Source organism: Methylobacterium sp. J-076 (assembly GCF_022829405.1).
In the GTDB taxonomy this organism is placed as follows: domain Bacteria; phylum Pseudomonadota; class Alphaproteobacteria; order Rhizobiales; family Beijerinckiaceae; genus Methylobacterium.
Genome location: NZ_JAKSXW010000149.1, coordinates 1 through 55,395, shown reverse-complemented (window position 1 = coordinate 55,395; position 55,395 = coordinate 1). Strand labels below are relative to the sequence as shown.

General features: G+C 67.6%; 55 protein-coding genes and 3 tRNA genes (1 of these 58 only partly in view). 24 read left to right on the top strand and 34 right to left on the bottom strand.

Annotated elements, in window-relative coordinates; all coding sequences use genetic code 11:
• A protein-coding gene (locus MKK53_RS22400; protein WP_243930976.1) for an acetolactate synthase 3 large subunit crosses the window boundary here: on the bottom strand, positions 1-374 show its 5' end (the start). Its footprint begins 1,402 nt before the window's first position; 374 of the gene's 1,776 nt are visible here — the first part of the coding sequence; it begins with the start codon at positions 372-374; the stop codon falls past the left edge of the window.
• Between the two features lie 464 nt (positions 375-838).
• On the opposite strand from MKK53_RS22400, the gene MKK53_RS22395 reads away from it, so the two are divergent.
• Positions 839-2,461 carry a histidine kinase famiy protein gene (locus MKK53_RS22395; RefSeq protein ID WP_279599214.1) on the top strand — a complete coding sequence of 541 codons (1,623 nt, stop codon included), beginning with the start codon at positions 839-841 and terminating at the stop codon, positions 2,459-2,461.
• A gap of 40 nt (positions 2,462-2,501) precedes the next feature.
• Here the strand turns inward: MKK53_RS22395 and MKK53_RS22390 are convergent, their stop codons facing one another.
• Genes MKK53_RS22390 through aroQ form a run of 4 tightly spaced genes read right to left on the bottom strand, consistent with a single transcriptional unit; the run spans position 2,502 to position 6,215 of the window.
• Entirely contained in the window at positions 2,502-3,941 is a 1,440-nt protein-coding gene (locus MKK53_RS22390; RefSeq protein WP_243930974.1) for an amidase, read from the bottom strand.
• Between the two features lie 2 nt (positions 3,942-3,943).
• Positions 3,944-5,005: a dihydroorotase gene (gene pyrC, locus MKK53_RS22385; RefSeq protein WP_243930973.1), complete on the bottom strand. Its 1,062-nt coding sequence runs from the start codon at positions 5,003-5,005 to the stop codon at positions 3,944-3,946.
• Between the two features lie 8 nt (positions 5,006-5,013).
• Positions 5,014-5,712: an orotate phosphoribosyltransferase gene (locus tag MKK53_RS22380; protein ID WP_243930972.1), complete on the bottom strand. Its 699-nt coding sequence runs from the start codon at positions 5,710-5,712 to the stop codon at positions 5,014-5,016.
• A 56-nt stretch (positions 5,713-5,768) separates the two neighbouring features.
• Entirely contained in the window at positions 5,769-6,215 is a 447-nt protein-coding gene (gene aroQ / locus MKK53_RS22375; protein WP_243930971.1) for a type II 3-dehydroquinate dehydratase, read from the bottom strand.
• A 143-nt stretch (positions 6,216-6,358) separates the two neighbouring features.
• On the opposite strand from aroQ, the gene MKK53_RS22370 reads away from it, so the two are divergent.
• The 5 genes from MKK53_RS22370 to MKK53_RS22350 all read left to right on the top strand — a co-directional run bounded on the left by MKK53_RS22370 (position 6,359) and on the right by MKK53_RS22350 (position 11,480).
• Positions 6,359-7,204 (top strand): 3-keto-5-aminohexanoate cleavage protein, encoded by an 846-nt coding sequence (locus MKK53_RS22370; RefSeq protein WP_243930970.1) that lies wholly within the window; start codon positions 6,359-6,361, stop codon positions 7,202-7,204.
• Positions 7,205-7,250: 46 nt separating this feature from the next.
• Positions 7,251-7,324 (top strand) — tRNA-Gly (locus MKK53_RS22365).
• 47 nt (positions 7,325-7,371) lie between these two features.
• Positions 7,372-7,659, top strand: a complete 288-nt coding sequence (locus tag MKK53_RS22360) for an MTH1187 family thiamine-binding protein (protein WP_243930969.1) — start codon at positions 7,372-7,374, stop codon at positions 7,657-7,659.
• A gap of 78 nt (positions 7,660-7,737) precedes the next feature.
• Complete coding sequence (locus MKK53_RS22355) at positions 7,738-10,053, top strand: FdhF/YdeP family oxidoreductase (protein ID WP_243930968.1); 2,316 nt, start codon at positions 7,738-7,740, stop codon at positions 10,051-10,053.
• Between the two features lie 53 nt (positions 10,054-10,106).
• Positions 10,107-11,480 (top strand): pentapeptide repeat-containing protein, encoded by a 1,374-nt coding sequence (locus MKK53_RS22350; protein ID WP_243930967.1) that lies wholly within the window; start codon positions 10,107-10,109, stop codon positions 11,478-11,480.
• A 12-nt stretch (positions 11,481-11,492) separates the two neighbouring features.
• Here the strand turns inward: MKK53_RS22350 and MKK53_RS22345 are convergent, their stop codons facing one another.
• Together MKK53_RS22345 and selA are read right to left on the bottom strand one after the other, a co-directional pair.
• Positions 11,493-11,963 (bottom strand): MarR family winged helix-turn-helix transcriptional regulator, encoded by a 471-nt coding sequence (locus MKK53_RS22345; protein WP_243930966.1) that lies wholly within the window; start codon positions 11,961-11,963, stop codon positions 11,493-11,495.
• 162 nt (positions 11,964-12,125) lie between these two features.
• Positions 12,126-13,532 (bottom strand): L-seryl-tRNA(Sec) selenium transferase, encoded by a 1,407-nt coding sequence (selA, locus tag MKK53_RS22340; protein ID WP_243930965.1) that lies wholly within the window; start codon positions 13,530-13,532, stop codon positions 12,126-12,128.
• A 134-nt stretch (positions 13,533-13,666) separates the two neighbouring features.
• On the opposite strand from selA, the gene MKK53_RS22335 reads away from it, so the two are divergent.
• On the top strand, positions 13,667-13,987 hold the full coding sequence (locus tag MKK53_RS22335; protein WP_243930964.1) for a hypothetical protein: 321 nt from the start codon (positions 13,667-13,669) through the stop codon (positions 13,985-13,987).
• On the opposite strand, the gene MKK53_RS22330 is transcribed toward MKK53_RS22335, so the two are convergent.
• The 5 genes from MKK53_RS22330 to MKK53_RS22310 form a co-directional block, all read right to left on the bottom strand.
• Entirely contained in the window at positions 13,954-14,979 is a 1,026-nt protein-coding gene (locus MKK53_RS22330) for an ABC transporter ATP-binding protein (RefSeq protein ID WP_243930963.1), read from the bottom strand. The genes MKK53_RS22335 and MKK53_RS22330 overlap by 34 nt on opposite strands.
• A 118-nt stretch (positions 14,980-15,097) precedes the next feature.
• Positions 15,098-16,096, bottom strand: coding sequence for an ABC transporter ATP-binding protein (locus MKK53_RS22325; protein ID WP_243930962.1), 999 nt, complete (start codon positions 16,094-16,096; stop codon positions 15,098-15,100).
• Between the two features lie 10 nt (positions 16,097-16,106).
• Complete coding sequence (locus MKK53_RS22320; RefSeq protein ID WP_409564397.1) at positions 16,107-17,027, bottom strand: ABC transporter permease; 921 nt, start codon at positions 17,025-17,027, stop codon at positions 16,107-16,109.
• Positions 17,024-17,965 carry an ABC transporter permease gene (locus MKK53_RS22315; protein ID WP_243930961.1) on the bottom strand — a complete coding sequence of 314 codons (942 nt, stop codon included), beginning with the start codon at positions 17,963-17,965 and terminating at the stop codon, positions 17,024-17,026. The genes MKK53_RS22320 and MKK53_RS22315 overlap by 4 nt, the downstream gene beginning before the upstream one ends.
• Before the next feature lie 7 nt (positions 17,966-17,972).
• Positions 17,973-19,568 carry an ABC transporter substrate-binding protein gene (locus tag MKK53_RS22310; protein ID WP_243930960.1) on the bottom strand — a complete coding sequence of 532 codons (1,596 nt, stop codon included), beginning with the start codon at positions 19,566-19,568 and terminating at the stop codon, positions 17,973-17,975.
• A gap of 372 nt (positions 19,569-19,940) precedes the next feature.
• On the opposite strand from MKK53_RS22310, the gene MKK53_RS22305 reads away from it, so the two are divergent.
• Positions 19,941-21,536, top strand: coding sequence for an ABC transporter substrate-binding protein (locus MKK53_RS22305; RefSeq protein ID WP_243930959.1), 1,596 nt, complete (start codon positions 19,941-19,943; stop codon positions 21,534-21,536).
• Positions 21,537-21,552: 16 nt separating this feature from the next.
• Here the strand turns inward: MKK53_RS22305 and MKK53_RS22300 are convergent, their stop codons facing one another.
• Positions 21,553-23,352 carry a glycoside hydrolase family 16 protein gene (locus MKK53_RS22300; RefSeq protein ID WP_243930958.1) on the bottom strand — a complete coding sequence of 600 codons (1,800 nt, stop codon included), beginning with the start codon at positions 23,350-23,352 and terminating at the stop codon, positions 21,553-21,555.
• 458 nt (positions 23,353-23,810) lie between these two features.
• On the opposite strand from MKK53_RS22300, the gene MKK53_RS22295 reads away from it, so the two are divergent.
• Positions 23,811-25,007, top strand: coding sequence for a tyrosine-type recombinase/integrase (locus MKK53_RS22295; protein ID WP_243930957.1), 1,197 nt, complete (start codon positions 23,811-23,813; stop codon positions 25,005-25,007).
• On the opposite strand, the gene MKK53_RS25750 is transcribed toward MKK53_RS22295, so the two are convergent.
• The 6 genes from MKK53_RS25750 to MKK53_RS22270 form a co-directional block, all read right to left on the bottom strand.
• Complete coding sequence (locus tag MKK53_RS25750) at positions 24,930-25,130, bottom strand: helix-turn-helix transcriptional regulator (RefSeq protein WP_409564396.1); 201 nt, start codon at positions 25,128-25,130, stop codon at positions 24,930-24,932. The genes MKK53_RS22295 and MKK53_RS25750 overlap by 78 nt on opposite strands.
• The gene (locus MKK53_RS22290) at positions 25,117-25,611 is read right to left on the bottom strand and encodes a hypothetical protein (protein WP_243930956.1); all 495 of its coding nucleotides are present in this window, start codon (positions 25,609-25,611) and stop codon (positions 25,117-25,119) included. Before MKK53_RS22290 ends, MKK53_RS25750 begins: the two co-directional genes overlap by 14 nt.
• A 47-nt stretch (positions 25,612-25,658) precedes the next feature.
• Positions 25,659-26,096, bottom strand: coding sequence for a hypothetical protein (locus MKK53_RS22285; protein ID WP_243930955.1), 438 nt, complete (start codon positions 26,094-26,096; stop codon positions 25,659-25,661).
• Entirely contained in the window at positions 26,093-26,371 is a 279-nt protein-coding gene (locus MKK53_RS22280; protein WP_243930954.1) for a hypothetical protein, read from the bottom strand. Before MKK53_RS22280 ends, MKK53_RS22285 begins: the two co-directional genes overlap by 4 nt.
• A gap of 71 nt (positions 26,372-26,442) precedes the next feature.
• Positions 26,443-26,883: a hypothetical protein gene (locus MKK53_RS22275; RefSeq protein ID WP_243930953.1), complete on the bottom strand. Its 441-nt coding sequence runs from the start codon at positions 26,881-26,883 to the stop codon at positions 26,443-26,445.
• Positions 26,883-27,734, bottom strand: coding sequence for a phage Gp37/Gp68 family protein (locus MKK53_RS22270; RefSeq protein WP_243930952.1), 852 nt, complete (start codon positions 27,732-27,734; stop codon positions 26,883-26,885). Before MKK53_RS22270 ends, MKK53_RS22275 begins: the two co-directional genes overlap by 1 nt.
• Positions 27,735-27,791: 57 nt before the next feature.
• On the opposite strand from MKK53_RS22270, the gene MKK53_RS22265 reads away from it, so the two are divergent.
• The 6 genes from MKK53_RS22265 to MKK53_RS22240 all read left to right on the top strand — a co-directional run bounded on the left by MKK53_RS22265 (position 27,792) and on the right by MKK53_RS22240 (position 32,601).
• Positions 27,792-28,256, top strand: coding sequence for a hypothetical protein (locus MKK53_RS22265; protein ID WP_243930951.1), 465 nt, complete (start codon positions 27,792-27,794; stop codon positions 28,254-28,256).
• On the top strand, positions 28,256-30,358 hold the full coding sequence (locus MKK53_RS22260) for a hypothetical protein (protein WP_243930950.1): 2,103 nt from the start codon (positions 28,256-28,258) through the stop codon (positions 30,356-30,358). Before MKK53_RS22265 ends, MKK53_RS22260 begins: the two co-directional genes overlap by 1 nt.
• Before the next feature lie 133 nt (positions 30,359-30,491).
• Positions 30,492-31,361 (top strand): hypothetical protein, encoded by an 870-nt coding sequence (locus MKK53_RS22255; protein ID WP_243930949.1) that lies wholly within the window; start codon positions 30,492-30,494, stop codon positions 31,359-31,361.
• Between the two features lies 1 nt (position 31,362).
• A complete protein-coding gene (locus MKK53_RS22250) occupies positions 31,363-31,635 on the top strand; it encodes a hypothetical protein (protein WP_243930948.1) in 273 nt (90 codons plus the stop codon).
• Positions 31,635-32,057: a hypothetical protein gene (locus tag MKK53_RS22245; RefSeq protein WP_243930947.1), complete on the top strand. Its 423-nt coding sequence runs from the start codon at positions 31,635-31,637 to the stop codon at positions 32,055-32,057. The genes MKK53_RS22250 and MKK53_RS22245 overlap by 1 nt, the downstream gene beginning before the upstream one ends.
• 211 nt (positions 32,058-32,268) lie before the next feature.
• A complete protein-coding gene (locus MKK53_RS22240; RefSeq protein ID WP_243930946.1) occupies positions 32,269-32,601 on the top strand; it encodes a hypothetical protein in 333 nt (110 codons plus the stop codon).
• 179 nt (positions 32,602-32,780) lie between these two features.
• Here MKK53_RS22240 and MKK53_RS22235 read toward each other — a convergent pair whose 3' ends face one another.
• Positions 32,781-33,149 (bottom strand): hypothetical protein, encoded by a 369-nt coding sequence (locus tag MKK53_RS22235; RefSeq protein WP_243930945.1) that lies wholly within the window; start codon positions 33,147-33,149, stop codon positions 32,781-32,783.
• 367 nt (positions 33,150-33,516) lie between these two features.
• On the opposite strand from MKK53_RS22235, the gene MKK53_RS22230 reads away from it, so the two are divergent.
• Positions 33,517-33,966 carry a hypothetical protein gene (locus MKK53_RS22230; RefSeq protein WP_243930944.1) on the top strand — a complete coding sequence of 150 codons (450 nt, stop codon included), beginning with the start codon at positions 33,517-33,519 and terminating at the stop codon, positions 33,964-33,966.
• Between the two features lie 46 nt (positions 33,967-34,012).
• Here MKK53_RS22230 and MKK53_RS22225 read toward each other — a convergent pair whose 3' ends face one another.
• From MKK53_RS22225 to MKK53_RS22185, 10 genes are all read right to left on the bottom strand, one after another.
• Entirely contained in the window at positions 34,013-35,443 is a 1,431-nt protein-coding gene (locus tag MKK53_RS22225; RefSeq protein ID WP_243930943.1) for a glycosyltransferase family 61 protein, read from the bottom strand.
• A gap of 538 nt (positions 35,444-35,981) precedes the next feature.
• Positions 35,982-36,209: a hypothetical protein gene (locus tag MKK53_RS22220; protein ID WP_243930942.1), complete on the bottom strand. Its 228-nt coding sequence runs from the start codon at positions 36,207-36,209 to the stop codon at positions 35,982-35,984.
• Positions 36,206-36,397, bottom strand: coding sequence for a hypothetical protein (locus MKK53_RS22215; RefSeq protein WP_243930941.1), 192 nt, complete (start codon positions 36,395-36,397; stop codon positions 36,206-36,208). The genes MKK53_RS22220 and MKK53_RS22215 overlap by 4 nt, the downstream gene beginning before the upstream one ends.
• A 2-nt stretch (positions 36,398-36,399) precedes the next feature.
• A complete protein-coding gene (locus MKK53_RS25490; RefSeq protein WP_279599213.1) occupies positions 36,400-36,522 on the bottom strand; it encodes a hypothetical protein in 123 nt (40 codons plus the stop codon).
• A gap of 181 nt (positions 36,523-36,703) precedes the next feature.
• Positions 36,704-36,779, bottom strand: a tRNA-Val gene (locus MKK53_RS22210).
• Positions 36,780-36,902: 123 nt separating this feature from the next.
• Positions 36,903-39,332, bottom strand: a complete 2,430-nt coding sequence (gene lon, locus MKK53_RS22205) for an endopeptidase La (protein WP_243930940.1) — start codon at positions 39,330-39,332, stop codon at positions 36,903-36,905.
• A 240-nt stretch (positions 39,333-39,572) separates the two neighbouring features.
• Positions 39,573-40,844, bottom strand: a complete 1,272-nt coding sequence (clpX, locus tag MKK53_RS22200; protein WP_243930939.1) for an ATP-dependent Clp protease ATP-binding subunit ClpX — start codon at positions 40,842-40,844, stop codon at positions 39,573-39,575.
• A 178-nt stretch (positions 40,845-41,022) separates the two neighbouring features.
• Positions 41,023-41,649, bottom strand: coding sequence for an ATP-dependent Clp protease proteolytic subunit (locus MKK53_RS22195; RefSeq protein WP_243930938.1), 627 nt, complete (start codon positions 41,647-41,649; stop codon positions 41,023-41,025).
• 126 nt (positions 41,650-41,775) lie between these two features.
• Positions 41,776-43,173, bottom strand: a complete 1,398-nt coding sequence (gene tig / locus MKK53_RS22190; RefSeq protein ID WP_243930937.1) for a trigger factor — start codon at positions 43,171-43,173, stop codon at positions 41,776-41,778.
• Between the two features lie 121 nt (positions 43,174-43,294).
• Positions 43,295-43,379 (bottom strand) — tRNA-Leu (locus tag MKK53_RS22185).
• 167 nt (positions 43,380-43,546) lie between these two features.
• On the opposite strand from MKK53_RS22185, the gene MKK53_RS22180 reads away from it, so the two are divergent.
• Positions 43,547-45,088 carry a multicopper oxidase family protein gene (locus tag MKK53_RS22180; protein ID WP_409564395.1) on the top strand — a complete coding sequence of 514 codons (1,542 nt, stop codon included), beginning with the start codon at positions 43,547-43,549 and terminating at the stop codon, positions 45,086-45,088.
• 43 nt (positions 45,089-45,131) lie between these two features.
• Here MKK53_RS22180 and MKK53_RS22175 read toward each other — a convergent pair whose 3' ends face one another.
• Positions 45,132-46,652, bottom strand: coding sequence for an NAD(P)H-hydrate dehydratase (locus tag MKK53_RS22175; protein ID WP_243930936.1), 1,521 nt, complete (start codon positions 46,650-46,652; stop codon positions 45,132-45,134).
• A gap of 183 nt (positions 46,653-46,835) precedes the next feature.
• On the opposite strand from MKK53_RS22175, the gene MKK53_RS22170 reads away from it, so the two are divergent.
• Positions 46,836-47,174 carry a P-II family nitrogen regulator gene (locus MKK53_RS22170; RefSeq protein WP_238248076.1) on the top strand — a complete coding sequence of 113 codons (339 nt, stop codon included), beginning with the start codon at positions 46,836-46,838 and terminating at the stop codon, positions 47,172-47,174.
• 167 nt (positions 47,175-47,341) lie between these two features.
• The gene (locus MKK53_RS22165) at positions 47,342-47,515 is read left to right on the top strand and encodes a DUF2735 domain-containing protein (RefSeq protein ID WP_243930935.1); all 174 of its coding nucleotides are present in this window, start codon (positions 47,342-47,344) and stop codon (positions 47,513-47,515) included.
• Between the two features lie 260 nt (positions 47,516-47,775).
• On the opposite strand, the gene MKK53_RS22160 is transcribed toward MKK53_RS22165, so the two are convergent.
• Positions 47,776-48,810: a glutamine synthetase beta-grasp domain-containing protein gene (locus tag MKK53_RS22160; protein ID WP_243930934.1), complete on the bottom strand. Its 1,035-nt coding sequence runs from the start codon at positions 48,808-48,810 to the stop codon at positions 47,776-47,778.
• Between the two features lie 265 nt (positions 48,811-49,075).
• Here MKK53_RS22160 and MKK53_RS22155 point away from each other — a divergent pair, with 265 nt between their 5' ends.
• The 3 genes from MKK53_RS22155 to glnA all read left to right on the top strand — a co-directional run bounded on the left by MKK53_RS22155 (position 49,076) and on the right by glnA (position 51,564).
• The gene (locus MKK53_RS22155; protein ID WP_243930933.1) at positions 49,076-49,507 is read left to right on the top strand and encodes a hypothetical protein; all 432 of its coding nucleotides are present in this window, start codon (positions 49,076-49,078) and stop codon (positions 49,505-49,507) included.
• Between the two features lie 157 nt (positions 49,508-49,664).
• Positions 49,665-50,006, top strand: a complete 342-nt coding sequence (locus MKK53_RS22150) for a hypothetical protein (RefSeq protein ID WP_243930932.1) — start codon at positions 49,665-49,667, stop codon at positions 50,004-50,006.
• 148 nt (positions 50,007-50,154) lie between these two features.
• Positions 50,155-51,564, top strand: a complete 1,410-nt coding sequence (glnA, locus tag MKK53_RS22145) for a type I glutamate--ammonia ligase (protein WP_243930931.1) — start codon at positions 50,155-50,157, stop codon at positions 51,562-51,564.
• A 989-nt stretch (positions 51,565-52,553) separates the two neighbouring features.
• On the opposite strand, the gene MKK53_RS22140 is transcribed toward glnA, so the two are convergent.
• Positions 52,554-53,180: a ribonuclease D gene (locus MKK53_RS22140; RefSeq protein WP_243930930.1), complete on the bottom strand. Its 627-nt coding sequence runs from the start codon at positions 53,178-53,180 to the stop codon at positions 52,554-52,556.
• A 177-nt stretch (positions 53,181-53,357) separates the two neighbouring features.
• On the opposite strand from MKK53_RS22140, the gene MKK53_RS22135 reads away from it, so the two are divergent.
• A complete protein-coding gene (locus MKK53_RS22135) occupies positions 53,358-53,786 on the top strand; it encodes a cupin domain-containing protein (protein WP_409564418.1) in 429 nt (142 codons plus the stop codon).
• A 7-nt stretch (positions 53,787-53,793) separates the two neighbouring features.
• Here MKK53_RS22135 and MKK53_RS22130 read toward each other — a convergent pair whose 3' ends face one another.
• Positions 53,794-54,681 carry a DMT family transporter gene (locus tag MKK53_RS22130; RefSeq protein ID WP_243930928.1) on the bottom strand — a complete coding sequence of 296 codons (888 nt, stop codon included), beginning with the start codon at positions 54,679-54,681 and terminating at the stop codon, positions 53,794-53,796.
• A 473-nt stretch (positions 54,682-55,154) separates the two neighbouring features.
• Here MKK53_RS22130 and MKK53_RS22125 point away from each other — a divergent pair.
• A partial coding sequence (locus MKK53_RS22125) for a porin (RefSeq protein ID WP_243930927.1) occupies positions 55,155-55,395 on the top strand: 241 nt, incomplete at its 3' end.

The following is a 55,395-nucleotide window of genomic DNA, read 5'->3' as shown; positions in this document are numbered from 1 at the left end:
CGGGTGATGCCGACCGTGTCGCATTCCTGGAAGGCATCGGTGCCGATCAGGTGCGTCGGGACCTGCCCGGTGATGCAGACGAGCGGGATCGAATCCAGCATCGCATCGGTCAGGCCGGTGACGATGTTGGTGGCGCCGGGGCCCGACGTGACCAGGACGCAGCCGACCTTGCCCGAAGAGCGCGCATAGCCCTCGGCGGCGTGCACCGCCCCCTGCTCGTGCCGCACCAGGATGTGCTTCACGGCATTCTGGTGGAACAGCGCGTCGTAGATCGGAAGCACTGCGCCGCCGGGATAGCCGAAGAGCGTATCCACGCCCTGATCCTGGAACGCCCGGATGACCATCTCGGCCCCGGTCATGACCTCGCCGCCCATGTCCGTCTCCTCGTCCTCTCGGCCGGTTCTCCCGGCCGTCCTTCACTCCGACGCACGTGTCTCAGGCAACAAAAAAGGGCCCCGAGGGACCCTGCAAGCGTCACCAACCGGATCGCGGCCTGTACTAAGGCCGCCCCGTCGGTGACGCCACCGCTACAATGAGAACCGCGCGCATCGAAAATTCCAAAACCGTTTCGGCGCCGCGCCCCCGGTGAAACCGGAACCGCCATGCACCAACGATCTTGTGCTGTAACGAAAGCCGATCGGTCGGTCAACGACCGCACGGGCCTGAAATGCCTCCCGCGACACCGCCGCCAGGACGGCGATATCGGTGATGACTCCGGCGACCTCGTGACAAGCCGCACGCTTCCCTCCCATGATGGGCGGGGTGCACGTTAAGGTTATGCATTCCAGACCGCCGCCCCTTGCCCGGGTGGCGAGCCGCACAGGAGTTCCTGATCGCGATGTCGCCGCCCGAGAAGCCGAGAAACGATGGGCCCGCTGCGACCGTCATGCAGGGGGGACTGTCCGGGGTGATCGATCGCCACCACGACATCTTCTTCGCCGCGGTCGAAACGACGCGGATGCCGATGATCGTCACCGATCCTCACCAGCAGGACAATCCGATCGTCTTCGTGAACCGGGCGTTCGAGAAGATGACGGGCTACCACCGGAGCGGGATCGTCGGGCGGAACTGCCGCCTGCTCCAGGGCCCGGCGACCGATGCTGGCAAGATCGCCGAGATCCGCACGGCGATCGCGGAGCAGCGGGAATTCGCCACCGAGATCCTGAACTATCGCAAGGACGGCACCACCTTCTGGAACGCCCTGTTCGTCTCGCCGGTCTACAACAAATCCGGCGACCTGATCTACTTCTTCGGATCCCAGCTCGACGTCTCCCGCCGCCGGGATGCCGAGGAATCGCTCCATCAAGCCCAGAAGATGGAGAGCCTGGGCCAGCTCACGGGCGGCATCGCCCACGACTTCAACAACCTGCTTCAGGTCATCTCCGGCCATAACGAGGTCATCCTCGCCCTCATCGATCACCCGGACGTGGACATCTCCCGTCTGCGCCGGGCGGCCGAGGCCGTCCACGAGGCGGCCGACCGGGCGGCCAAGCTCACGCACCAGCTGCTCGCCTTCTCACGGAAGCAGAGGCTGGAGGGCCGGGTCCTCAACCTCAACGGCCTCGTCGGCGGCATGAGCGAGATGGCCGCGCGGACGCTGGGCGACCACGTGACCCTGCGGAAGGAGCTGGCCCCCGACCTCTGGAACGCCCGGCTCGACCCGACCCAGGCCGAGTTGGCACTCCTCAACATCCTGCTCAACGCCCGGGACGCGATGCCCGGCGGGGGCACCGTGACGGTGAGGACGGAGAACCTGAGGGTCGTTAAGGACGACGCGGTTCCCTACAGGTCCGTGCCGCCGGGCGCCTACGTGACCGTCTCGGTGACGGATACGGGCGGGGGCATGCCGCCGGAGATCCTGGCGCGCATCCTCGAACCGTTCTTCACCACCAAGGGCGAGGGCAAGGGCACCGGCCTCGGGCTGGCGATGGTCTACGGCTTCGCCAAGCAGTCCGGCGGGTCGGTGAAGGTCACCTCGGAGGTGGGGCACGGCACGACGGTGCGCCTGCTCTTCCCGGCGAGCGACGAGGCGGTCGAGGAGGAGCGCCGCGCGGCGACCCGCACCGCCGACCGCCGGGGTTCGGAGACGATCCTGGTCGTCGATGACCGGCCGGACGTGGCCGCCACCGCCGGGGCGATCCTGGAGGATTTCGGCTACCGGGTGATCCTCAGCGACGGCCCCGCCCCCGCCCTGGACATCCTCGACGGCGCGGCGCGGATCGACCTGCTGTTCACGGACCTGATCATGCCTGGCGGGATGAACGGCGTGATGCTGGCCCGGGCGGCGCGGGAGCGCCAGCCGCGGATCAAGGTGCTGCTCACCACGGGCTATGCCGAAGCCTCGCTGGAGCGCACCGATGCCGGCGGCTCCGAATTCGAGATCATCGACAAGCCCTACAAGCGCCTGGAGCTCGCCCGCCGGGTCCGGCGCGTCCTCGATGGGGCGACGGGGGTGGCCTGATCCCGGCCCCCCGGGGCGGCGGTGGGCGGGAGGCCGCCCGTCAGGCCGCGGGCGGCGGGTGCCGCCGAACCCAGCCGCTCGCGGCATCGTAGGCGGCGCCGAGTTGCAGGCAGGCCAGCTCCCCATGGTTGCGACCGATGATCTGGATGCCCGCCGGGAGCCCATCGGGACCGAACCCCGCCGGCACGGCCAGGGCCGGGAGGCCCGCCATGGTCGCCGGGATCGCGGTCTGCATCCAGCGATGGTACGTGTCCATCGTGCGTCCGCCCACCCGCTCCGGCCAGCGCAGGGCCTTGTCGAACGGGAAGACCTGACTCGTCGGCATGACGACGAAATCGTAGACCTCCATGAACCGGCGCAGGGCCGCGTACCAGAGCGTCCGCCCCTCCTGCGCCGCCGTCACCTGCTCGGCCGAGAGCACGAGCCCGCGCTCGGCCTCCCACACCGCCTCCGGCTTCATCAGGGCCTTGCGCGCCGGGTCCTCCACCAGGGGCCGGAGGGCGGCGGCGACGGTGAAGGCGCGCAGCACCCGCCAATCCCGCCACACCCGTTCGAGGTCGAAGTCCGGCACCGCCTCGTCCACCCGACAGCCGATGGCGGTGAAGGCGGGCAGCGCCGACCGGCAGGTCTCCAGCACGTCGGGGTCGAAGGGGATCCGTCCGCCGAAATCACCGAGCCACGCGATCCGCACGCCGCGGAAGTTGCGCTCCAGGGGTGCGGCGAACCCATTGGGGTCCTGGCGGATCGAATTCGGGCAGCGCGGGTCGTAGCCCGCCTGCACGGAGAGCATCAGGCCGATATCGGCGGGGCTGCGCCCGATCGCCCCCGGCACGCTGAGGCCGGGGCTGAACACGTCCGCCCCCTCGACCGGGATGCGCCCCCAGCAGGTGCGCAGGCCGTACACGTTGTTGAAGGCCGGCGGGTTGCGGAGCGATCCGCCATGGTCGGTCCCGTCCGCCACCGGCTGCATCCGCAGGGCGACGGCCACCGCCGCGCCGCCGCTCGACCCGCCGCCGGTCTTGCCCGGATCGTAGGCGTTGGCCGTGACCCCGTAGACCGGGTTGAAGCTGTGCGAGCCCAGGCCGAATTCCGGCACGTTGGTCTTGCCGATGAAGATCGCCCCCGCCGAGCGCAGGCGCGAGACCATGATCGAATCGGCCTCCGCGATCCGGTCGGCGAAGATCGGCGACCCCTGGGTGAAGGGCAGCCCCCGCACCGGGTCGAGGTCCTTCACCGCCAGGGGGAAGCCGTGGAGGAGGCCCACCGGCTCACCCCGGGCGATCCTCCCATCCGCCTCGGCCGCCTCGTGCAGCAGGGCCGCCTCGTCCCGGAGGGCGACGATGGCGTTGTAGGTGGGGTTGAGGCTCGCGATGCGGTCGAGATAGGCGCGCATCACCTCCCGGCAGGAGATCGCCCGGCCGCGGATCGCCGCGGACAGGTGAACCGCGCCGAGCGCGGTGATGCCATCCGCGCCCGTCATGGTCATGCGCTCCCGATCGTCCAGGGCAAAGTCTCGTCCCCGCGGAAGACGACGACCTCGCTGTCCTCCACCGCGACGCAGGTGGCGACCCGGCCGGGCCGCCGCTCCAGGGTGAGAGTCTCCCCGTTGGGTTCGAGGCCGTGGAAGCGGGCGCCGTGGAGGGAGGCGAAGCCCTCGAACCGGTCCAGCGCCCCCTCCTCGTCGAACACCTGCACGTAGGTCTGCAGCGCGGTGGGGCCACAGAACACGCCCGCGCAGCCGCAGGCGGATTCCTTCGCGCCGACCGGGTGCGGCGCGGTGTCGGTGCCGAGGTAGAAGCAGGCCTCGCCGGAGGTCGCCGCCTTGCGCAGGGCGAGACGGTGCCGCTCGCGCTTGGCCACCGGCAGGCAATACAGGTGCGGCCTCAGCCCCCCCTGGAAGAGATGCGTCCGGTTGATGACGAGGTGGTGCGGGGTGATCGTCGCGGCGACCCGCGGGGCGTGTGCGCGGACCACGTCGAGGATCTCGGCGGTGGTGGCGTGTTCCACCGTCACCTTCAGGCCCTGGTGGCGCGTCAGCAGCGGCAGGAGCTTCTGCTCCATGAACACCGCCTCCCGGTCGAAGATGTCGACCGCGGGGTCGGTCACCTCGCCATGGATCAGGAGCGGCATGCCGATCCGCTCCATCCGCTCCAGCACCGGGGCGATGGTGGCGAGATCGGTGACGCCCGCATGGGAGTTGGTGGTGGCGCCCGCCGGGTAGAGCTTGGCGGCGATCCAGACCTTCTCGGCAAAGCCCCGCTCGATCTCGTCCGGGGACGTGGCGTCGGTGAGGTAGCAGGTCATCAGCGGCGTGAAGCTCACGCCTTCAGGCAGCGCCGCCAGGATTCGCCCCCGGTAGCCGGCGGCGGCGTCCACGCTCGTCACCGGCGGCACGAGGTTCGGCATGATGATGCCGCGGGCGAACTGCGCCGCCGTGTAGGGCAGCACCGCGCGCATCATCGCGCCGTCGCGCAGGTGGATGTGCCAGTCGTCCGGCTTGCGGATGACGAGGCGGTCTCCGTCGGTCTTGGGGTCGGCGGCCATGGTGGGGCTCAGCCCTGGCCGAAGGCGGAGATGCCGCCATGGGCGGAGGACCACGCGGCCGGCTCGTGCAGGAAGCTCTCGACCTCCTTCAAGGTCACCGGGTCGAAGGTGCCCATCTCCTTGGCCACCTCCAGCACGTCCCACCACGTGGTGAGGGCGTGCAGCTTGATGCCGGTCTCCTTCAGCAGCTCGGCGCTGTCGGGGAAGATGTCGTAGTAGAAGAGCACGAAGCAGTGATCGACGATCGCGCCCGCATCCCGCAGGGCCTGGCAGAAGGTGACCTTGCTGCGCCCGTCGGTGGCGAGATCCTCCACGAGGAGGGTCTTGGCGCCCTCCACCACCTCGCCCTCGATCTGCGCGTTGCGGCCGAACCCCTTGGGCTTCTTGCGCACGTACTGCATCGGCAGGCCGAGCCGGTCGGCGATCCAGGCGGCGAAGGGGATGCCCGCGGTCTCGCCGCCGGCGATATGCGTCAGCGACTCGTATCCGACCTCGCGCACGATGGTCGAGACCGCGAAGTCGATCAGCGCCGTGCGCAGCCGGGGATAGGAGATGATCTTCCGGCAATCGGTGTAGACCGGGCTCGCCCAGCCGGAGGTGAACTTGAAGGGCTCGCCCTTGTAGAAGTGGACGGCCTCGATCTCCAGGAACATCTTGGCCGCCTCGCGGGCAATCAGTTTCCGGTCGATCGGCAGGAAAGAGGTCATATCGCGGCGCTCAAGGGTGCGGACTCCTCCGTTCCTCAGGCCATCGCGGGCGGTCGTCAACCCTCTGCGGAGCGCAGACGGGCGAGATGCCGAATCGCCAGCGAATAGCCGTGGATGCCGAAGCCGGCGAGCACGGCGGTGGCCGCCTTCGACACGTAGGAGTGGTGGCGAAACGCCTCCCGGCGGTGGACGTTCGAGATGTGGCACTCGATCACCGGCACCTCGCAGGCATTCAGCGCATCGAGGATCGCCACGGAGGTGTGGGTGTAGGCCCCGGCATTGATGACGATGCCGGCCGTGCCGACGCGGAATTCGTGGATCGCGTCGATCAGCACGTGCTCGGCGTTGCTCTGGCGGCACTCGGCCCGCAGCCCGAACTCCGCGGCGGTGGCCCGGCACAGCGCCTCGACATCGTGGAGCGTGGCGCTGCCGTAGATCTCCGGCTGGCGTTTGCCGAGCAGGTTGAGGTTCGGCCCGTTCAGGACCAGCACCGTGTCGTCCATCCGCCTCGCCTCCGCCCGGAAGGCAGAGGTGCTTCAATCGCGGCGGCGACTCAAGCCCTCCGGCCGCGCGGCCTTCTATGAAGCCGACCCAGGGTCTATCACCGCCCGCGGGGCGGGACACGGCCAGGGACGGGAGACGGGCGATGGCGGCATCCGGGAACGACGCGCCGGTGGTGATCGCGGTGGCGATCACCGGATCGGTACCGCGCAAGAAGGACAACCCGGCCGTGCCGGTGACCGTGGCCGAGCAGATCGAATCGACCCATCGGGCGTTCGAGGCGGGGGCGACCCTGGCCCATATCCACGTCCGCAACGACGACGAGAGCCCCTCCTCCGACCCGGACAGGTTCGCCGCCGTGCAGGACGGCCTGCGCCGCCACTGTCCCGGCCTGATCGTCCAGTTCTCCACCGGCGGGCGCGGGCGTGATCCGGCGGCGCGGGGCCTTTCGCTGAAGCACCGGCCGGACATGGCCTCCCTGTCGACGGGCTCGGTCAACTTCCCGAGCATCGTCTACGAAAACGCCGCCGGCCTCGTCACCGACCTCGCCACGCAGATGAAGCAGTACGGCGTGCGCCCGGAGATCGAGATCTTCGACCTGTCGCACATCCACGGCGCCCGCCGCCTGATCGACGCCGGGCTGATGGACGAGCGCCCGCACGTCCAGTTCGTGATGGGCGTGCAGAACGCCATGCCGGCGGACGTGCACCTCCTCGACATCCTGCTCGCGGAGTGCCGCCGCACCCTGCCGAAGGCGACCTGGACCGCCGCCGGCATCGGCCGCAACCAGGCGGTGGTGATGGACTGGGCCCTGGCCCGTGGGGCGGACGCGGTCCGCACCGGCCTGGAGGACAACATCCGCGTCACGAAGGACCGGCTGGCGGCGAGCAACGCCGAACTGGTCGGCCTCGCGGCGGAGGCGGTCGCCCGCCACGGGCGCCGGGTCGCCAGCCCCGCCGAGGCCCGCGCCGCCCTTGGGCTCGCGCCCTGACATCCGTCTTCTCAGGCCTGGGCGGGCATGCTAGAGGAACCGCCGCGCGGGTGTAGCTCAATGGTAGAGCAGCAGCCTTCCAAGCTGAATACCCGGGTTCGATTCCCGGTACCCGCTCCACGCCGTCTCCCCCCTGGCATCCGGCTCAAGGTTTCTGGGATCGCCCCATGAAGGTCTCAGCCGATCTGTGCATCGTACCGATGGGCGTAGGGCCGTCCGTGTCGCCCTATGTCCGCGAGATCAAGGCGATCATCGAGTCGAGCGGGCTGAGCGCCACCATGCACCCCAACGGCACCAACATCGACGGGGACCTCGCGGACATCTGCGCCCTCGCCGAGAGATGCGAGGCGCGGCTGGCCGAACTCGGCGTCGAGCGGACCTTCTTCACGCTGATCTTCTCGACCCGGCGGGACAAGGTGCAGACCATGGCCGACAAGCTCGCCGCCGTTTCCTGACGCCCGCGGCGTCCTGCCATTGATCGTTCCCGTGTCTGTCGCGTTCAACCTGCGACACCGCAGCTTTGAGGGACGGTCATGGACGGATCGAGCAGCCAGGACGACCGGGCCCGAAAGGTGCGGATCGAGCCCTACGATGGCCCCGCCGGCGGCTGGGGCTCGGCGCGCTCCCTCCTGGAGATCCTGACCCGGGAGGGCGTGCCCGTCACCGGCACCGCCATGCTGACCAAGCAGAACAAGCCCGGCGGCTTCATGTGCACGTCCTGCGCCTGGGCGAAGCCGGCCAAGCCGCTGGCCTTCGAGTATTGCGAGAACGGCGCCAAGGCCACGGCCTGGGAGCAGACCCGGCGCCGGGCGACTCCGGACCTGTTCGCCGCGCACACGGTCGCCGACCTTCTCGGCTGGAGCGATTACGCCCTCGAGGAGGCCGGGCGCCTCACCCACCCCATGCGCTACGACAGGGCCAGCGACCGCTACCGCCCCTGCACCTGGGAAGAGGCCTATGCCGAGATCGGCCGCGAGCTGAAGGCGCTCGATCCGAAATCGGTGGTGTTCTACGCCTCCGGCCGGGCCTCCCTCGAGTCGAGCTACATGTACGCGCTGCTCGCCCGGCTCTACGGCAACAACAACCTCCCCGATTCCTCGAACATGTGCCACGAGCCGACCTCGGTGGCCCTGCCGCAATCCATCGGCACGCCGGTCGGGACCGTGCGGCTGGAGGATTTCGAGGAGACCGACCTCCTGTTCTTCTTCGGGCAGAACGTCGGCTCCAACTCGCCGCGGATGCTGCATCCGCTGCAGGAGGCGCGGCGCCGGGGCGCCTCGATCATCACCTTCAACCCGCTGAAGGAGCGTGGGTTGGAGCGGTTCACCGACCCGCAATCGCCGCTGGAGATGGTGACCCGGTCCTCCACGCAGATCTCGACCCAGTACCATCAGGTCAAGGCGGGGGGCGACCTCGCCGCCATCACCGGCCTGTGCAAGGCGCTGTTCGCCGCCGACCGGGAGGCGCGGGAGACCGGGCACCCGCCCGTCCTCGACCACGCCTTCATCGCCGAGCACACCCACGGCCTCGCCGATTTCGAGGCCTTCTGCGACGGGCAGGACTGGGCCGCCCTCGAAGCGCGCTCCGGCCTGAGCCGCCACGCCCTGGAGAGCGCCGCCTCGGTCTATGCGCGGGCGAAGGCGGTGATCGGCGTCTACGGGATGGGGCTGACGCAGCACCGCCGGGGCACCGAGACGGTTCAGATGCTCGCCAACCTGCTCCTCCTGCGCGGCAACATCGGCAAGCCGGGTGCGGGCATCTGCCCGGTGCGCGGTCACTCCAACGTGCAGGGGCAGCGCACGGTCGGCATCACCGAGAAGCCCGAACTCGCACCGATGGACAAGCTGCGCGAACTCTACGGCTTCGAGCCGCCGATGGAGAAGGGGCTCAACACGGTGGAAGCCTGCGAAGGCATCCTCGACGGGAGCGTCCGCGCCTTCATCGGCCTCGGCGGCAACTTCCTGCGGGCCGTGCCGGATACGGGGGTGATGGAGCCGGCGTGGCGGGGGCAGCGCCTCACCGTGCAGATCGCCACGAAGCTCAACCGCTCGCACCTCGTCAACGGCGAGGTGGCCTACCTCCTGCCCTGCCTCGGCCGCATCGAGATCGACCATCAGGCGGGCGGCCCGCAGAGCGTGTCGATGGAGGATTCCACCTCCCGCTTCCACGGGTCCCGGGGCGTGGCCGAGCCGGTCGGACCGCACCTGCGCTCGGAGCCCGCGATCATCGCCGGCATCGCCAAGGCGAGCGTGCCGGCCAACCCGCGGATCGATTGGGACGCCTGGGTCGGTGATTACGGCCTCGTGCGCAAGGCCATCGAGGCGACCTACCCAAGCGTGTTCCACGACCTGAACGGCCGGATGTTCGATCCGGGCGGCCTCGCCAAGCCGCTGCCCGCCCGCCAGCGCCGCTGGGAAACGGAGACCGGCAAGGCGAACTTCTCCGTGCCGGGGGGCCTGGAGGCGGATCCCGACCTGCCGGAGCGGGGCGGCGAGGTCCTCGACCTCATCACCCTGCGGTCGAACGACCAGTTCAACACCACGGTCTACGGCTACCACGACCGGTTCCGGGGCATCGAGGGCACCCGCGACGTGCTGTTCATGAACCGGGCCGACATCGCGCGGCTGGGCCTGCGGGATGGGGCGCAGGCCGCCGTCGAGACGGTGGCCCATGACGGGGTGGACCGGCGCCTCGGCGGCCTGCGGATCGTGGCTTACGACATCCCCCAGGGGAATTGCGCGGGCTACTACCCCGAGATGAACGTGCTGATCCCCCTCTGGCACCACGACGCGCAGTCCAAGACGCCCGCGGCCAAGTCGATCGCCGTGCGGATCACCGCCGAGGCCTGACATCGGTGGCCGGGAGGCTGGCGCGAAACGCCGGCCTCCGGCATGGATCGCCCATGACCCAGACGACACATGCGGCGGCCCCGGCGACGCCGGAGCAACGGTTGCGCGACCTGCTCGGCAAGGCCGGCACCCCCACGCCCGTGGCGGCGCGGGGGCTCGACCTCGCCCGGCTCGATTGCAGCCGCGACACCCTCGCCGCCCAGGCGACCGAGGGCGAGCCCGCGCCCTGGCGCGACGCGGAGAGCGGCGGCCTCGCGCTGGTGGGGGCGGACCTCTCCCGCGCCCGCCTCGACGATGCGGATCTCGGCGGCGCCAACCTCCGCCGGGCGACGCTCGCCGGGGCGGTGGGTCGCTCGGCGCGCTTCGCCGGAGCGATCCTCGAAGAGGCCGACCTCACCGAGACCGACCTCTCGGGGGCGGACTTCTCGGGGATCGTCGCCGGGCAGATCCGCCTGTCGCGGGCGATGATGGAGGATGCGCGGTTCGGTGGCGCGGCCATGCGCTTCGCCGACCTGTCCGAGGGGCTGCTCGACGGGGCCGACTTCACCCGCGCCGACCTCTGGGGCACGGATTTCACCGGGGCCGATGCGGACGACACCGTGTTCCGCGAGGCGCGCCTGGACGAGGCCAAGCTCGGCGACGCCAACCTGACCCATGCGGATTTCGAAGGAGCCAGCCTCGCCAAGGCGGTGCTGGCGGGCTCGCGCCTGCGCGGGGCGAGCTTCACCGGCGCCAAGCTCGACGGGGCGGACTTCTCCGGCGCCGACCTGTCGGACACGAACCTCGTGCGCCTCAACCTCGCCACGTGCCAGCTGCGCCACGCCCGCTTCTCCGGGGCGTGGCTCAACGGCACGCGGATGCATGTCGAGCAGCTCGGCGGCGCGGTCGGCGAGGAGGTGGATGGCGCCTACGCGGCGGCGCAGGCGAGCTACCTCGCCCTGGAGCAGAACTGGAAGAGCATCGGCGATCAGGATGCGGCGAGCTGGGCCTACAAGCGCGGTCGGCGGATGGGCCGCCACCACGCGGGGGTGCAGGCCTCCTCCGCATGGTCGGCGCGGGACTGGCAAGCCTTCGCCCGGCATGGCTACCGCTGGATCGCCGACCGGTTCGTCGAATGGCTGTGCGACTACGGCGAGAGCCTGTCGCGCATCGCCCGCGCCTTCGCCCTGCTGATCGGCGTCTTCGCCGTCCTCTACGGGATGACCGGCGGGCTGATCATCCTCGAAGGGCCGGAGGCCGGACCGACCTACAACCCCCTCGATCTGATGAGCTACAGCGCCCTCAACATGATGACCGCCAACCCGCCGGAGATCGGCCTCAAGCCCACGGGGCGGGTCACGAACCTGCTCGTGGGCCTCGAAGGTGCGGTGGGGATCATCCTGATGGGCCTGTTCGGCTTCGTCCTGGGCAACCGCCTGAGGCGGTGAGCCCCGCCGGGCTCACTCGCCCGTGCCGAGCCTGTCGATGACGAGGTTGAGCTCCCGCCGCAGGTTGCGGATCTCGGGCTCGCTCATCTCGAGCTGGCACATCACCGATTCCCGCACGGCGGCGGCCTCGGCGCGCAGGTCCTGGCCCTGCGGCGTCAGGGCGATCTCGACCTCGCGCTCGTCGCTCTGCCGCCGGGTCCGGCGCAGGAAGCCTGCCCCTTCGAGGCGCTTGAGCACGGGGGTCAGCGTCCCCGAATCGAGCCGCAGCCGCCGGCCGATCTCCGAGACGGTCACGCCGTCTTGCTCCCAGAGGACGAGCAGCACGAGATATTGCGGATAGGTCAGGCCGAGCCGCTGCAGCAAAGGCCGGTAGGACTTCGTCATCCGGTGCGCGGCGGCATAGAGCGCGTAGCAAAGCTGGTTATCGAGGTGCAGCGGGTCGGTGGCAGGGGGAAGGTCGATCGTCTCTGCCGTGTGAGCCATCTCGAACACTCGTCCAGTACTGTCTGTCGACGTCATCGCCCGGTGCCGCCGGGACTCGTACAGCTCCACAGCCTTATCACGGCGTCGGACGATCGCATGGGGCTTGTCCGTACGCCTGCACTCTGGCGGCGCACCTTAGCACCTCAGACGTCAATATCAGGCCTACAACGCCGACAGGCTGTCGAGGAAGCCCGTTTCGTCCTCCAGCGTCCGCAAATCCAGTAAAACCCGGTCATCCTTGATCCGGCCGATGATCGGCACGGGCAGGTCGCGGAGGCTCCGTGCGAGCTGTCGGCAGCGTCCTCCGGCGCTGCGGGCGCGGGAGGCTCCCCCCTCGGGGGTCAGCATCAGGGCCGCGCTCGGCAGGGTTTCCACCGGCAGGGCGCCGGAACCGATCTGGCTCATGGCGTCGGCGACCGCCACCGTCGCCCACCCGACCAGCCGTTCGGCGACAGCGGGGACGAGCCTGTGCGCCTGCTCGGCGATCTCGGCCCTCTCTCGCGTGAGCAGGCGCAGGGTCGGCAGCTCGTCGCGCAGCCGTTCGGGGTGCAGGTAGAGCCGAAGCACCGCCTCCAGCGCGGCGTAGGTCATCTTGTCGACCCGCAAAGCGCGCTTCAGGGGGCTCTTGCGGATGCGGGCGAGGAGGTCCTTGCGCCCGGCGACGATCCCGCATTGCACGCCGCCGAGGAGCTTGTCGCCGCTGAACGTGACCACGTCGGCCCGGGCCAGGGCGGCGCTCACCGTGGGCTCCGGCGGCAGGCCGTAGGCCGCGAGGTCGATGAGGCTGCCGCTGCCGAGGTCCTCCGCGAGGGGAACGCCACGCTCCCGGCAGAGCGCGTGCAGCGCGTCCGGATCGGGCTGGGCCGTGAAGCCGGTGATGGCGTAGTTGCTCGGATGGACCTTCATCGCCAGCCCGGTGGCGGGGCCGAAGGCGTCCGCGAAATCGCGCAGGTGGGTGCGGTTGGTGGTGCCCACCTCGCGCATCCGGCAGCCGGCCCGCGCCATCACGTCGGGTACGCGGAACGAGCCGCCGATCTCCACCAGCTCGCCGCGGGACACCACGACCTCCCGGCGCATGGCCAGGGCGTTGAGCACCAGCAGCACCGCCGCGGCGTTGTTGTTGACGACGATGGCGGCCTCGGCCCCCGTCAGGCGGCAGATCAGCCCCTCCACGTGGTCATCCCGCTCGCCCCGGTTGCCCGTGGCGAGGTCGAATTCGAGGTTGGTCGCCTGCACCATCACCGCCTCCACCGCCCGGGCCGCGGAGGCGGGCAGCAGCGCCCGGCCGAGATTGGTGTGGAGCACGGTCCCCGTCAGGTTGAAGACCGGCCGCAGGGACGGACGCCGCCCGGCGGCGAGGGCGTCCGCGCAGCGGGCGAGGATGGTGGCCTCGTCCCCCCCCGGCGCCTCGCCCGCGCGGATCCGCGCGAGGTCGTCCCGGACCGCGGCGGTGAGCGCCGTGCGGCCGAACTCCTCCGCGAGCGGAAGGCCGGACGGGTGGGCCAGCAGCCGTTCCACGGAGGGGATCCGGCGCATCTCCGGGGCGGTGTCGGGGCGGGCCTGCGTCATGGGAGGCTGACATAAGGGAATCGGACGGGCGCGCCAGGGCGCCGCGCCGATCCGACACCTTTCCTTCGATCCGATTTCCGACCAGATCGCCCGGCAAGACCGCGCCGAACACAACCACCGGAGGAGTTGGATCCGTGAAGAAAGCCACCCTCGCCCTCGCACTGACTGTCCTGGGCACCGGCTACGCCGCCGCCCAGACCCAGACCATCACCAAGAACCGGTTCGGCTGCCACGCCAAGGAAGTCACCGAGCGCCTGTTCCAGCTCGTCCAGGCGGGGGACGAGAACGGCTTCGGCCAGCTCCTCCAGGCGAGCCTCCACTCCGGCGAGTGCAAGGGCTGGAAGACCGGCGAGGAAGTCGTCCTCGAGTCGCGGACGGTCGGCTACGCCTGCCTCCAGCCCACGGTCGGGGGTGGCCAGTGCTACTGGACGCCGGTCAGCGCCATCGACAAGTGAGGCGCCGCCTCCGCCCGTGACCCGTCGTTGAGGTGGCAGGCGGCGTAATGGCCGCGGCCCACCGGGTCGAGTTGGGGCACCTCCGTCCGGCAGCGGTCGAAGGCGTGCGGGCAGCGGGTGTGGAAGCGGCATCCGGGGGGCGGGGCGATGGGGCTCGGCACGTCGCCCTTCAGCACGATCCGCGTGCGGGCCGCCCCCGGTTCCGGCACCGGCACCGCCGAGAGCAGGGCCTGCGTGTAGGGGTGCTTGGGCGCCAGGAACAGCTCCCGCCGGGGGCCGATCTCCACGATCTTGCCGAGGTACATCACCGCCACGCGGTGGGTCATGTGCTCCACGATGGCGAGGTCGTGGGAGATGAACAGCAGGGCGAGGTCGAGCTCGCGCTGGAGATCGCAGAGCAGGTTGACGATCTGCGCCTTCACCGACACGTCGAGCGCCGAGACCGCCTCGTCGCAGATGATCAGGTCCGGCTCGGCGGCCAGGGCCCGGGCGATGCCGATGCGCTGGCGCTGGCCGCCGGAGAATTCGTGCGGGTAACGCCCCAGGGCATCCCGCGGCAGGCCGACCCGCTCCATCAGCCGGACGAGGCGTGATTCCATGTCGGCCCGGTTCCGGGCGAGGCCGAAATTGCGGATCGGCTCGGCCAGGATCGCCCGGACCCGCATCCGCGGGTTCAGGGACGAGAACGGGTCCTGGAACACCATCTGGATGCGACGGCGCAGGGGGCGCAGGGCCCCGTCCGACATCTCGTCGATCCGGGTTCCGCCGAGCACCACCTGCCCCGCCGTCGGCCGGTAGAGGCGCATCAGGGCCTTGGCGACCGTGGACTTGCCGCAGCCGGATTCGCCGACGAGGGAGAGGGTCTCCCCCCGGGACACGGTGAAGGACAGGCCGTCCACCGCCTTGAGCACCTTCGTGTTCCGGCCGAACAGGCCCCCGCCGAGGGTGAAGTGCTTCTTGAGGTCGTTGACCTCCAAGAGGGTCTCACTCATGGCCGCCCCGCGGAAATGGATTGAAGCGAGACGACGCTCGCGCACTCACGCCCCTCCCCCCTCTGCGGAGCAGGGGGGAAGAGGGACGACGGGGAGGTTTTCGCGGATTGAAGGGCCATCACGCCGCCAGCGCGTCCTTCGGCGCATAGTGACAGGCGGCCCAGTGGGCGGCGCCCTTGCGTTCCAGGGCGGGGGCCTTGGTCCGGCACAGGTCGGTGACCTGCGGACAGCGGCCGGCGAAGACGCAACCGTCGATCCGCGATTTCAGGCTGGGCACCATGCCCGGAATCTCGGCCAGCCGGGTCATCTCGCCGTGCGCGGCGGAACCGAGGCGGGGCACCGCCCCCATCAGGCCCTTCGTGTAGGGGTGGCGCGGGCTGCGGAACAGGTCCGCCACCGCCGCCTCCTCGACCTTGCGGCCGGCATACATCACCACCACCCGGTCGGCGACCTCGGCCACCACGCCGAGGTCGTGGGTGATCAACATGATCGCCGCGCCGACCCGGCGCTTCAGGTCCCGCATCAGGTCGAGGATTTGCGCCTGGATCGTCACGTCGAGGGCGGTGGTCGGCTCGTCGGCGATCAGGAGCTTGGGCGAGCAGGCCAGCGCGATGGCGATCATCACCCGCTGGCGCATCCCGCCGGAGAGCTGGTGCGGGTATTCCCGCACCCGGCGCTTCGGCTCGGGGATGCCGACGAGGGTCAGCATCTCCACCGCCCGCTCCTCCGCCTGGGACCGGCTGAGGCCCTGGTGCAGGCGCAGGGTCTCACCGATCTGCCGGCCCACCGTGAGGACCGGGTTCAGGCTGGTCATCGGCTCCTGGAAGATCACGCTGATGTCGTTGCCGCGGATCTTCCGCATCTGCTTGTCGGTGAGGTCGAGGAGGTTGGTGCCCTGGAAGCGGATCGCCCCCGCGATGGCGGCCGGCGGCTCGGGCAACAGCCGTAGGATCGACATGGAGGTGACGGACTTGCCGCAGCCGGACTCGCCGACGATGGCCAGCGTCTCCCCGGCGCCGATGGTGAAGGAGACGCCATCGACCGCCCGGTTCACCCCGTCGGGGGTGCGGAAGTGGACCTGCAGGTTCTCGATGGCGAGGAGTGGGGCCTGTGTCATGCGTCGCGCCTCACACTTCCTTGGCCATGCGGGGGTCGAGGGCGTCGCGCAGGCCGTCGCCGACGAGGTTCACCGCCAGCACGGTGAGCGAGAGGAACGCCGCCGGGAACAGGATGATGTAGAACTTCACCTGCCAGAGCGCCCGGCCCTCGGCCATGATGTTGCCCCAGGTCGGCACCGAGGGCGGAACGCCCGCGCCGATGAAGGAGAGGATCGCCTCGGTGATCATCGCCGAGGCGCAGATGTAGGTGGCCTGCACCGTCATCGGCGCGAGGGTGTTGGGCAGGATGTGCCGCCAGATGATCGCCGGCATCCGCGTGCCGGTCGTCACCGCCGCCTCGACGTAGGGCTGCTCGCGCAGCGACAGCACCACGCCCCGCACCAGCCGGGCGACGCGGGGGATCTCCGCGATGGTGATGGCGACGATGACGTTCTGCACCGAGCCGCGGGTGAGCGCCATGAGGGCGATGGCGAGCAGGATCGGCGGGATCGACATCATCCCGTCCACGATGCGCATGACGATGCCGTCGAGCCAGCGCACCATCCCCGAGACGAGGCCGATGGCCAGCCCGCCGATGGAGGCGAGGATCGCCACCGAGAAACCGATCAGCAACGAGACCCGCGCCCCGTAGATCACCCGGGAGTAGATGTCCCGCCCGAGCATGTCGGTGCCGAACCAGTACTGCTCGGAGGGAAAGCGCGTGCGCTTGGCCGGCGAGAGCGCCGTGGGGTCCACGGTGCCGAGCCAGGGGGCCAGCAGGGCGGCGAGGAGGATGAGCGTGAGGATGACGCCCCCCGCCACCACCGTCGGGTAGCGCCGCACGAAGCGCCAGACCGGGCCCCGGGCCTTGCGGGGGGGGATGACGTCCGGGAGGGGGGCCGCCACGGCCGGGGCGGCGGCGTCCATCGGGGGGGCGATCGTCGCGCTCAATAGCGGATCCTCGGATCGAGTATCGTATAGAACAGGTCGATGGCGAGATTGACCAGGACGTAGGTGAAGCTGAACAGCAGAACGACGCCCTGGATTACCGGATAGTCTCGCCGCAGGATCGCATCCACCGTCAGCCGGCCGAGGCCGGGGATGGCGAACACCGTCTCCGTCACCACCGCGCCGCCGATCAGCAGGGCGATGCCGATGCCGATGACGGTGACGATGGGCACCGCGGCGTTCTTCAGGGCATGGACGAACAGGATGTTGCGCTGGGCGAGGCCCTTGGCGCGGGCGGTGCGGACGTAATCCTGGTTCAGCACGTCGAGCATGGTCGCCCGCGTCACCCGGGCGATGAGGGCGATGTAGACGAGGCCGAGGGTCACCGAGGGCAGGATCAGGTTCGACAGCCAGGGCCACAGGCCCCGGGCGATGGGCGTGTAGCCCTGCACCGGCAACCAGCCGAGCTGGAGGGCGAAGACGTAGGCCAGCACGTAGCCCACCACGAAGACCGGCACCGAGAACCCGGTGACGGCGAGCCCCATCACCAGCCGGTCGACCCACGAGCCCGCCTTCCACGCGGCCAGCACCCCGAGGGGCACCGACACGACGATGGCGAAGATCAGGGTGACGAGCATCAGCGAGACGGTGGGTTCCACCCGCTGCCCGATCATGGTCGTCACCGGCAGGTTGGTGAAGATCGAGATCCCGAGGTCGCCGTGCAGGATCCGCCACGCCCACTCCCCGAACCGGACGAGGAACGGCCGGTCGAGACCCAGCGAAGCCCGGATCCGCTCGATGTCGGCGGGAGTCGCCTGATCGCCCGCGATGATCGCGGCGGGGTCGCCGGGGGAGAGGTAGAGGAGGCTGAAGACGAACAGCCCCACCACCGCCATCACCGGGATCGTGGCGAGGATCCGCCTGCCAATGTAACCGAGCATCGGAACCTCAGGTCTTCGATACGCCCCAGACGAACGGGATCGGCCCCTTCGTGACGCCCGACACGTTGGCGCGCCACGCTTGGTAGTTCAGGAAGAAGCCGGTCGGCCCGTAGACGACGCCATCGAGCGCCGCCGCGTTCGTCTTGTCGATGGCCGCCTTCTCCGTGGCGAGGTCCGGGGCATCGAACCACTCGGCGATGCCGGCCTCCACCGCCGGCACGTTCGGCCAGCCGAACCACGCCTTGTCGCCGTTGGCGCGCACCGCCGGGTAGCCCGCCGGATTGATGGCGTCCGCCCCCGCGTGCCACGTGTGGAACATGTTCCACCCGCCCTGGGACGGGGGCGCCTTCGACGCGCGGCGGGTGCCCACCGTGCCCCAGTCCGTCGCCACGAAGTCGACGTTGAAGCCGATCTGCTTCAGGAGGTCGGCGGTGATGTCGCCCTGCGCCTTGGTGATCGGCTGGTCCTGCGCCACGATGCAGACCACCTTCTCGCCCTTGTAGCCCGCCTCCTTGAGCATCCTCTGGGCGGTCTTGATGTCGCCCTTGCCGATGTTCGCCCCGCCGGCCTCGCTATACAGGGCCGTGCCGGGGGTGAAGAACCCCGGCAGGGGTCTCCACAGGGCCTCGTCGTCGCCGACGATGGCGCGCATGTAATCCTCCTGGTTCATGCCCACGAGGACCGCCTGCCTGATCTTCGGATTGTCGAAGGGCGGGTGGAGATGGTTCATCCGGAAGGAGCCGACGTTGCCGAGCGGGTCGGCGATGTCCACCTTGATGTTCGCGTCCTTGCGCAGGAGCGGCACGAGGTCGGGGATCGGGCTCTCCCACCAGTCGATCTCGCCGTTCTGCAGCGCCGCCGCGGCGGTGGCGGCATCGGGCATGATGATCCATTCCAGCCGGTCGATCAGCATCCGCTTGCCGCCGGCCAGCCACGAGCTCGGCTCGTCGCGGGGCTTGTACTCCTTGAAGGTCTCGAAGGCGGCCCGGGCGCCGGGCACCCACTCGTTGCGCATGAAGCGCATCGGCCCCGAGCCGACATACTCGGTGATCTGCGTGAACGGATCGGTCTTGGCGATCCGCTCCGGCATGATGAAGGCCACCGGGGCATTGGTCTTGCCCAGGGCGTAGAGCAGCTTCGGGAACGGCTTCTTCAGCACCCAGCGGAACGTCCGGTCATCGACCGCGACCAGCTCCTCCTGGATCGCCTTGATCATGCCGCCGATCGGGTCGCGGGCCATCCAGCGGGTGAGGCTCGCCACCACGTCCTTGGAGAGCACCGGCTCGCCGTCGTGGAACTTCAGGCCGGACCGGAGGCGGAAGGTCCAGGTCAGCCCATCGGGGCTCTTCTCCTCCGACTCGACCATCTGCCGCTGGGGCTTCAGGTCGGCATCGACGCCGTAGAGCATGTCCCAGACGAGGGCGCCGGCATTGCGCACAACGTACTGGGTCCCCCACACCGGATCGAAGTTCGCGAGGTTCGACTGGGGCACGAAGCGCAGCGCCTTGCTGCCCTGCGCCAGGGCCGGCGCGGCGAGGCGGGGGGCCGCGAGGCCGGCGGCGCCGAGGGCGGCGGAAGTCTTGAGGAAGGTCCTGCGGTCCATCGTCGTCTCCAAGCCGGGGCTGGCCGCCCGGTGGGGCAGCCCGCTCAGGGCGTCGGTCCTTCGTTGAGCTCGCGCGGCACCCGGTGACGGGTCCGCGAGCCCCCATGCCGGGGCCCGCATCCGCGCGACGGGCGATGAGGCACCGGGATCGCCGGGCTCGGATCCGGTCTTTGCAAGCGCCGGGCCACCTTGGCCGTATCCTCCCGAACCGTTGAGTGGACGCCGACACCGTAATGTGTATGCGGCGGGCGTCTAGTTCGGCCGGCCGCCGGCCCCCGCCCTCCCCCAGCAAAGATCGGCCGCACGCCCCTCCCGGGCGGCACGGGCGTTGCGTGGCGGAGGCGACATTATTCAGAATGCCAAGGGGGCCCGATGAAGAGACGCACGCTGATCACGAGCGCGGGCGTCCTGCTGGCGGGGGCGGTGGCGCGGCCGGCCCTGGTGCGGGCGGCCCCCGCCTCGACCCTGCGGTTCGTGCCCTATGCCGATCTCGCGCTGCTCGACCCCATCATCACCACGAACTACGTTACGCGGACCCACGCGCTGATGGTGTTCGACACCCTCTACGGCCTCGATGCCTCGTACCGGGCCCAGCCGCAGATGGTGGCGGGCCACACCATCGACGATGGTGGCCTGACGTGGCGGCTCACCCTGCGCGACGGCCTGCTCTTCCACGACGGAACGCCGGTGCTCGCCCGCGACGCGGTGGCCAGCCTGAAGCGCTGGGGCCAGCGCGACGCGTTCGGGAGCGCCCTGTTCGCGGCGGTGGAGGAGCTGTCCGCCCCGTCGGACAAGGAGCTGCGGTTCCGCCTCAAGCGGCCGTTCCCGCTGCTGCCGGAGGCGCTGGCGAAGCCCGTCTCCTACGTGCCCGTGATCATGCCGGAGCGGCTCGCCGCCCTGCCGCCCACCCAGGCCGTCACCGAGATGGTCGGGAGCGGGCCGTTCCGCTTCGCGGCGGACGAGCGGGTGGCCGGCTCCCTCAACGTCTACCGCCGCTTCGAGGGATACCGCCCCCGCGAGGGCGGCACCGCGAGCTTCACCGCCGGGCCGAAGGTGGCGCATTTCGAGCGGGTGGAGTGGCGCACCATCCCCGATGGGGCGACCGCCGCGGGCGCCCTGCGCTCCGGCGAGATCGACTGGTGGGAGCAGCCCCTGGTGGATCTCGTCCCCGGGCTCGCAAGCCAGGCGGAGGTGCGGATCGCCCTCATCGAGAGCGCCGGCCTGATCGGCCAGATCCGCCTGAACCACAGTCAGGCGCCCTTCGACAACCCGGCCGTGAGCCACGCCCTGCTGACGGCGGTGGACCAGGGCGAGATGATGGATGCGGTGGCGGGGACGGACCACGCCATCCGGCGCGGCCCCTGCGGGATCTTCACCCCCGGCGGCCCGATGGCCTCCGATGCCGGCATGGGGGCCCTGACCAGCCCCCGGGACCTCACGGCCGCCAAGCGGGCCCTGGAGGCGGCGGGCTACAAGGGCGAACGGGTGGTGCTCCTGGCCGGCACCGACGTGCCGCGCATCTCGGCGATCTGCGAGGTGATGGGCGACGTCTGCCGCAAGCTCGGCATGAACCTCGACTACGTCGCCACGGATTGGGGGACGGTGAACCAGCGCATCCTGAACGCCAAACCCATCGACCAGGGCGGCTGGTCGATGTTCGGCGTGTTCTCGGGCGGCCTCGACCAGCTCTCCCCGGCCTACCACCTCGCCGCCAGGGGCAACGGCCGGGCCGGCATCCCGAGCTGGCTGTCCGATGCCCCGATCGAAGCGCTGCGCGACGCGTGGTTCGAGGCCCCCGACCTGCCCGCCCAGCAGGCACTGGCGGCCAAGATCCAGGCCCGCGCCCTCGCAGTCGGGGCCTACCTGCCCTGCGGCCAGTATTTCCAGCCCTCCGCCTACCGGCGCGACCTCGACGGCGTGCTCACCGGCTTGCCCCTGTTCTGGAACGTGCGCCGGGCCGCCGGATAGGGACCCGGCGCGACGTTCAGGCCAGATGGCGCCCCTCGGCGGCGCCGAACTGGAGGTAGTGCATCAGCGGGTCGATGTGAGCCGCCGCCACGTCCGGATTGGCCGCGAGATACGCCGCGGTGTGGAACGTGGCCGAGGGGTCCCTCCCCTCCTTCCAGCCGGACTGGTCGTAATGGGTCAGCGGATCGATATGCGCCGCCGCCACGTCGGGGTTGTGGGCGAGGTAATAGGCCGGGTCGAAATACGCGTCGGCCTTCCGGCCCTCCGTCCAGCCCGAGGCCTCGTAGTGCTGATAGGCGAAGGCGAAGGTGTCGCCCCCCGAAGCGAGGGCCGCCTTGGCCACGTCGGGATTGGCCAGGAGGTAATACTCGGCGTCGAACGACCCATGCGTGAACGACGCGGCCTTGCCGATGGCGTCGTAGGCCTGCCGCCCCTCGGCCTTTCCGAATTGCAGATAGTGGCTGAGCGGATCCATGCCCGATGCCTTCACATCGGGATTGTTGAGCAGGTACAGTTCGTTATCGAAATGAGCCGAGGGATCCCTGCCCTCCTTCCACCCGTTCTGATCGTAATGCGTCAGCGGGTTGATGCCGGCCTTGGCGACGTCGGAATTGGCCGCGAGATAGCCGGAGGTCGAGAAGTCGGCGTTCGGATCGCGCCCCTCGTGCCAGCCGAACTGGTTGTAATGGGTCGCGGCGTCCATGTGGCTCGACCACACGTCCTTCTGGCTCGCGTTGTAGTAGAGGTTGTCGACAAGCGACGCGTTGGGCGACGTGTCGATGCTCCCGTCCGCGAAGACGACCGTGTGGGCTTTCGTGACGTCGGTCACGCTGCCATCGGTGCCGATGACCACATCGTGCCCGCCCGCGAAGGAGAACCGCGCCTCCGCCAGGGTGAAGCCGAAGGTCACGGTGGCATCCGACGAGACGGTCTTCAGCGCCGCGTTGGAGGCCGGCTGCGCCACGGCGGCGGCGGCTTGCGCGCCGTAGAGCCCGGGATCCTTGCCGTCCGGCGCGGAGACGGCCTGCTGGGTGACGGCCACCGCGTTCGGGTCGTTCGAATAGACGCGGACATAGTCGATCAGGGACGAGATCGGGACGCCGGCCGTATCGGCGTTGTTGCCGCTGGCATTCTGCGTCGCAAGGTTGGCCAGAAGGTACATCGGACTGTGCATGTCCGACGGGGTGGACTGCGAGCCCATCAGACGTCCATCGACGTAGAAGCTGATCTTGTCGCTTTGCCAGTTCACGCCGTAGGTGTGGTAGCCGGTGGGATTGGCCATCTCACTGTAGACTTGACGGTTGGTCTGCCACGCCACCCCGTTCTGCGGATCGGTGGTGTGGATGGTGCTGTAGACCCCGCGGTCGTTGGCCCCGTAATGCTCGACCACGTCGAGCTCCTGCCAGTTCCCCGCTTTGTTGGGATCGGGCGTCTGGGTGACGGGCATGAGCCAGAACGCATCCCAGGCCCCCTGCAGGCTCGAGAAGTCGGCCCGGATCTCGAAGTAGCCGTAGGTCTGCGCGAAGCTGTTCTTCGTATGGATCAGGCCGGATTCCCAGCTCCCGGGATATCCCGAGGGTGTCTTGTCCGGCACCGCCGTGATGGCGAGCGCGCCGCCTGCGACCTTGAAGGGATCGTAGCCCGACGACGGATCCACGAAGGACGAATGGCCGAACCCGATGTCGGAATTGGCATCGTAGCGCCATTCCGGCCGGATATCGGCCCATGTCGTCCCCACCCCCGATTGCGAGATGCTCCGGGTGTTGAACTCGTCATCGAAGGTCAGACGATAACCGGAAAGATCGATCGACGACATCTAGAGGGTCCGCTGGCGCAGCTGTCCCGCCGATCAAGACCTTCCGCCATTAATTATTGGTTCCGCCCCCCCGGTCGGGCAGCTTCGACATGGTGTCGCTTCAGGACATCCTGGCGCGCGAAGAGCCACACGCGCTCGTACTGTCGAACGACAACGCGTCACTTGCTGACCTATCCACAGACCATCGGCCGCACGACGGCCGCTCTGCATCGCCGGACTTCGCCCGGCCGTCGCACAGTCTGAGGGATAGCCGGGATGGGGTTGGTGGGCGGTGACGGGCTCGAACCGCCGACCCTCTCCGTGTAAATCAGATGTCCGGGGGCGGATGCTTGCCGGCTGGCGCTTACCAGCCCTGCGACGCCCTTGTTTGCGCTCCTAATTTCGCTGATACCTTCTCCGTGTTCGCCGACGCGCCCGTTGGCTGGTACTCGCCCTGCTTACTACGTGCTTACCAGCCCATGCGCCTCACCAACCAGTCGGCCGCTGCGATCAAGGTGCCGGAGGGGAAGGCCTACATCCTCGTCTTCGACGACGATCTGCCGGGCTTCGGGCTGCGTGCCAACGCGGGCGGCTCGCGGGTCTGGGTCGTGCAGTATCGCAACACCCTCGGCCAATCGAAGCGGGAGACGTTGGGCAAGGTCGGCCTGCTGTCGGCGGCGGACGCGCGCCGTGCGGCGGCCGAGAAGCTCGCCCGAGTCCGCCTGGGCGCGGATCCTGGCGCCGAGCGCGAGGCCGAGCGGAAGCGGGCGGCGGTCACGGTGGCCTCGAAGGTCGACGCCTACCTCGACGCCCTGCAGGCGCGGGTGCGCGAGAAGGGGCACAAGGAATCGGCCTACTACATGCGAACGGTCTGGGCGCCGCTTCACCGGACCCCTGTCTACGCCGTCACCCGCGCCCAGGTAGCCGAGCGCCTGGGCGAGGTCGTGAAGGGCTCCGGGCCGCACGCCGCGAACCGGGCCCGCACGACGTTCTCGGCCTTCTACCGGTGGCTGATCGAGGAGGGCGTTGCGGAGGCGAACCCTGTCGTCGGCACGCGCAAGCCGGCGAAGGAAGAGAAGCGCCAACGGGTGCTGAAGCCTGCAGAGATCGGCGCCGTGCTCGCCGCTCTCCCAGCCGGGGACTTCGGACGGATCGTCCGTCTGCTGCTACTCACCGGCCAGCGCCGCGACGAGGTCGCCTGCATGGCTTGGGACGAGGTCGATCTGGGGGCCGGGCTTTGGCGCCTGCCGCGCGAGCGGACGAAGAATGGGCTACCGCACGAAGTGCCGCTCTCGGCCCCTGCCCTGACGATCCTGGCGGATGCGCCGCGCGTCGAGGGGCGCGATCTGGTCTTCGGCAGTGGGGTCGGGGGCTTCCAGGGGTTCACCCGGGCAAAAGCGGCGCTCGACGCAGCCTCGAAGGTGAAGGCCTGGCGGCTGCACGATCTTCGCCGGACGGTCGCCACGGGGATGGGCGACCTGGGGGTGCTGCCGCACGTCGTCGAGGCGGTGCTCAACCACGTCTCCGGCACGAAGGCCGGCGTGGCCGGGGTCTACAACTATGCGCTGTATAACCCGGAGAAGAGGGCGGCCCTCGACCTATGGGCGCGCCATCTTGCGGCTCTCGATCCAGGCATCGAGCTCGCCCCGGCGGACGCCGTAGCAGCGGGCGGATAGCTGGAGCAGCGGCGGCCCCTCGCCGTTCCTGCAGATGTGGCGCAGCGTGGTCGGCGAAAGGCCCAACTCGCGCGCCACGTCCGGGAGGCGGACGACGAAGCGTGCGGGGTCAGCCTGTTGCATCGGTTCCTCCGTTCGGGCGGATATGGGGAAGGAGTGGTGTCAGCGACCCATTCTCATGGGCGAGGCGCATGTGCTCGCGGACGGCCTCGCCGAAGGTGACGCTGGTGCCGGGCGGGATCGTGTTGGCCAGGAATTCGTCCTCGAACACGACGATGCCGACCGCGACGGCTTCGAGCTTCGCCTTGATGACGAGGGCCAGGGCCCGCCAGCGGGATCGGCAAGCCTGCTCCCACGCGGTCTCGGCTGCTGATGCAGAGCGATCGCGGCCGGTCTCGGTCTTCGCGAAAGCGGCATCCCTCAGGTCCGGCATCACGAGCCTGAACATGATCCGCCGGCCATGCATGGTGAATTGGATCGCAGCCTGCGTGTCGCTCTCCATGTGAGCGAACTCGCTGGCGCCGTAACGGCGGACAGTGGTCCGGATCTCGTCGATGCTGCGGTTCATCGGGACCGATGTGTCGGCGGCGTAGCGGCGGGGCATCAGAAATCCCCCGGAGCGACCTGACAGCAGACGATCCCGCGCGAGCGTCACAGGGCGACCACGCTGGCCCGGTCCTCGAACACGAGGTCGGGCGTGCGGCCCTCGTCGAGCCATTCGGCCTTCAGGACGGTGTCGGCGCGGTGATCGCCGGCCGCGCGGGTGCGGATCGGGATATGGCCGAGGCCGTGCTCACCGAGCCAAGCCGTCGTCTTGTCCCGGACCTCGTCCGACCGGCCCGACCAGATCTCGACATGCGCGCCGGTCGCGTCGAGCGCGAGGAGCGTCCGGATGATCGGGTGGCAGGGCTCGTCCTGATCGCAGGCCGCGTAAAACCCGCGCCAGTCCTTGTCGCGGCTGGGCCGGTTCAGGAAGTGCGCGCGGTGCTCGGTGAGGGCGAGCGTCCCGTCGAGGTCGAAGACGACGAACATGTGCTTCCTCATGTGGCGCTGAACTTGATCCGTCAGGGCTTCTTCCTGGTGGGTCATGCTGCGGCTCCGCTGGTCGCCTCGGTCGGCCGCACACCGTGCTCGGCCAGGGCTTCGAGGTCGGGGATCATCTCCGTGCGGATCTCCGCGCGGGCGTAGGTCCAGCCGGGCAGGCTGGCGTGGAGGTAGCGGCCCTTCCGGCCGTTGATCCGCCAGAAGCCGGGGAGGTTGGCCCAGCTCTCCCACCATTCGCCGCGACGGGGCCGGGCGAGGTCGACGTGCACGACGGATTTCGCGCCCATGGTGGACGGGTCGGCGATAGCCGCGCGGAGCACGCGAGCCGCCTCCCCTGCGATGCGGCGCTCCTCGTCGGTCGGCGGCGGGAGTGGCTTCGTGGCGCGGCGGGTCACGCTGCCCCCGCGATGTCGAGTGCGTCATCGGGAACGAGGGCCTGCCAGCGGATCAGCACGCCCTCGAAGGTGAGAACGTTGCCGTCCTCCGGCGGGTGCTCGGCCCACCAGAACCCGGCCATGGCCTCAAGATCATCGAACCCGTCCGCCTGGGCGAAGGCGTCCATCTGGGCCCTGGTGATGAGGTAGCGCTCGCCGATCTGCATCAGCTCGGCGGCTCCGCGCTTCGAGAACGCGAACCGCACAGGCAGAACCTCGGTGCATTGGCTCTCGCCGAGCCGCCGGCACTGCCGCGTCCGCATCCCCGTGTAGAGCTGCACTCTCTCGCCCGGCCGGGCGTGGCGCGACCGGCCCACACGCTCGGCCCGGATCGTCTGCGCCTTCGTGCCGGCCAGGATCGGCGGGCCGAATTGCTTCTTGAAGCTGTAGGCGACCATCAGGCGCGAGCCTCCGGGAAGCCATTGTGCTCGACGCCGTCGAGGAGGCGGCCGGCGGCCTTCTTGCCGACGCGCGAGATCTGCTGAAGGTCGAGGCGCGGGTCGTCGACGAGCAATTGCCCATCGTTGGCCACCACCGACCAATCAGTGCGCAGCACTCCCGGCGCCCACTCGCCCCATTGCTTGAAGAAGAACGCCACGCCCTGGATGGCGCATTGCTCACGGATCGACCGAACCCATGCCGGGTACATCGGCCGCGCACCGGGCCCGCTCTCGCCGCCGACGATCACCAGATGGATGCCGGTGAGGTCGATGGCGCCGAGGCCTTCGAGCAGCGGCTCGATAGACAGGAACCGGATCGCCGCCGGCACCGTGCGCAAATGGTCGAGGTTCCGCAGCCGCTCACGGTCCTCGATGGTCGTGCCAAGCCATACGTTCGGCCAGCCCGCGCCCCATGCCGCCGCGCCGATCTCCGGCGTCGGCAGCATCTTGGCGATGTTCTGCGGACGCTTCGTCAGCAGCATCCAGTCGAGGTTCGGCGTCTGGCTGATCCGGTGCCAGAGGTCGTCCCGCCACCGGGCAGGCACCTGATTGTCGAAGACGTCGGCGAGCGATGCGCAGAACACGCGGTGGCGCTCGCCAGCCGCAGCAGCGGCGCGGTCCCATTTGACCGGCTGCTGCCAGTTCGAAACGCTGGTGCGACGGCGCTCGCCGGCCCAGAGGTGCGATTGCCCGGTGCGCTTCGCCCAGCCCTCCGCATAGCAATGATCGCAGGCCGGCGAGATCCGCGTGCAGCCGACCCACGGGTTGAAGGTGTGGTGCGTCCACTCGATCTTGCTGTTCTTAGCCACGGGCGGACGGCCGACCCGACCATCCCAGCGCAGGACGGCGCATCTTCGCGTTCGTTCATGGATCTCCTGCGCGGGGTGATGGCCGGAAGTCGCGCCCTGGCCGACGACCAGGGTGGCGCCATCGTCACCGCTGGTACGGTGAACGCCTACGTCGCCGCGACCGCCTCGGGCGTCACGACGCTCCGGCCTGGCTTGAGCCTCCTCGTTCAGATCGACCGCACCAACACCGATGCGGCCACGCTCAACGTGGACGGGACCGGTCCGAAGCCATGGCGCGATGGTGATGGCTCTGACTTCGTGACCGGCGCCCTGCCGCCCAAGCGCTTCGTCCGGGTGACGTGGGACGCTGCCCGTGGGTGCTGGATCAGCGACGTGCTCTCGCTCTTCGCCTTCGATGTCGCATTCCGGGCATGGATGGCGAGCCTGCCGACTGCGCCCGATGGACTCGGCCCCGGCAAGCCCTGGAAGATGGGCAGCGCCTCGGGCGGCTACAGCCTCAACCTCACCGGGACGAACACCTGATGCGCGCTCTCGTTCGCCTTTTCCTGGCTGCAGCCCTGGTGCTGCCGCAGCCTGTCCTCGCCCTCGACCCGGGCAAGGTGCCCCCGATTACACTCGGCACCGGCTCAACCGGCGACGTGTCTGGAATGAGCGTCATCCCATCGCCGGGGGCTGCCTCCGGCACGCTTGCCCGAGCTCTCGCTGATCAGGCTACCGCAGTCGCCGCCAAGGCGCCGCTCGCTTCGCCGACTTTCTCCGGGACCGCTTCAGTGCCGGTGCTGACGCTCACGGGTGCAGGCTCCTCGGGCGCAGTTGACGGGATGAGTGTGACTCCGCTCGGCCGCGGCGCGTCGAGCACGCTGTCCAGACTCTTCGACAGCTCGATGAGCCTCGCATCGTTCGGCGCGAAGGATGACAATGCGACGGACAATACCGCCGCTGTGCAGGCGGCGGTTAACTCGGCCTCGGCCCTCGGCCGCACCCTCGTGGTCAGCGCCTCGACCGGCGGGACCGGTATTTTCCGGATGAGCCCCAGCATCGACTGGAAGAACGTCTCGCTCCGGCTCGACAACAGCGTCTCGTTCGCCAACGTCGACGGCTCGCCCTACACCGGCAAGTTCTCGGGCAACACCCAATTCGATCAAGCGGTTCTGGTTGGCTCTGGAAGAATGGGACAGCAGGGTCGAAAGATCGAGTTGCCCGGCCAGATCTATAACTATTCTAACACTCTCGGGAATAGTCAGCAGCCGACTTTTTCAGCGTTCCGCCTATTCGACGGACAGCCGACACCGCCCTCCAATTCAGCCTACTATGGCATGGGCCCGGCTTACTACGGGTATGTCGGGTGGGGATCCTCCGGTACGCCTTCGGCTGGCTCCGGCGGCATCTTCGGTGGCCAGATGAACATTTTTCGGGCCAACAACGGGAACGGGGTAAACATCAACTGCACGCTAACTGCTGGCAGCATTTACGCAACAAACTGCAACAGTACGGCAGGTGTATTCGATCCGGCCAAGATTACTAGCACCACCGCCGGCATTCCAATCAACACGTATTTAGACGTGTCTGGCAACCATCCTGGTGTGACAGGTACTATTGCCCTCGACACGACTTACACCGGCACGACGATGGAAAACGTCGCGCTTTCGGTAAACGGCTCTCAGTTCGTCGGAAGTCTGTTCACCAACAGCCCGTATATCGATTATGCCACTGACGTCTCGAAGGTGACAGTCGGTGCCGCTGTAACCCGGGTGTCCGACGGCTTCGTTGTCGGGAAGGTTATCGTTCCGGCGAACATGGACCGGATTAAGATGTCCGCCGCCTATACCGGTGCTTCGACGAGCTTCCAGGGCGCAACGCTCAACGTCGTCTCTGGACGAGGTGAGATCACGCCTTTCACTTATGGCGTGAGCCTGTCCAAAGACTACAACATGCCCGGTCTTTCGATTTACCAGGACATCAATATGTCCTCGAATTACTCCACCAATGCGGCGGACCAGGAAGGCTACCTCTCCGGCATTACCAATCTTGTCGTGAAGTGGGCTCCCGGATGGGCGCTTGATCGGCTGCATCAGGGCTCATTCGGCATGCAGACCGTCACCCGGCCCGGGGGCGTCGGGTATGACTTCGTCGATCGTGGCGGCCTGACGAGCCAACCCCTGTTCGCCGGCAGTTACGTCGGCGGCTGGGCCGGTCCGCTCGGCACAGCACTGGACGGGACGTCGGCCTCAGCGCTGCCGGGGTTCTACGTCGGCAGCCAGATCGGCTCCCTCGGCTGGAATGGGACACAGCAGGTCACCATCGGATGCAGCGTCTGGTGCCCAACCGGATCGCGGTCGAAGTTCACCTTCGGCCAGATCATCAGCGACTACACCCGCGAGGGCCTGACGATCGCGAACCCCATCGGGACCGGGGTCACTTCCCTGCACATCCAGTCGAACGCTGGGGACGCCTACATCGACCCCAACTTGGTGGTCAGCGGCTACATCCGTGAAGCCGTGTCGAACCCTCCGGCGTCATCGACAGCCGCCTGTGCGGTCGGACAACGCGCCTGGGACGCGAACTACGAATACCGCTGCGTCGCCGCCAACACGTGGAAGCGTGCAGCCTTGAGCGCCTTCTGAGATCACTGACGGGCTGTCTCTCCATCATCGAAAGGCGCCTCCGGGCGCCTTTTTCTTTGTCCGGACCCTTCGATGCCCCTGCACCGCCTCGCGTTGCGGGCCGCATCCGCGCGCCCAGAAGCGCGCCGCTGACGTGTCCCCCGTCCTGGCCGCGCTGTGCGGCCTGTTCCTGCTGCACGGATGCCCCGACATGGCCCTCGACATCGACCGCGCGGTGTTCTTCGACGCCGTGCGACGGCAGCCGTTCGCCGGTCAGCTGACGGCCAACCAAGTCGGAGGCATGGAGGCGATCCTCGACGCCTGCCCGCCGGATCTGGGTGTCGACAAGACGGCCTACTGCCTCGCCACCACCTTCCACGAGACGGCGCGCACCATGCGCCCGATCGAGGAGTACGGCCGCGGCAAGGGCAAGGCCTATGGGCCGAGCGGGTTCTTCGGCCGGGGCCTCGTGCAGCTCACGTGGCAGGCGAACTATGCCAAGGCGACGGCACGCCTGCGGACGCTCGGCGTGCTGAAGGCGTCCGAGGACCTGGTGAAGACGCCGGCCCTGGCGCTGCGGCCGGACGTGGCCTCGGCGATCCTGTTCACCGGGATGGTCGAGGGGTGGTTCACCGGCAAGAAGCTCGCCGACTTCTTCGGGCCGGGCCGGGCCGATCCGGTCGGGGCCCGCCGGATCATCAACGGCACCGACTGCGACAGGCTGATCGCGGGCTACCACGCTCAGTTCCGGGTGGCGCTCCTGGCCTCGGTCCGGATCCCGGTTCCGGCCCCGCCGCCGAAGGTGCCCGATCCGCTCGCGCCGATGACCGGTGCTTCGGGGTCTTCGGTGATTTTCGTCACGGCACCGTCGGAAACCGTCACAGACCCGCCCGGCCCGTCAAAACCGGTAACGCCTCCCCAGCCCGCCCCCTCCGGCGGGCTTTTTCGTGCGCCCAGCCCGGCGCCGGCCGCGCCCGGCTTCTGGTCCCGCGTCCACGCTCTGCTCTCCCGAAAGGCCGCCTGAGATGTCCCTGATCCAGCGCATCAACGCGCGCCTCGTCGGCGTGCGGCTCTACCTGCTTGCGATCCTGTTCGCGCTGCCGGACGTCCTGAACGCCGTCGTCGGCTTCGATTGGGCGAGCGTGCTGCCCCCGGCGTATGCCGGATATGGCGCGCGGATCGGCTCGGCCCTTGCGCTCGCACGCCTCGCCCTGCCGCCGGTCCTGAAGAACATCCGCGAGGCCGCTCGTCCGCCGGGCCCCTGCCCGGGCGACCGGCCGGGCGACGGCCCGCACTGATGGGTGCGCTCACCCTCCTCGGCGGCTTCCTGGTGAAGCTGCTCGGCACGGGCATCGTCACCCCGGTGCTCGACTACCTCGGCAAGCGCTCGGACGCCGAGGTGCTCACCAACGGGCAAAACGTGACCGGGGACGTGACGATCGCGCAGGCGCAGCTCACCGCCTACGTCGAGGAGCGCAAGGCCATCGCGCAGGAGCGGGCCGACCAGCACCTCTCGCCCTGGACGGCCTGGATGATCCCCACGGCGTTCGGGCTGTGCATGATCCACTTCGGCGCCATCGTCCTGGACTCGACGTTCCGGTTCAACTGGCAGGTGGCGAAGCTGCCGGCCCCCTACGACGCGATGGAAAACGCCATCGTGCTCTCCGTGATCGGCGTCGCCGGCATCGCGCCGACCGTCCGCCGCATCTTCGGCAAGTAGCCCCATACCCTCCCCCGCAGAGGGGGGAGGGTCGCGCAGGACTTCGCCCATGACCGACGCCCTTCCGCCGCGACGGCGCCGGCCGGCAGTCCCCCGCAAGGGTCTCGACCTCATCGCCGAGGGCGTCGCCGCCCGCGTGCCCCCGCCCGTCCCGCCGAGCCTGGGCGAAGGCCTGCTCGTCCGAGCTCGAAACGAAAGGGATCCCCTTGCCATGTCCGCCGGCTATGACGGGGGCGCCGAGGCGAACTCCGATACCCGCATCCTGGTCGCCCTCGCGCGGATCGAGGAGCGGCAGAACTCGATGCTCGACGCCAACAAGTCGGCCCAGGCCGCGGCGGAGGCTCGCCACACCAACGTGATGCAGGCGATCGCGACTTTCGTGCCGCGCTCGGAAATCGAGAAGGACAACAGGTCGCTCCACGAGCGGATCGATGGCGTGGAGAAGCGCCTCGACACGATGGACAAGAGGATCTGGGGCGCGGTGGCCGGGGCGGTGGGCGCCCTCGGCTCGGTGGTGATGACGAAGGTCGGCCTGCTGCACTGACCTTCCGTTGACATCTGTCAACATCCTCGAGCGCCCTGGCTTCGGTCGGGGCGCTCTTTTCGCGTCTCAGCTCTGCAATTTGAGAAGTGGTGCGAGCAACGGGTGAACCGTAGAAATCTGCATCCCCTCCCCGAGGGAAGCTTCGCCCGCCCGGCTCTGCCGTGGCGGGCTTTTTTTGCCTAAGCTGATGGCGCGGGAAGCAATTTCATCGGTTCTGCGGAATAGTTAGGCCGTGGGGCTGGCGCAGCAGGATCCTTCACGTAGCCAGTGCGCCCCTCTGCGAGACCGGCATTGACGAAATGAACGAGTGGGTTTTGACCTGAAGAGGCTACGTCCGGATTAGCTGCAAGATAACCTAATGTACTGAACCCAGCGCTCGGATCGCGCCCTTCTTTCCAGCCGTGATGTAAGTAGTGATCGAGCGGGTCGAAACCTTCCGCCCGCACGTCTGAGTACCAGAAAAGGTAGTAGATAGGATCGAAGCCGGGAAGCGGCATCCTAACCAGCGACGGGCGGCTATAGAACAGGTTGCGCAGGTGAAGCTTCATCGAAAATCCAAGGCTTGAACGGTGCCTTCGATCCATCATCCAGTTTCGTAGTGCAAGCTCGAACTAATCGGTCCCAGCCCGGGACGCTCCAGTCAGTCATGACGGCACGGCTCGCTAACCGCCAGCGTCCATGCCGGTCTCAGGCCGCGTCGCGTATCGGCCGCCGCTGGTGAGATCGGACGCTCCCCCGCCCCGTGAGCAGATCGGGGCGGGGCCGAGCGGAAGGTCCCGCCAACTGCGTCTGCGCGTTCAGTTTTTCCGGCGCTGTCCACACCACTCCACCGCGATCTCCACAGGCTATCCACACGAGGGTTGAGCCACCGCCGCAGGGCTGCTTGTTCTGCCTCCGTTCCGAAGCGGAGGGATCATGGCGGACCGGCTCGGCGACTACGCCCGCGGACAGGTGCGCGTCGAATGCGTGAGCTGCCGGAGGGTCGGCTGCTACGACGTGCGGAACCTGCACGCCCGGTTCGGCCTGGAGATCGAAGTGCTGGATCTACTCCGGGCCCTCAGCGCCTCCTGCCGGCACCAGCAGCCGCCGGGAGCGCCGAAGCCTCGGAAGTACGTGGCGGTCTGCCAAGCAAGGATCACGATGCCGCGGCAGCCGACGACGAGCCTGCCGACGCCGGGTGGGATGCCCTACACCATTGAAACGTGGAACATTGAGGGTGGCGGCGTCGAGATGCACCTCGCCGAGCTGTACCGGCTCGATATGGCAGAGGCGGCGTTTGAGGTCGTGTGCGCGCTCTGGCCCACAACCGAGGCCACGATCCGCCAGCGAGCGCGGATCGTAAGACGGCGGGAGCGCAAGCGATAGCGGCGCTTCGGCTTCAGCCGAAGTGCCCGTTTTTCAGTCCAAATCTTCAAGAAAATGCAAAGCGCTTCAGAGACTGCATAACTCTTGGTACATCTACATTGAAGGAGCCGTGCCAACCCTTGTGCGCTTCATCTGCCGGCGGATCAATGCAGTAAGCCGAGTAATGATGGCCGCAGATTGCCGCTAAGTTTTTATACCATCCATTCAATTGCTTCGAATGAAAAAGTTCGTATATTTTTAATCCGCCGGCATGCGCAATCATATTTGTTAGACCGCCCCCATGCGGGGCGACGACAATATCAGCATCAGCAAAAGTCTGTAACTCACTTGCATAAGACATTTCACTTGTTACTATTTCGACAAACCCGAGACTTTGTAAGGCATCGAATAACTCTTTAGTATTTACGATGCCCCGAGCGTTGCCGACATCACGTCTCGACAAGTATAAACGTCGATGTCCGTTCTCAGTTCGAGGCTTTCTGAGGTTTTTGAGAGCTTCGTTGCGGCCTGGATGAAAGTGCAATTCGTTCGGAACACAGAGAGCAGAGGGAACCAAAAGCCTTTCATAACGCTCGTGGGTCAGCCTATCGTTGCGCGGCGTACGAACGACTTCATCCGGGTCCAGGCCAAGCGTCGCAATTGCATCTTTGCGGAAATGTTCGACGCCAATACCGTCAAAACTCAGCAGCTTTGTGCTTGGTATTATAGACTTAAATAGATAATAGGCCTGTGCATTGCTGGCGCTCTGCAGATGCCAATGGCCATAATTGTTATATGTATTGTTAAAAAGAAATCCAGTTTCATCATACCGCTTAACAATACCAGAACTCGATGGAAGATACGCTGCCTCGTGATCTACTGCGAGGGTGAAATCGAAGTTGAGACCGCGATTTTGTGCGAAGCTTGTGGTCTCATTCATGACAAGACCATCGCGGGACACGACAATGCTTCCACACACAAGCTGCGCATCGTGCAAAACGTTCACGAAAAGAGGCTCAGAAAGATATGTGTGCTGGAAGAATTGATGTCCTTGATAGGTATCAATATTTGCATCGTCTAGAGTTAGAGATCCAAAATGGTTTCTAACTGTCACCGGGTCGTGGAGTATGAAGCTAAAGTCTGTCTTGTTCTTGATAAGCTTCGTTGCCTCCGCGGTGTCAGAGGTCGAAATTGGGAGAATACCCCGGTAAAGCGCGACGGGGGGACCAAGAGGCCGAAGTACATGAGGGATCGGTTTAGCATCTGGCTCCCTTGGGAAGTAGACACCCGATAACTCGCCATTATAATTAGGTGTAAGGGAAAATGAGAGGCGAGCTGTGCCCTCTTGATCGATTAATTTAAGATCTTGCCCCTCAATGGCCCAAGTTGTTTCGTTGGCGCTGCCGCCGACTACCGAGCCATCTTCGAAAAGATCTAGGCGAGCCGCGAGGTTTCTGCGATCGTAACGACACATATGCCAACGGCTAGGGCCGGTCATCTCGATGTCCTTAATGCAATAAGAAATTGTGCCGCGGAGTATCAGGATCCACTGATGATTCAGCGTTTGACTTGCGTGCCACCTATGCCGTCAGGATCATAGAAGCCTACCATAGTGCCCCCGAACGTCGGGCGTTCGTTGACGCGGGCTGCTCCCAAGACGGCGAGGCGCATTTGTTCTATCGCGTCCTGCGCAGATGTGGCCGATTGCTGGGGCGCAACGCCCCCGATATGCCAGCAGCTTTCGTGCAGGCCAAGCTCACGACGGATATCGTCAGGCGTTGCAGTATTGGGGCTTGCGTGCTCCGAGAATTCGGATCGAAATGCCCCATCCTGATACGAGGGTGTCGATCCGGCGTGGCCGCCAGGATGCCAGCAACTCTCATAGGGCGGGAGGTCGTCCAGGGCCCTATCAGCGCTCGGATCATTACTCGGCTCGCTCACTATGATCTCCCTGCGCTAGCCGCGAAATCACTACACGGTCGGACTGGCTTGCTCCATGCCCCAAGTGCGGACTGCGCGGAAATACGTCGCTCTCATCATCTCTCATCCCCACCGTATCGCCGGATCGTTTCCCGTCCAGCCACCGTCAGGAACCACGCCCGGCCGCTGGGATGGCTGACCCGGGACCCGCCCCGCTCCTCGACCAGGCCCATCTCGACCAGCAGCGGCATCGCGCTCGGATAGGCCTTGAGCCGGAGACCGCTCGGCGTTCCGGCGACCGCGCGCAGGGCGGCGAGCTGCTTCCCGCGGAGGGGAGGGATCATTCCTTTGGGCGACGCTGCCGGCGTCGCTGCGGGACCGCCCTATCCACCAAATCACGGATCATGCGGAAGGCGGCCTCTGAAGGTGTGCCGTAGGCCTGGTCCGCCGTTGCCTCGACGACCGCACGAATGTGGAGGAGCGCTTCGACGAGGTCGAGAAGCTGTTCTGCCTTGGGCGGTTCCTTTGCCACGGCTACCTCTCCCGCTCCGGCGGTGGCAGGAGCTTCGCGAAGGACGCCAGGATCAGCAACTCGGTTAGGGTGAAGGCCTCGCCGTCCACCAGCCAGTGCGGCCGGACAGGCGTAGGAGGCTTCACGCGGCGACCGAAGGCTCCCAGCGCTCGGGTTGCATCCAGAGCAGCTACGTCGCGCAAGGAGGCCGTATCGTCCATGTCGAAAAGATGAGATCGGACCGAGAAATTTCAGTCGCCTGCTTACTATGTGCTTACAACACCGAAACTCTGGTAAGCAGATAAATCGCTAAGCCATTAAAATAATTGGTGGGCGGTGACGGGCTCGAACCGCCGACCCTCTCCGTGTAAAGGAGACGCTCTACCAACTGAGCTAACCGCCCGGACGCGGGGTTCGATACGGCATTGCCGGGCGCCGACGCAAGGGGCGCCGTCCACCCAGGCGGTGCCCACGACAAAGCCCGGAGCCTTGCGACTCCGGGCGTCGTAGTGTCAGCGCAGCCCCGTTAGTGAGCGATGAAGGTCGCGCCTTCCTCGTCCGGGCGGGCGGCGGGCTTCACCGGCGGAAGGGGCTCGTCCCACTCGATCGGCTCGGGCTTGCGCAGCAGCGCTCGCTCAAGCACCTGCTCCATCCGGGAGACCGGCACGATCTCCAGGCCGTTCTTCACGCTGTCGGGCACCTCGGCGATGTCCTTGGCGTTCTCCTCCGGGATCAGCACCGTCTTGATGCCCCCGCGGAGGGCGGCCAGGAGCTTCTCCTTCAGGCCACCGATCGGCAGGACCCGGCCACGGAGCGTCACCTCACCCGTCATCGCGATGTCACGGCGCACGGGGATCCCCGTGAGCGTCGAGACGATGGCCGTAGCCATGGCGATGCCGGCGGACGGGCCGTCCTTCGGGGTCGCGCCCTCCGGAACGTGGACGTGGATGTCCCGGCGCTCGAAGAGCGGCGGCTCGATGCCGTAATCGAGGGCCCGGGAGCGGACGTAGCTCGCCGCCGCCGAAATCGACTCCTTCATCACGTCCTTCAGGTTGCCCGTCACCGTCATCTTGCCCTTGCCGGGCATCATGACACCCTCGATCGTCAGCAACTCGCCGCCGACCTCGGTCCAGGCCAGACCCGTCACCACGCCGACCTGATCGTCCGCGTCGATCTCGCCGTAGCGGAACTTCGGCGGGCCGAGGAAGACGGGCAGGTTCTCTTCGCTGGCCTCGACGAACTTCGCCTTGGTGATCAGGATCTCCTTTACCGCCTTGCGGGCGAGGTTGGAGATTTCCCGCTCCAGGTTCCGGACGCCGGCTTCCCGCGTGTAGCGGCGCACCAGCATCATCAGCCCGTCATCGGTGATCGACCACTCCTTCTTGTCGAGGCCATGCTTCTTCATGGCGCCCGGGATCAGGTGCTTGCGGGCGATCTCGACCTTCTCTTCCTCGGTGTAGCCGGCGATCCGGATGATCTCCATCCGGTCCATCAGCGGCGCCGGGATGTTGAGCGTGTTCGCCGTCGTCACGAACATCACGTTCGACAGGTCGTAGTCGACCTCGAGGTAATGGTCGTTGAACGTCGCGTTCTGCTCGGGATCCAGCACCTCGAGGAGGGCCGCCGACGGGTCGCCGCGGAAGTCCATGCCCATCTTGTCGATCTCGTCGAGCAGGATGAGCGGGTTGGACGTCTTGGCCTTGCGCATCGACTGGACGATCTTGCCCGGCATCGAGCCGATATAGGTCCGGCGGTGGCCGCGGATCTCGGCTTCGTCCCGGACGCCGCCGAGCGACATGCGCACGAACTCACGGCCGGTCGCCTTGGCGATGGACTTGCCGAGGGAGGTCTTGCCGACGCCGGGAGGACCGACGAGGCAGAGGATCGGACCGGTGAGCTTGTTCGCCCGCTGCTGCACGGCGAGGTACTCGACGATCCGCTCCTTCACCTTGTCGAGGCCGAAATGGTCCTCGTCCAGCATCGCCTGGGCGCCGAGGAGGTCCTTCTTGATCTTCGAGCGCTTGCCCCACGGGATGCCGAGCATCCAGTCGAGGTAGTTGCGCACCACCGTCGCCTCGGCCGACATCGGCGACATCTGGCGCAGCTTCTTCAGCTCGGCCGTCGCCTTCTCGCGGGCTTCCTTGGTGAACTTGGTCTTCTCGATCTTCTCCTCGAGCTCGGCCAGCTCGTCGCGGCCGTCCTCGGAGTCGCCAAGCTCCTTCTGGATCGCCTTCATCTGCTCGTTCAGGTAGTACTCGCGCTGGGTCTTCTCCATCTGCCGCTTCACGCGGGTCCGGATGCGCTTCTCCACCTGGAGCACGGAGATCTCGCTCTCCATCAGCGACAGCACCTTTTCCAGGCGCTGGGCGACGGTGGACATCTCCAGGATGCCCTGCTTGTCGGCGATCTTGACGAGCAGGTGAGAACCGATCGTGTCGGCGAGCTTGGACGGCTCGTCGATCTGGGTCACGGCGGAGACGACCTCGGGGGAGATCTTCTTGTTCAGCTTGACGTAGTTCTCGAACTCCGAGAGCACCGAGCGCGCGAGGGCTTCGGCCTCGACCTGGTCGCCGAGCTCATCGTGGAGCGCCAGCGCCGTCGCCTCGTAGTACTCGTCGGAGCGGGAGAAGTTCGCGATCTTGGCACGGCCAACGCCCTCGACCAGCACCTTCACGGTGCCGTCGGGCAGCTTCAGGAGCTGCAGGACGCTGGCGAGCGTGCCGATCTTGTAGATGGCGTCGGTGGCCGGGTCGTCGTCACCGGCATTGATCTGGGTCGCGAGGAGGATGTGGCGGTCGGAGCGGACAGCCTCTTCGAGCGCGCGGATCGACTTCTCTCGCCCCACGAACAACGGCACGATCATGTGCGGGAAGACGACGATGTCGCGCAGCGGCAGGACGGCATAGGAGCCCGTCGAGCCGGGAATGACCGGCTGGCGCGATTTCGACTGGGTCATATCGGAAACCTCATCAGGATTGCCGGGCCGCACGCTCCTCCATAAAGGAAGCAAGCATGCCGGCACGGCCGACCGGGCCGCGAGGGTCTGTCAAGGAAGATTGGGCGGCTGGTGACGCGGTACCGTACCTCTAGGGAGCATACGGCCACTGCGCTCAGCCTGAGATGGAAACACCCGGATCCGCTTTCAAGGAAGATCGGGGCTGGGGGCCCGGCATGGAGCCGGGCCGCCGTGTCGCACTCAGGCGCTGACGCTGGCGGGCGCTTCCTTGCCGCGCTCGCCATGGATGTAGAGCGGGCGCGACTTGCCCTCGACCACCTCGGGGCCGATCACCACCTGCTCGACCGATTCGAGGCCCGGCAGGTCGTACATCGTGTCGAGCAGGATCGTCTCCAGGATCGACCGCAGGCCGCGGGCGCCGGTCTTCCGCTCGATCGCCTTGCGGGCGACGAGGGACAGGGCCTCGTCCTGGAACGTCAGATCGACGTTCTCCATCTCGAACAGGCGCTGGTACTGCTTCACCAGCGCGTTCTTCGGCTCCTGAAGGATCTTCTTCAGGGCGGCCTCGTCCAGGTCCTCCAGCGTCGCCAGGACCGGCAGGCGGCCGACGAACTCGGGGATCAGGCCGAACTTCAACAGGTCCTCCGGCTCCACCGAGCGGAAGATCTCGCCGGTGCGGCGGTCGTCCGGGGCCTGCACGGCGGCACCGAAGCCGATCGAGGTGCCCTTGCCGCGCTGGGAGATGATCCGCTCAAGCCCCGCGAAGGCGCCGCCGCAGATGAACAGGATGTTGGTGGTGTCGACCTGCAGGAACTCCTGCTGCGGGTGCTTGCGGCCGCCCTGCGGAGGCACGGAGGCCACGGTGCCCTCCATGATCTTCAGGAGCGCCTGCTGCACGCCCTCGCCCGACACGTCGCGGGTGATCGAAGGGTTGTCCGACTTGCGGGAGATCTTGTCGATCTCGTCGATGTAGACGATGCCGCGCTGGGCCCGCTCGACGTTGTAGTCCGACGCCTGGAGCAGCTTGAGGATGATGTTCTCGACGTCCTCGCCGACGTAGCCGGCCTCGGTCAGCGTCGTCGCGTCGGCCATGGTGAACGGCACATCGAGGATGCGGGCCAGCGTCTGCGCGAGCAAGGTCTTGCCCGAGCCGGTGGGCCCGATCAGCATGATGTTCGACTTGGCCAGCTCGACGTCGTTGTGCTTCGTCGCGTGGGCGAGCCGCTTGTAATGGTTGTGCACCGCGACGGAGAGGACCTTCTTCGCGAAATCCTGGCCGATGACATAATCATCGAGGACGCGGCGGATCTCCTTCGGCGTCGGCACCCCGTCACGGCTCTTGACGAGGGAGGACTTCGACTCCTCACGGATGATGTCCATGCACAGCTCGACGCACTCGTCGCAGATGAACACAGTCGGGCCGGCGATGAGCTTGCGGACCTCGTGCTGGCTCTTGCCGCAGAACGAGCAATACAGCGTGCTCTTGGAGTCGTTGCCGCCAGACTTGCTCATATCGGTCTCCGATTCCCCACATGCGCTGCCGGCAACGGGGCGCATGTCCATTTCGTGAAACGTAAGGGGGTTCGCTTAAAGAAACAGTGTGCTGCGCGCCTTTGACCGTGAGGTCACAACCCCCGATGCAAACATGCTGCCGCGGCAGGATCAAGGCCGCGGCAGCATGGTCCGAGGGTCAGGCTGCAGCCGGTTCGGGCCGCTTCTGGATGACCTCGTCGATCAATCCGAACTCCTTGGCCGCGTCCGCGGTCATGAAGTTGTCGCGCTCCAGGGCCTGATGGATCGTGTCGTATTCCCGGCCGGTGTGCTTCACGTAGATCTCGTTGAGGCGCCGCTTCAGGGCCTCGATCTCGCGGGCATGGATCAGGATGTCCGTCGCCTGGCCCTGGAACCCGCCGGAGGGCTGGTGGACCATGATCCGGGCGTTCGGCAGGGCGAACCGGTGGCCGGGCTCGCCGGCGGTGAGCAGGAGCGACCCCATCGAGGCGGCTTGGCCGACGCAGAGCGTCGTCACCGGGCAGCGGATGAACTGCATCGTGTCGTAGATCGACAGGCCCGACGTCACCACGCCGCCGGGCGAGTTGATGTAGAAGGAAATTTCCTTCTTCGGATTCTCGGCTTCGAGGAACAGGAGCTGCGCCACGATGAGCGACGCGCCGTAATCCTCGACCGGCCCGGTCAGGAAGATGATCCGCTCACGCAGCAGGCGGGAGTAGATGTCGAAGGCGCGCTCGCCGCGGCTCGATTGCTCGACCACCATCGGAACGAGGGCATTGTTGTAGACGTCGATCGGATCTCTCATCTCATCCTGCCCCGGGGGTGAGGCCCGGGGCCCGCCGAATCACGGGCCCCCGGGCATGTCAGCGAACAACGACGATGCTTAACCATCGCCTAAAGTGGTTGCCCGCTGCCCTCGGACGGCGCGGGCCTACTCGGCCGAATCGGCGGCCTTCACAGCCGGCTTCTCGCCGGTCGTCTCGTCTTCCTCGTCGTCGGCGAACAGGGCGTCCTTCGCGACGGGCTCTTCTACGACTTTGACCTGACCGAGGACATGGTCAACTACCTTTTCTTCGAACAGGGGGGCCCGCAGCTCAGCGAGCGCCTGCGCGTTCTTACGGTAGAAGTCCCACACCTGCTGCTCCTGGCCGGGGAACTGCCGCACCCGGGCGATGAGCGCCTGATTGACCTCCTCGTCGGAGACCTTGATATCGGCGCTCTCGCCGACCTGCGCAAGCACGAGGCCGAGGCGGACGCGACGTTCGGCGATCTTCCGGTACTCGGCCTGGGCCTTTTCCTCGTCGGTGCCCTCGTCCTCGAAGGTCTTCCCGCGCGTCTTCAGGTCCTGCTCGACCTGCGCCCACACCGCCGCGAATTCCTGCGCGACCAGGGACGGGGGCAGCTCGAATGCATACTTACCGTCGAGGGCGTCCAGGAGTTCCTTCTTCAGGCGACGGCGCGAGGCGGCCTCGTAGTCGGTGCCGATCGCCTTGGAGATGGCCTCCTTGAGCGCGTCGAGGGTGTCCATGCCCATCGTCTTGGCGAACTCGTCGTCGATCTTCGCCTCGCCGGGCTGCTGGATCTTCGTGACGGTCACGTCGAACTCGGCATCCTTGCCGGCGAGCTGCTCGGCGCCGTAGGCCTCCGGAAAGGTGACCTTCACGGTGCGCTGGTCGCCGACCTTGGCGCCGACGATCTGGTCTTCGAAGCCGGGGATGAAGGTGTTGGAGCCGAGTTCGAGGTCGACGCCCTCACCCTTGCCCCCCTGGAACTCCTCGCCGTCGATGCGGCCGACGAAGTCGATGGTGACCCGGTCGCCCGCCTCGGCGGCGGCGCCCTCGTCACGGTCGGCGAACGGGCGGCTCTGCCCGGCCATGCGGTCCAGGGCCTCGGTCACCTCTTCGTCGGACGGGGTGGCGACGAGCTTGGTCAGGCTCACGTCGGACAGGTCGGCCAGCTCGAAGGTCGGCATCACCTCCAGGGCGACCTTGAAGGCGAGGTCGGCCTTGGCGTCCAGGGCCTTCTCGACCTCCTTCTGATCGGAGGGGAACTCGATCTGCGGCTCGAGGGCGAGCTTCAGGTTGTTGTCGGTGACGATCTTGCGATTCGCCTCGTTCACGGCGTTCTGGACGACGTCGGCCATCACCGAGCGCCCGTAGACCTTGCGCAGGTGGGCGACCGGCACCTTGCCGGGGCGGAAGCCCTTCAGCTGCACCTTGTCCTTCATGCCGGCGAGTTCGCTGGTCAGGCGCTCCTCGAGTTCCTGGGCGGCCAGCAGGACCTGATATTCCCGCTTGAGGCCCTGGGTGTTGATCTCGGTGACCTGCATCGTCGTCGCTCTTCCAGAATCGTGTGCGGCCCCGCCCCATCGAAGCCGGGTCGAGGTTCTGCGGCGGCTGGGGGGCGGGCGTCGGCAGGGACAGGTGGAAACCTGCCGTCGCGGGTGGGCCTGGTGCGGGCGGAGGGGCTCGAACCCCCACGTCTTGCGACACTGGAACCTAAATCCAGCGCGTCTACCAGTTCCGCCACGCCCGCGCGCGCCGACAACCCGGCCCGTCGCCGGCCGCCGGAAGCGCGCCCTATAGCACGCGTGGCGGCGCCCGCAGCAAAAAACTTGAGCTTCCCACGGGCTTGCGGCTCCGGTGGCGCACCCGCCTCCGCACAGTTATGGAGCGTCGCTCTCCCGACGCCCACGAGGACCCATGGCTGCCACGTTCACGCCGCCATCCGCCGCCGACTCGCCGGCCGATTCCCACGGCCCGGACCGGGGGGGACCGGCCTCCCCCTCCCGGCGCGCGCTGATGGGCGGCCTCGCGGCGCTCGGCCTCGCGGGCCAGGCCCGGGCGCAGGGCCGCCCCCCCGGACCCGGCAAGGCACCCGCCCCCGCCCCGGCGCCTGCCCCGGCCCCCGCGGCACCGCCGACGGAGGCCGCCGGGCTCCAAGCCGCGCCCGGCAAGGCCCGCCTGCGGCCGGAGCCCGCCCCGGAGACGGCGATCTGGTGCTTCGACGGGCGCAGCGCCCCGCCCCTCGTCCGAATCAAGCTCGGCCAGCCGGTGCGGCTGATGCTGCGCAACGGCACCGACAAGCCGCTCTCGCTGCATTGGCATGGGGTGCGCAACGTGAACGCCATGGACGGCGTCGGCGGTGTCACCCAGGCCCCCGTCCCCCCCGGGGGCGAGTTCCTGTACGCGTTCACGCCCCCCGACGCGGGCACCTTCCTGATCCGCCCCCTCGTGGTGGGCGGGGCGAGCGAACCGTCGGGGCGGGGCCTCGCCGGCCTGCTCGTGGTGGAGGAGGCGAGCCCCCCCGCCGTCGACGCCGATCTCGGGCTGCTGGTGCAGGATTGGCGGCTGGAGGCCGACGGCAGCCTGATGCCCTTCGGCCAGACCTCCTTCGCCGCCACCAACGGCCGGCTCGGCAACGCCGTCACCGTGAATGGCGGCTCGGTTCCGCAGGCCGTCGAGGCCCGGCCGGGGAGCCGGATCCGCCTGCGGGTCGCCAACGGCTGCAGCGCCCGGGGAACCCGCCTGCGGTTCGAGGGGGTGAAAGTCTACGTCGCGGCGGTGGACGGGCAGCCCACCGACACCTTCGAGCCCCTGCGGGCCACCCTGCCCTTCCCCCCAGGCAGCCGCTACGACCTGATGATCGACCTGCCGGAGGAGGAGGGCGCCACCGCGAGCGTCATCGCGCTGATCGGCCAGGGACTGACCCTGGCGAGCGTCACCACCAGGGGCGCAAAGCTCGGGCAGGCCCGCCCCCCCATCGGCCCCATCGGTGAGAACAAGAAGCTCCCCGCGGAGGTGAAGCTCCAGAACGCCATGCGGCGGGACGTGGTCATCACCGGGGGCGCCTTCATCCCGAAGGAGGCCAAGGAAGCCAAGGACAAGGCCGCCCCCGAGCCGGTCTATACCGGCGATCCGCAGAAGGTCTGGGCCATCAACGGCACCAGCGCCGCGGCGGGAATGCCGCCGATCTTCTCGGTGAAGCGCGGGCAGGTGGTGGTGCTGGCGCTGCGCAACGACACCGCCTTCCCGCAAGCCCTGCACCTGCACGGGCACTGCTTCCGCCTGCTCCACCCCCTGGACGACGGCTGGGAGCCCTACTGGCTCGACACGTTCCAGCTCCTCGAAGGCCGCACCGCGCGGATCGCCTTCCTGGCCGACAACCCCGGCAAGTGGCTGATCAGCGCCACGGTGCTGGAGCGGTTCGACACCGGGCTCTGGACGATGTTCGAGGTGACCTGACGGGTCCGCCCGGCGACGAGGGGCGCGGTGCCGGGGCCGCGCCTCAGACAGCCGTGCCCCACCGCTCCGCCAGCCCCGAGAGGACGGCCGGCATCAGTTCCGGGAGGTCCTCGGCGATGAGGCCGGGGCCGTGGCGCAGGCCGGCGTCGCCGTGCAGCCAGACCGCCGTGCAGGCGGCCTCGAAGGCGGGCATGCCCTGCGCCAGCAACCCCGCGACGAGGCCGCCGAGCACATCGCCGGACCCCGCCGTCCCCAGATACGGGCTGCCATGGGCGTTGATGGCGGCGCGCCCGTCCGGGTGGGCCACCACCGTGTCCGCCCCCTTGAACACGACCACCGCCTTCATCAAGGCCGCCGCCGCCCGGGCGCAGGCGACCTTGCTGCCGGCCCGCAGCACCTTCGTGTCGTCGAACAGGCGGGCGAACTCGCCGGCATGGGGCGTCAGCACCGCCTCGCCCCCGCCATCGGCCAGAAGGCCGGCGAGGTGCTTGGCCTCCCCGGCAAAGCTCGTCAGGGCGTCGGCGTCGAGGACGAGGCTGCGCCCGGCCGACGCCGCCACCGCGATGCGCTCCCGGGTCGGTTCGCCGACGCCGAGGCCCGGCCCCATGAGGATGGCGTTCAGGCGCTCGTCGGCCAGCAGGTCATCGAGGTCGTCCGGGTCCTCGCAGCGGCGGAGCATGATGGCGGTGAGCTGGGCGGCGTTCTCCGCCAACGCCCCGGCGGGCGAGGCCAGCGTCACGAGCCCGGCCCCGACGCGCAGGGCCGCCCGGGCCGCGAGGCGCGCCGCGCCGGTCCGCGTGGCGGGCCCCGACAGGATGACGGCGTGGCCGCGGGTGTATTTGTGGCTCGCCCCGTCGAGGCGCGGGAAGGCCGCCCCCCACAGGTCGGGCCCGTTGCGGTGAAGCGGCGGCAGGGATGCCGCGAGCCCCGCGGCGATGGCGTCCGCACCCGCCCCGATCTGCACCACCTCGACCCGCCCGCACAGGCCTCGGCCGGGTTCGAGCAGATGCGCCGGCTTGAGGGCGACGAAGGTCACGGTCTCGACCGCTTGGAGGGCCGCACCGCGCACCGCGCCGCTGTCGCCATCGACGCCGCTCGGCACATCCACCGCCAGCACCGGCAACCGGGCCTTGGCCACCCTGTCGACCATGGCGCGGGCCGCTCCGTCGAGCTCCCGGGACAGGCCGGCGCCGAACAGCGCATCGATCACGAGGTGGACGCCGCCGAGATCGTCGGGCAGATCGGAGAGAACCGGGCCGGTCCATTCCCCCGCGGCCAGGGCGGCATCGCCCTCGAGGGCGCCGCGCTCGCCAAGGAGCACCAGGGTCACCGCGTAGTCCGCCCCCGCGAGGTGCCGGGCCGCCACGAAACCGTCGCCGCCGTTGTTGCCCGGCCCGCACAGAACCAGAACGCGGCCCCCGGCCGGCGCGAGGATGCGGGCGCGCCCGGCCACGGCCGAACCCGCCGCCTCCATCAGCGCGATTCCCGGCACGCCGCCGGCGATGGCCGCCGCATCGAGCCGGGCCACCGCCGCGACGCTGAGCACGCGTGTCCCCACCGCCATCTCTGCCCTCGCCTCGACCATTCGATGCTCACTTTGTGGACAAATCCGCGGCGATCGCCTCAAGGATGCGCAGGAAATGCACACCGATTGGGCTGTTTGCGGCAGGGCCGGAGCAAAACGCCGTGGCGGCTGGCCTGCCGCGATGGTACTGTCCCGTCGCGTTGACAGACAGGCCCGAGCGGCATGAAGAAGATCGAAGCGATCATCAAGCCCTTCAAGCTGGACGAAGTGAAGGAGGCCCTCCAGGAGGTCGGCCTCCAGGGGATCACCGTGATCGAAGCCAAGGGCTTCGGGCGCCAGAAGGGCCATACGGAGCTCTACCGGGGCGCCGAATACGTGGTCGACTTCCTGCCGAAGGTGAAGCTCGAGATCGTCCTCTCGGACGCGCTGGTCGAAGGCGCCGTGGACGCGATCCGCAAATCCGCCCAGACCGGCCGCATCGGGGATGGCAAGATCTTCGTCTCGACCATCGAGGAGGCGATCCGCATCCGAACCGGCGAGACCGGGCCGGACGCAATCTGAGTTCCGTGGCAAGCTGAGCCGCACTATTCGGCCGCTGCCTTCTTTTCGGACTTGCACGAATATCCGGCAAAGGGCGGCCAGCCATGGTTGCCGGCGCCCCGAGACCTTACATCCCTCCTGACGAGGTGGCCCATCCGGTCGCCGACAACAGCCTGGAGGGCTGTACGATGGGCGCCACCGACCTCCGCGAGGCCGCGAAAGTCTACGATCTGGCCGCGTTCCGCCGTGCACAGACACGGCGCCAGCCGACCGTGGCGGCCAAACCCACCCCCGCCGTGACCGGTGGCGCGTGGTACCACGAAGCCGCGATCCGCGACGACGACCGCACCCGCGGCCGCTGAGTCTCCGGCCTCGTCCTGAAAGTCTGACCTGACAAGTCCGGACGCCTCGACAGGTCTTCGCGACGCATTCCGCCTTCGCGAGCACCGCGGAGGATGCGAGGACAGTCGGTCGCTTCGCCTGCAATGACGGTAGGGGCGTCGCCCCCCTTCGCGACTCCAGGGCGCTTCGCCTGAGATGCGGGGATTGCGCGGGAGATGCTTCAACGGAAAAGCCGGGCGCGAGGGCCCGGCTTTTCGCATTCAGACAGACCGGTCGGTCTTCAGGCCGCGGCGGACTGGGCGGACTGGACCGAGGCGATGGTCTTCAGGACCTGCGAGGCGATCTGGTAGGGGTCGCCCTGGGAGTTCGGACGGCGGTCCTCAAGGTAGCCCTTGTAGCCGTTGTTGACGAACGAGTGGGGCACGCGGATCGAAGCGCCGCGGTCAGCCACGCCGTAGCTGAACTTGTTCCACGGCGCCGTCTCATGCTTGCCGGTGAGGCGCATGTGGTTGTCGGGGCCGTAGACGGCGATGTGGTCTTCGATATTCGTCTCGAAGGCCTTCATCAGGCTCTCGAAATACTCCTTGCCGCCGACTTCGCGCATATGGGAGGTCGAGAAGTTGCAGTGCATGCCCGACCCGTTCCAATCGGTGTCGCCGAGCGGCTTGCAGTGGTACTCGACGTCGATGCAATACGTCTCGCAGAGGCGCTGCAGCAGGTAGCGGGCCATCCACATCTCGTCGGCGGCCTTCTTGGAGCCCTTGCCGAAGATCTGGAATTCCCACTGGCCCTTGGCCACCTCGGCGTTGATGCCCTCGTGGTTGATGCCGGCATCGAGGCAGAGGTCGAGGTGCTCCTCGACGATCTTGCGGGCGACGTCGCCGACGTTCGAATAGCCGACGCCGGTGTAGTACGGGCCCTGCGGGGCCGGGTAGCCCTGCCCGGGGAAGCCGAGGGGACGGCCGTCCTTGTAGAAGAAGTACTCCTGCTCGAAACCGAACCACGCGCCCGCGTCATCGAGGATGGTGGCGCGCTTGTTCGACTCGTGCGGGGTCTTGCCGTCCGGCATCATCACTTCGCAGAGCACCAGCACGCCGTTCTTGCGGGCCGGGTCGGGGAAGTGGCGCACGGGCTTCAACATGCAGTCGGAGCTGCCACCCTCGGCCTGCTTCGTGGACGACCCGTCGAAGCCCCACATCGGAAGTTGGTCGAGGGTCGGGAAGCTGTCGAATTCCTTGATCTGCGTCTTGCCGCGCAGATTTGGCACCGGCGTGTAGCCGTCGAGCCATATATACTCGAGCTTGTATTTTGTCATTCCGGTCTCTCGCCGATCCCTCGATCCCTTGTCGACGCGGCGCCCCGCAGATCATGGGGCTCCGGCGAACGGCACGCCGCCTTGCAACGGTCGCCGAACCCTAAGCACGCATCGTGCCATTGGCGCGGCGTAAGTTGCGATGTTCCATCCCAGTCGATCACAGAGTCGTGCGCCGATCGAACGATCGAGTCGGACTTCTCAAGCCTTTTTTCTTGCGAATCTGCCTATTATCCTATAATAGGTCCGCTAGATCGGAGGCAGCGGGATGGAATCGTTACCGTCCAAAATCCAGCGGCAACGTTGGCGCCTTTCAGCCTTGAAGGTGCAGGTGGCCTTTCTTCAATGCGGACTGTTCCTCAAAACCTTCAACCCAAATCAACCGCGCGTTCCGGCTGGCGAACCAGATGGCGGCCAGTGGACGAACGGAGGCGAAGCTGCTCAGGATTCTCCGCAAGATGATGCTAAAATTATCTTTGTCGCAGATCACGATGACCGACGCTACAGCGTTGATTTGCGCGAGGAAGAACGTGGCGGCAGCCATGCCATTAAAATGCATGTGGAGAAGACAGATCTAGAGATGCTGCAGCGTGTTCGGAACGAGCAGTATCGGACATATCTTCTCACAACTGTCAGGAGACGCGTCGGCTCATTTTCCTCATTCGAAGCTGCAAACGATTTTGTCAATAGAACTTTGTAAGCGAATTCAGCACAGGTCGATTCGGTAGCCGAAGGGAGAACAGAGGAAATCTTCATAACTCGGCGTTTCGGCTACCCAACGGGACGCGAAGCTTATAGTAAAGATGGCTTGGAACCTTACATGCGCAACACATATAGTGTCGGCGTGTTCATCGTAAATGATTCAACAAGAGTACGTGGCTATCGCATTATCACGGCCTATCCGCGAAACGACGGTGAGTAAAATTCAGCCATCCGACGAATTTAAACAATATGGTCGCATGTTCATTCAGGATCTTTACCTGCTCGGAGACTCGTTTGAGGAAATTATTGACCGCATAACCAAAAACTATGATGGAATTAAAAGAGCTAAATTACTTAATTTTATCGACAAGATACTCGAATCAAACCTCACACACCAGGAATTGCAGCGACTTTGGTCGGCGACGGACAGTGATATTTATTTCCGCTCGGCAGAAGGATTCAAGGACTTCCTGAGGATGACGCGAGATCGGCTCTGACTTGGAGGTCGGACCGCAGCGCGCGGATGCCCGATGCGGATTCATTGAGCCCACGGCTTCGGGGTGATTCCCACGGCCCGGGTGGTGCCGAGCCGAGCCGGGCTGTATGGGTCGGCCCGGCTGAACGAAAGCCAGGAGAGACGCCTCGATGACCACCGCAGCCGAAGTGCTCAAGACGATCCGGGACAACGACGTCCGCTACGTCGACCTCCGCTTCACCGACCCGCGCGGCAAGTGGCAGCACGTAACCTTCGACGTCTCGATGGTGGACGATGCCTTCTTCTCCGAGGGCCAGATGTTCGACGGCTCCTCGATCGCCGGCTGGAAGGCGATCAACGAGTCAGACATGCTGCTGATGCCCGATCCGTCCACCGCCTGCATGGACCCGTTCTTCTCGGCTTCGACCCTGTCCGTCGTCTGCGACGTCCTGGAGCCGGAAAGCGGCGAGCCCTACGGCCGCGATCCCCGCTGCACGGCCAAGCGCGCCGAGGCCTACCTTCAGGAGATCGGCATCGCGGACACCGTCTATGTCGGCCCCGAGGCCGAGTTCTTCGTGTTCGATGACGTGAAGTTCTCCGCCGACCCGTACAAGACCGGCTTCGAGCTCGATTCGACCGAGCTGCCGACCAACGGCTTCACCGATTACGAGGGCGGCAACCTCGGCCACCGGATCCAGATGAAGGGCGGCTACTTCCCGGTTCCGCCGCAGGATTCGGCGCAGGACATGCGCGGCGAGATGCTGGCCGCCATGGCCGCCATGGGCGCCACCGTCGAGAAGCACCACCACGAGGTGGCGAGCGCCCAGCACGAGCTCGGCCTGAAGTACGACACCCTCACCACGATCGCCGACCACCTGCAGATCTACAAGTACTGCATCCACAACGTCGCGCAGAGCTACGGCAAGACCGCGACCTTCATGCCCAAGCCCGTCTACGGCGACAACGGCTCGGGGATGCACGTGCACCTGTCCCTGTGGAAGGACGGCAAGCCGCTGTTCGCGGGCGACAAGTATGCCGGGCTGAGCCAGGATTGTCTGTATTTCATCGGCGGCATCATCCGCCATGCCAAGGCGCTGAACGCCTTCACCAACCCCTCCACCAACTCGTATAAGCGGCTGGTGCCGGGGTACGAGGCCCCCGTGCTGCTGGCCTACTCCGCCCGCAATCGTTCGGCCTCCTGCCGGATCCCGTGGACCAAGAGCCCCAACGCCAAGCGCGTCGAGGTCCGCTTCCCCGATCCGACCGCCAACCCCTACCTCGCCTTCTCGGCGCTGCTGATGGCCGGGCTCGACGGCATCCGCAACAAGATCGACCCCGGCGCGGCGATGGATAAGGACCTCTACGACCTGCCGCCGAAGGAGCTGCGCCAGATCCCGACCGTCTGCGGCTCGCTGCGTGAAGCCCTCACCAGCCTCGACAAGGACCGCGCCTTCCTCACCGCCGGCGACGTGTTCACCGAGGACCAGATCGATTCGTTCATCGAGCTGAAGATGGCCGAGGTGCTGCGCTACGAGATGACCCCGCACCCGATCGAGTTCGTGCAGTACTACTCGCTCTGATGCGACACGGAGGCGGCCCGCGAGGCCGCCTCCGACCGCGGGCCGATCTCACAGCATCGGGCTGCTGAGCAAGTCGTGCCACCGGTACACGGCGCGCGAAGCACCCCAGCCGTGCGCCTCTTGAGGTTTCCCGGCTGCCGGACTCGCTTCGCGTGAAATCACGATCCGAGGGAGCTCAGACCGTCGGCTCGTTGTCTTCGGATCGGCGGCAGTGGGGTCTAAAGCGGCGGTTGTCCCGACAAGCTCGTCCCCCGAGCGGCTTTCGATCCCGGATAGGGGCTGATTTCCATCATATCCCGTCGTCGATCCTCTCCGTTGCCTGCCTATCGACCTCGGTCGAAGGGATGCGTGGCAAGAGATCATTCACCGACGGATGGACCGACGCATCGGGGCTACGCAGATCGTGGCCGCACGCATGTGCATCGGTCTCGCTATCCGAGCATTCAATCCCAATCAGTCACGTGTCCCGGCGGGTCAGCGCTGATTTTACGCTTGCACCGCCTATTCGGTCACCGTTGGGTTTTTAAAATTGTAGTTTCACTAGATTTTTGCAAACTTGATTCGAAGTCTTATCAAGCTGCTTTTGAAATTTTCTCAAATTGAAACGAGTTTAACCAGCTTTTTGGACCCATCCAGAGATAATCCGGAACAGATTCGCCTCCGAAATCATCTCTATCTCCGGAGAAGATCGCTGCAAGCCGTGGTCATCGTCCCCGGCAGACACGGTCTTCGACGATGGGCAGGAGCTTCGGAGGTTTCTCCGCGCGGTGTCTGATCGGCTCTGAAGGAGCGGTCAGACGGACCCTCCTCGCCGGCCTGATCGGGAAGTGACCGGCGAGGAGGATCTGGCCCAGTCGCTAAGCTCGGGCAGTCGCAATCTAGCAATGTCCGCGGCTGATACCGTCACCGCAAAACCTCACACGGGCTTCAACGCAGCATTGCTACGCTGTCTCCCGGCGCCAATGGTCGCGGTGGAGGGCATCCGGCCCTCAGCTGTGCGCGAAGATGTCGGCCTCGTCCCAGCCGAGCAGATCGAGCCGGGCCCGGGCCGGCAGGAATCGGAAGCACGCTTCGGCCAGATCGGTGCGCCCCTCGCGCGCGAGCATCGAATCGAGCTTCGCCTTGGCCGCGTGGAGGTGCAGCACGTCAGAGGCGGCGTAATCGAGCTGCGCCTGGGTGAGTTTGTCGGCGCCCCAGTCGGAGGATTGCTGCTGCTTCGACAGGTCGACCCCCACCGTCTCGCGGACCACGTCCTTCAGGCCGTGGCGGTCGGTGTAGGTGCGGGCGAGCTTGGAGGCGATCTTGGTACAGTAGACCGGCGAGGGCATCACCCCGAGCCGGTGGAACAGCACCGCGAGGTCGAACCGGGCGAAGTGAAAGAGCTTCAGCACCGCGTCATCCCCGAGCACGCGGATGAGCGTCGCCGGGGGCGGACCGCCGGGCAGGATCTGGACGACATCGGCCGTGCCGTCGCCCTTGGAGAGCTGCACCACGCAGAGCCGGTCCCGGTGCGGGTTCAGGCCGAGGGTTTCGGTGTCGATGGCGACCGACGGACCGGGATCGTAGGAGGCGGGCAGGTCTCCGCGGTGAAGGCGGACGTTCGGGTTCTGGCTCACGGAACGGTCTGGCTCGGCGTCGGGGAAAGGCCGGCGGGTATCACCGGCCGCAGGGGCGGACAAGGCGGCGGCTCCCCCCCGACTTTCCCGCCGATCCACCGGGCGGGCGGTGTAAGCTCATCGCTCCACCCTCGCGCGGAACTCGGAGACACGCGGCCCATGCAAGACATCGCCTCCATGAACGCGGCCGGCGTGATCGCCGCCCTCGGCCTGCAGCCGCACCCCGAGGGCGGCCATTACCGCGAGACGTTCCGCGATCCCGTCGAGGCCAACGGGCGCTCGGCGGGGACGGCCATCTATTTCCTGCTGGATGTGGGCGAGGTCTCGGCCTGGCACCGGGTCGATGCCGCCGAGATCTGGCACTGGTATGCCGGCGCGCCCCTCGTCATCAGTGTCAGCCCCAACGGCCACGACGCGTCGGCCCACCACCTCGGGCCGGAGATCCTGCGCGGGCAGCGGCCGCAATTCGTCGTCCCCGCCGGCCATTGGCAGACCGCCACGAGCCTCGGGGCCTGGACCCTGGTCGGCTGCACGGTGGCGCCGGGCTTCGATTTCGCCGGGTTCGAGCTCGCCCCGCCGGACTGGCGCCCCCTCCCCCGGTCGTGAGGGCGGCTCAGGCCACCCGCGAGGCACGCACCGCGCAGAGGGCGCCCGCCACGATGAGGAGGCAGGACAAGGCCAGGGCCGGCGTCGCCGGGGCGTAGCCCGTCGCCACGAGGATCAGCGTCGAGAGGATCGGGGCGGCGTAGGCGGCGACGCCGAGCAGCCTCACGTCGCCCCGCTTGCAGCCGATGTCCCAGAGATAGAACGCGGCCCCCACCGGCCCCAGGCCGAGGAGGACGATGGCGGCCCAGGCGGAGGGCACGTCCGGCCAGACGGTGCGCTCCAGGCCGAGGTGGCAGGCGAGGCTCAGGAGGCCGGTGACGAGGCAGAAGCCGGCGACGGCCTCCGTGGGAACCGCGCCGGCCCGGGTGGACAGGACGGAATAGGCCGCCCACACGAACGCCGCCGCCAGGGCCGCCGCGTATCCCGGCAGCGCCGCGGCGGTGAAACCGGAATCGCGCCCTGTCAACAGGACCGCCACCCCCGCAAAGCCGAGCAGCGCCCCCGCGACGTGCCCTGGCCGCAGGCCCCCCGCCCCCGGAAGCCGGGCCGAGAACAGCACGATCAGCAGCGGCCAGAGATAGTTGACGAGGCCGGCCTCGGCGGGGGGCGCGAGCCGCAGGGCGGCGAAATACAAGGCATGGTAGCCGAACAGGCCGCCGACCCCGAGGAGCCACACCGTCGGCGGCTGCCGGAGGACCCGCACCCGCCCGGGCCGCAGGACGAAGCCCGCGCAACCGGCCAGGCCGCCGATCAGGAAGGTGATCGCCGCGAGCTGGAAGGGCGGGACGCCCCCCGAGGCCACGGTGAACAGGGCGAGGAGCGACCACAGGAGGATCGCGCCGAACCCGATGAACGTGGCGCGGGCGGTCGCGATCGGCAGGGGGGCGGCTGTCATCGTCTCTCATCTTCCCCCAGCCGGAACCGGGCCGGCGGCGGGCGTCATACCGCCTCCCGCGCCGATTGGGCGCCAAAGCGACTCGGCAGGAGGACGGAAATCCGGTCGAAGCCCCCCGCGGAAGTGGAAAACCATTCATCGCGGCGGGCCGGGATACCGGTACACTGCTCTCACGATGGGCAGATCCGGCATCCGGGGCGAGCTCCATGCACAGGACGCAAGCCTTTGCCGGCTATAGCCTTCGGAAATTGTTGCGGACTGGCAACATCAGATCGCAACGAGGCTGACCCGAACAAATCCAAGTTGCTACGCTCCCCCCGTTCGCACATGGTGACCCTGCACGGGGGCATCGCCAAGCGACGGCCCGCTGGAGCCCGCCAATTAAGACGCGGGCCAGATCAAATAAAAGAACGCGGCAAGACTCGGAACACCGAGCAGTCCGCATCTTGGGTCTCGAAGCTTTGGAGATGATGATGAAGCTCTTGAAGAGCTCTCTGCTCGGTTCGGCAGCCGCGCTGGCCGCCATGGGCGCCGCCCACGCAGCCGACCTTCCGGTGAAGAAGGCCGTTCCGATCGAGTTCGTCCGTGTGTGCTCGGCCTACGGCGCCGGCTTCTTCTACATCCCCGGCACCGACACCTGCCTGCGCCTCTCGGGCCGCGCCCGCTTCGAGTACGGCTACCAGGCCCCCCTCAGCCGCGGCCAGGGCAACGGCG

Excerpts from the sequence above, each read along its gene's own strand:
- MKK53_RS22395 (WP_279599214.1), top strand. The coding sequence starts at position 839 with ATGTCGCCGCCCGAGAAGCCGAGAAACGATGGGCCCGCTGCGACCGTC.
- MKK53_RS22390 (WP_243930974.1), bottom strand. The coding sequence starts at position 3,941 with ATGACGGGCGCGGATGGCATCACCGCGCTCGGCGCGGTTCACCTGTCC.
- pyrC (WP_243930973.1), bottom strand. The coding sequence starts at position 5,005 with ATGGCCGCCGACCCCAAGACCGACGGAGACCGCCTCGTCATCCGCAAG.
- MKK53_RS22380 (WP_243930972.1), bottom strand. The coding sequence starts at position 5,712 with ATGACCTCTTTCCTGCCGATCGACCGGAAACTGATTGCCCGCGAGGCG.
- aroQ (WP_243930971.1), bottom strand. The coding sequence starts at position 6,215 with ATGGACGACACGGTGCTGGTCCTGAACGGGCCGAACCTCAACCTGCTC.
- MKK53_RS22370 (WP_243930970.1), top strand. The coding sequence starts at position 6,359 with ATGGCGGCATCCGGGAACGACGCGCCGGTGGTGATCGCGGTGGCGATC.
- MKK53_RS22360 (WP_243930969.1), top strand. The coding sequence starts at position 7,372 with ATGAAGGTCTCAGCCGATCTGTGCATCGTACCGATGGGCGTAGGGCCG.
- MKK53_RS22355 (WP_243930968.1), top strand. The coding sequence starts at position 7,738 with ATGGACGGATCGAGCAGCCAGGACGACCGGGCCCGAAAGGTGCGGATC.
- MKK53_RS22350 (WP_243930967.1), top strand. The coding sequence starts at position 10,107 with ATGACCCAGACGACACATGCGGCGGCCCCGGCGACGCCGGAGCAACGG.
- MKK53_RS22345 (WP_243930966.1), bottom strand. The coding sequence starts at position 11,963 with ATGGCTCACACGGCAGAGACGATCGACCTTCCCCCTGCCACCGACCCG.
- selA (WP_243930965.1), bottom strand. The coding sequence starts at position 13,532 with ATGACGCAGGCCCGCCCCGACACCGCCCCGGAGATGCGCCGGATCCCC.
- MKK53_RS22330 (WP_243930963.1), bottom strand. The coding sequence starts at position 14,979 with ATGAGTGAGACCCTCTTGGAGGTCAACGACCTCAAGAAGCACTTCACC.
- MKK53_RS22325 (WP_243930962.1), bottom strand. The coding sequence starts at position 16,096 with ATGACACAGGCCCCACTCCTCGCCATCGAGAACCTGCAGGTCCACTTC.
- MKK53_RS22315 (WP_243930961.1), bottom strand. The coding sequence starts at position 17,965 with ATGCTCGGTTACATTGGCAGGCGGATCCTCGCCACGATCCCGGTGATG.
- MKK53_RS22310 (WP_243930960.1), bottom strand. The coding sequence starts at position 19,568 with ATGGACCGCAGGACCTTCCTCAAGACTTCCGCCGCCCTCGGCGCCGCC.
- MKK53_RS22305 (WP_243930959.1), top strand. The coding sequence starts at position 19,941 with ATGAAGAGACGCACGCTGATCACGAGCGCGGGCGTCCTGCTGGCGGGG.
- MKK53_RS22300 (WP_243930958.1), bottom strand. The coding sequence starts at position 23,352 with ATGTCGTCGATCGATCTTTCCGGTTATCGTCTGACCTTCGATGACGAG.
- MKK53_RS22295 (WP_243930957.1), top strand. The coding sequence starts at position 23,811 with ATGCGCCTCACCAACCAGTCGGCCGCTGCGATCAAGGTGCCGGAGGGG.
- MKK53_RS25750 (WP_409564396.1), bottom strand. The coding sequence starts at position 25,130 with ATGCAACAGGCTGACCCCGCACGCTTCGTCGTCCGCCTCCCGGACGTG.
- MKK53_RS22290 (WP_243930956.1), bottom strand. The coding sequence starts at position 25,611 with ATGCCCCGCCGCTACGCCGCCGACACATCGGTCCCGATGAACCGCAGC.
- MKK53_RS22285 (WP_243930955.1), bottom strand. The coding sequence starts at position 26,096 with ATGACCCACCAGGAAGAAGCCCTGACGGATCAAGTTCAGCGCCACATG.
- MKK53_RS22275 (WP_243930953.1), bottom strand. The coding sequence starts at position 26,883 with ATGGTCGCCTACAGCTTCAAGAAGCAATTCGGCCCGCCGATCCTGGCC.
- MKK53_RS22265 (WP_243930951.1), top strand. The coding sequence starts at position 27,792 with ATGGATCTCCTGCGCGGGGTGATGGCCGGAAGTCGCGCCCTGGCCGAC.
- MKK53_RS22260 (WP_243930950.1), top strand. The coding sequence starts at position 28,256 with ATGCGCGCTCTCGTTCGCCTTTTCCTGGCTGCAGCCCTGGTGCTGCCG.
- MKK53_RS22250 (WP_243930948.1), top strand. The coding sequence starts at position 31,363 with ATGTCCCTGATCCAGCGCATCAACGCGCGCCTCGTCGGCGTGCGGCTC.
- MKK53_RS22245 (WP_243930947.1), top strand. The coding sequence starts at position 31,635 with ATGGGTGCGCTCACCCTCCTCGGCGGCTTCCTGGTGAAGCTGCTCGGC.
- MKK53_RS22240 (WP_243930946.1), top strand. The coding sequence starts at position 32,269 with ATGTCCGCCGGCTATGACGGGGGCGCCGAGGCGAACTCCGATACCCGC.
- MKK53_RS22235 (WP_243930945.1), bottom strand. The coding sequence starts at position 33,149 with ATGAAGCTTCACCTGCGCAACCTGTTCTATAGCCGCCCGTCGCTGGTT.
- MKK53_RS22230 (WP_243930944.1), top strand. The coding sequence starts at position 33,517 with ATGGCGGACCGGCTCGGCGACTACGCCCGCGGACAGGTGCGCGTCGAA.
- MKK53_RS22225 (WP_243930943.1), bottom strand. The coding sequence starts at position 35,443 with ATGACCGGCCCTAGCCGTTGGCATATGTGTCGTTACGATCGCAGAAAC.
- MKK53_RS22220 (WP_243930942.1), bottom strand. The coding sequence starts at position 36,209 with ATGATCCCTCCCCTCCGCGGGAAGCAGCTCGCCGCCCTGCGCGCGGTC.
- lon (WP_243930940.1), bottom strand. The coding sequence starts at position 39,332 with ATGACCCAGTCGAAATCGCGCCAGCCGGTCATTCCCGGCTCGACGGGC.
- clpX (WP_243930939.1), bottom strand. The coding sequence starts at position 40,844 with ATGAGCAAGTCTGGCGGCAACGACTCCAAGAGCACGCTGTATTGCTCG.
- MKK53_RS22195 (WP_243930938.1), bottom strand. The coding sequence starts at position 41,649 with ATGAGAGATCCGATCGACGTCTACAACAATGCCCTCGTTCCGATGGTG.
- tig (WP_243930937.1), bottom strand. The coding sequence starts at position 43,173 with ATGCAGGTCACCGAGATCAACACCCAGGGCCTCAAGCGGGAATATCAG.
- MKK53_RS22180 (WP_409564395.1), top strand. The coding sequence starts at position 43,547 with ATGGCTGCCACGTTCACGCCGCCATCCGCCGCCGACTCGCCGGCCGAT.
- MKK53_RS22175 (WP_243930936.1), bottom strand. The coding sequence starts at position 46,652 with ATGGCGGTGGGGACACGCGTGCTCAGCGTCGCGGCGGTGGCCCGGCTC.
- MKK53_RS22170 (WP_238248076.1), top strand. The coding sequence starts at position 46,836 with ATGAAGAAGATCGAAGCGATCATCAAGCCCTTCAAGCTGGACGAAGTG.
- MKK53_RS22165 (WP_243930935.1), top strand. The coding sequence starts at position 47,342 with ATGGGCGCCACCGACCTCCGCGAGGCCGCGAAAGTCTACGATCTGGCC.
- MKK53_RS22160 (WP_243930934.1), bottom strand. The coding sequence starts at position 48,810 with ATGACAAAATACAAGCTCGAGTATATATGGCTCGACGGCTACACGCCG.
- MKK53_RS22155 (WP_243930933.1), top strand. The coding sequence starts at position 49,076 with ATGGAATCGTTACCGTCCAAAATCCAGCGGCAACGTTGGCGCCTTTCA.
- MKK53_RS22150 (WP_243930932.1), top strand. The coding sequence starts at position 49,665 with ATGATTCAACAAGAGTACGTGGCTATCGCATTATCACGGCCTATCCGC.
- glnA (WP_243930931.1), top strand. The coding sequence starts at position 50,155 with ATGACCACCGCAGCCGAAGTGCTCAAGACGATCCGGGACAACGACGTC.
- MKK53_RS22135 (WP_409564418.1), top strand. The coding sequence starts at position 53,358 with ATGAACGCGGCCGGCGTGATCGCCGCCCTCGGCCTGCAGCCGCACCCC.
- MKK53_RS22130 (WP_243930928.1), bottom strand. The coding sequence starts at position 54,681 with ATGACAGCCGCCCCCCTGCCGATCGCGACCGCCCGCGCCACGTTCATC.